The 57671-nt window shown below is 41.0% G+C and carries 55 protein-coding genes and 1 tRNA gene (2 of these 56 cut by a window edge); 24 read left to right on the forward strand and 32 right to left on the reverse strand.

Annotated features, from left to right (window positions below):
- The 4 genes from G626_RS0108685 to G626_RS0108700 all read left to right on the forward strand — a co-directional run.
- Positions 1-1185 carry the 3' portion of a type I restriction-modification system subunit M gene (locus tag G626_RS0108685; RefSeq protein ID WP_022932399.1) on the forward strand. The gene continues 342 nt to the left of window position 1, outside the view, so 1185 of the gene's 1527 nt are visible here — the last part of the coding sequence; its start codon lies beyond the left edge, outside the window; the stop codon is at positions 1183-1185.
- A gap of 243 nt (positions 1186-1428) precedes the next feature.
- Positions 1429-2619 (forward strand): restriction endonuclease subunit S, encoded by a 1191-nt coding sequence (locus G626_RS17910; protein WP_231365110.1) that lies wholly within the window; start codon positions 1429-1431, stop codon positions 2617-2619.
- A 60-nt stretch (positions 2620-2679) separates the two neighbouring features.
- Positions 2680-3204, forward strand: a complete 525-nt coding sequence (locus tag G626_RS0108695; protein ID WP_022932400.1) for an ImmA/IrrE family metallo-endopeptidase — start codon at positions 2680-2682, stop codon at positions 3202-3204.
- Between the two features lie 5 nt (positions 3205-3209).
- Positions 3210-4712, forward strand: a complete 1503-nt coding sequence (locus tag G626_RS0108700) for an NUDIX hydrolase (protein ID WP_022932401.1) — start codon at positions 3210-3212, stop codon at positions 4710-4712.
- A gap of 185 nt (positions 4713-4897) precedes the next feature.
- Here G626_RS0108700 and G626_RS18090 read toward each other — a convergent pair whose 3' ends face one another.
- The gene (locus tag G626_RS18090) at positions 4898-5197 is read right to left on the reverse strand and encodes a HigA family addiction module antitoxin (protein WP_027727066.1); all 300 of its coding nucleotides are present in this window, start codon (positions 5195-5197) and stop codon (positions 4898-4900) included.
- Positions 5198-5466: 269 nt separating this feature from the next.
- Between G626_RS18090 and G626_RS0108715 the strand changes: the two genes are divergently transcribed.
- From G626_RS0108715 to G626_RS0108725, 3 genes are read left to right on the forward strand one after another with little or no spacing between them, the layout of a single operon-like run.
- Positions 5467-6525, forward strand: a complete 1059-nt coding sequence (locus G626_RS0108715; RefSeq protein WP_022932402.1) for a helix-turn-helix domain-containing protein — start codon at positions 5467-5469, stop codon at positions 6523-6525.
- Positions 6522-7037: a PIN domain-containing protein gene (locus G626_RS0108720; RefSeq protein ID WP_022932403.1), complete on the forward strand. Its 516-nt coding sequence runs from the start codon at positions 6522-6524 to the stop codon at positions 7035-7037. The genes G626_RS0108715 and G626_RS0108720 overlap by 4 nt, the downstream gene beginning before the upstream one ends.
- Positions 7038-7083: 46 nt before the next feature.
- Positions 7084-10290 (forward strand): type I restriction endonuclease subunit R, encoded by a 3207-nt coding sequence (locus G626_RS0108725; RefSeq protein WP_022932404.1) that lies wholly within the window; start codon positions 7084-7086, stop codon positions 10288-10290.
- Positions 10291-10299: 9 nt separating this feature from the next.
- Here G626_RS0108725 and G626_RS15975 read toward each other — a convergent pair whose 3' ends face one another.
- From G626_RS15975 to G626_RS0108740, 3 genes are all read right to left on the reverse strand, one after another.
- A complete protein-coding gene (locus G626_RS15975) occupies positions 10300-10818 on the reverse strand; it encodes an O-acetyl-ADP-ribose deacetylase (RefSeq protein WP_022932405.1) in 519 nt (172 codons plus the stop codon).
- A gap of 2 nt (positions 10819-10820) precedes the next feature.
- Positions 10821-10894: transfer RNA gene (locus tag G626_RS0108735), tRNA-Ala, on the reverse strand.
- A gap of 15 nt (positions 10895-10909) precedes the next feature.
- A complete protein-coding gene (locus G626_RS0108740) occupies positions 10910-11230 on the reverse strand; it encodes a nucleotide pyrophosphohydrolase (RefSeq protein ID WP_022932406.1) in 321 nt (106 codons plus the stop codon).
- Between the two features lie 115 nt (positions 11231-11345).
- Here G626_RS0108740 and G626_RS0108745 point away from each other — a divergent pair, with 115 nt between their 5' ends.
- The 3 genes from G626_RS0108745 to G626_RS0108755 all read left to right on the forward strand — a co-directional run bounded on the left by G626_RS0108745 (position 11346) and on the right by G626_RS0108755 (position 13410).
- Positions 11346-12098, forward strand: a complete 753-nt coding sequence (locus tag G626_RS0108745) for a hypothetical protein (RefSeq protein WP_022932407.1) — start codon at positions 11346-11348, stop codon at positions 12096-12098.
- A 65-nt stretch (positions 12099-12163) separates the two neighbouring features.
- The gene (gene rhuM, locus G626_RS0108750) at positions 12164-13000 is read left to right on the forward strand and encodes a RhuM family protein (RefSeq protein ID WP_022932408.1); all 837 of its coding nucleotides are present in this window, start codon (positions 12164-12166) and stop codon (positions 12998-13000) included.
- A gap of 2 nt (positions 13001-13002) precedes the next feature.
- Positions 13003-13410 carry a hypothetical protein gene (locus G626_RS0108755; RefSeq protein ID WP_022932409.1) on the forward strand — a complete coding sequence of 136 codons (408 nt, stop codon included), beginning with the start codon at positions 13003-13005 and terminating at the stop codon, positions 13408-13410.
- Between the two features lies 1 nt (position 13411).
- Here G626_RS0108755 and arfB read toward each other — a convergent pair whose 3' ends face one another.
- The 9 genes from arfB to G626_RS18100 form a co-directional block, all read right to left on the reverse strand.
- A complete protein-coding gene (gene arfB / locus G626_RS0108760; RefSeq protein WP_022932410.1) occupies positions 13412-13840 on the reverse strand; it encodes an alternative ribosome rescue aminoacyl-tRNA hydrolase ArfB in 429 nt (142 codons plus the stop codon).
- Positions 13837-14157, reverse strand: coding sequence for a hypothetical protein (locus G626_RS0108765; RefSeq protein WP_022932411.1), 321 nt, complete (start codon positions 14155-14157; stop codon positions 13837-13839). The genes arfB and G626_RS0108765 overlap by 4 nt, the downstream gene beginning before the upstream one ends.
- 11 nt (positions 14158-14168) lie before the next feature.
- The gene (locus tag G626_RS0108770; protein WP_027727068.1) at positions 14169-14999 is read right to left on the reverse strand and encodes a metallophosphoesterase family protein; all 831 of its coding nucleotides are present in this window, start codon (positions 14997-14999) and stop codon (positions 14169-14171) included.
- Between the two features lie 121 nt (positions 15000-15120).
- On the reverse strand, positions 15121-15450 hold the full coding sequence (locus tag G626_RS0108775; RefSeq protein ID WP_022932413.1) for a helix-turn-helix domain-containing protein: 330 nt from the start codon (positions 15448-15450) through the stop codon (positions 15121-15123).
- Positions 15416-15604 (reverse strand): hypothetical protein, encoded by a 189-nt coding sequence (locus G626_RS0108780; RefSeq protein WP_022932414.1) that lies wholly within the window; start codon positions 15602-15604, stop codon positions 15416-15418. Before G626_RS0108780 ends, G626_RS0108775 begins: the two co-directional genes overlap by 35 nt.
- 596 nt (positions 15605-16200) lie before the next feature.
- Positions 16201-16779, reverse strand: a complete 579-nt coding sequence (locus tag G626_RS0108785) for a hypothetical protein (protein ID WP_022932415.1) — start codon at positions 16777-16779, stop codon at positions 16201-16203.
- A 72-nt stretch (positions 16780-16851) separates the two neighbouring features.
- A complete protein-coding gene (locus tag G626_RS0108790; protein WP_027727069.1) occupies positions 16852-17289 on the reverse strand; it encodes a peptidyl-tRNA hydrolase in 438 nt (145 codons plus the stop codon).
- Between the two features lie 48 nt (positions 17290-17337).
- Entirely contained in the window at positions 17338-17757 is a 420-nt protein-coding gene (locus tag G626_RS17460) for a helix-turn-helix domain-containing protein (protein ID WP_022932417.1), read from the reverse strand.
- 153 nt (positions 17758-17910) lie between these two features.
- Entirely contained in the window at positions 17911-18081 is a 171-nt protein-coding gene (locus tag G626_RS18100; RefSeq protein WP_022932418.1) for a hypothetical protein, read from the reverse strand.
- A gap of 36 nt (positions 18082-18117) precedes the next feature.
- Between G626_RS18100 and G626_RS0108805 the strand changes: the two genes are divergently transcribed.
- On the forward strand, positions 18118-19020 hold the full coding sequence (locus G626_RS0108805; protein WP_022932419.1) for a glycosyl hydrolase family 17 protein: 903 nt from the start codon (positions 18118-18120) through the stop codon (positions 19018-19020).
- On the opposite strand, the gene G626_RS17465 is transcribed toward G626_RS0108805, so the two are convergent.
- Positions 19001-22318: a glycoside hydrolase family 2 TIM barrel-domain containing protein gene (locus G626_RS17465; protein WP_156003271.1), complete on the reverse strand. Its 3318-nt coding sequence runs from the start codon at positions 22316-22318 to the stop codon at positions 19001-19003. The genes G626_RS0108805 and G626_RS17465 overlap by 20 nt on opposite strands.
- A 298-nt stretch (positions 22319-22616) precedes the next feature.
- Here G626_RS17465 and G626_RS0108815 point away from each other — a divergent pair, with 298 nt between their 5' ends.
- From G626_RS0108815 to G626_RS0108840, 6 genes are all read left to right on the forward strand, one after another.
- Entirely contained in the window at positions 22617-24584 is a 1968-nt protein-coding gene (locus G626_RS0108815) for a thiamine pyrophosphate-dependent enzyme (RefSeq protein ID WP_027727070.1), read from the forward strand.
- On the forward strand, positions 24581-25144 hold the full coding sequence (locus G626_RS0108820) for an indolepyruvate oxidoreductase subunit beta (RefSeq protein ID WP_022932422.1): 564 nt from the start codon (positions 24581-24583) through the stop codon (positions 25142-25144). Before G626_RS0108815 ends, G626_RS0108820 begins: the two co-directional genes overlap by 4 nt.
- Before the next feature lie 135 nt (positions 25145-25279).
- A complete protein-coding gene (locus G626_RS0108825; protein WP_022932423.1) occupies positions 25280-25504 on the forward strand; it encodes a hypothetical protein in 225 nt (74 codons plus the stop codon).
- A 52-nt stretch (positions 25505-25556) separates the two neighbouring features.
- Positions 25557-25958 (forward strand): PaaI family thioesterase, encoded by a 402-nt coding sequence (locus tag G626_RS0108830; protein ID WP_022932424.1) that lies wholly within the window; start codon positions 25557-25559, stop codon positions 25956-25958.
- 81 nt (positions 25959-26039) lie between these two features.
- Positions 26040-27281, forward strand: coding sequence for a phenylacetate--CoA ligase family protein (locus G626_RS0108835; RefSeq protein WP_022932425.1), 1242 nt, complete (start codon positions 26040-26042; stop codon positions 27279-27281).
- A 5-nt stretch (positions 27282-27286) separates the two neighbouring features.
- Positions 27287-28048 carry a TatD family hydrolase gene (locus G626_RS0108840; RefSeq protein WP_022932426.1) on the forward strand — a complete coding sequence of 254 codons (762 nt, stop codon included), beginning with the start codon at positions 27287-27289 and terminating at the stop codon, positions 28046-28048.
- A gap of 20 nt (positions 28049-28068) precedes the next feature.
- Here the strand turns inward: G626_RS0108840 and G626_RS18105 are convergent, their stop codons facing one another.
- The gene (locus tag G626_RS18105) at positions 28069-29202 is read right to left on the reverse strand and encodes a tocopherol cyclase family protein (protein ID WP_027727071.1); all 1134 of its coding nucleotides are present in this window, start codon (positions 29200-29202) and stop codon (positions 28069-28071) included.
- A gap of 57 nt (positions 29203-29259) precedes the next feature.
- Here G626_RS18105 and G626_RS0108850 point away from each other — a divergent pair, with 57 nt between their 5' ends.
- The gene (locus tag G626_RS0108850) at positions 29260-30372 is read left to right on the forward strand and encodes a biotin--[acetyl-CoA-carboxylase] ligase (protein WP_022932428.1); all 1113 of its coding nucleotides are present in this window, start codon (positions 29260-29262) and stop codon (positions 30370-30372) included.
- On the opposite strand, the gene G626_RS0108855 is transcribed toward G626_RS0108850, so the two are convergent.
- From G626_RS0108855 to G626_RS0108865, 3 genes are all read right to left on the reverse strand, one after another.
- A complete protein-coding gene (locus tag G626_RS0108855) occupies positions 30341-31063 on the reverse strand; it encodes an energy-coupling factor transporter transmembrane component T family protein (RefSeq protein ID WP_027727072.1) in 723 nt (240 codons plus the stop codon). The two genes, G626_RS0108850 and G626_RS0108855, sit on opposite strands and share 32 nt — an antisense overlap.
- An 80-nt stretch (positions 31064-31143) precedes the next feature.
- Positions 31144-31929 carry an energy-coupling factor ABC transporter ATP-binding protein gene (locus G626_RS0108860; RefSeq protein WP_022932430.1) on the reverse strand — a complete coding sequence of 262 codons (786 nt, stop codon included), beginning with the start codon at positions 31927-31929 and terminating at the stop codon, positions 31144-31146.
- Positions 31907-32512 carry a biotin transporter BioY gene (locus G626_RS0108865; RefSeq protein WP_022932431.1) on the reverse strand — a complete coding sequence of 202 codons (606 nt, stop codon included), beginning with the start codon at positions 32510-32512 and terminating at the stop codon, positions 31907-31909. Before G626_RS0108865 ends, G626_RS0108860 begins: the two co-directional genes overlap by 23 nt.
- 183 nt (positions 32513-32695) lie before the next feature.
- Between G626_RS0108865 and G626_RS0108870 the strand changes: the two genes are divergently transcribed.
- On the forward strand, positions 32696-33688 hold the full coding sequence (locus tag G626_RS0108870) for an aldo/keto reductase (protein WP_027727073.1): 993 nt from the start codon (positions 32696-32698) through the stop codon (positions 33686-33688).
- Between the two features lie 76 nt (positions 33689-33764).
- Here G626_RS0108870 and G626_RS0108875 read toward each other — a convergent pair whose 3' ends face one another.
- From G626_RS0108875 to G626_RS0108905, 7 genes are all read right to left on the reverse strand, one after another.
- Positions 33765-34691, reverse strand: coding sequence for an ABC transporter permease (locus G626_RS0108875; RefSeq protein WP_022932433.1), 927 nt, complete (start codon positions 34689-34691; stop codon positions 33765-33767).
- Positions 34692-34703: 12 nt separating this feature from the next.
- Positions 34704-35828: an ABC transporter permease gene (locus tag G626_RS0108880; protein ID WP_022932434.1), complete on the reverse strand. Its 1125-nt coding sequence runs from the start codon at positions 35826-35828 to the stop codon at positions 34704-34706.
- Positions 35829-37385: an ABC transporter ATP-binding protein gene (locus tag G626_RS0108885; protein ID WP_022932435.1), complete on the reverse strand. Its 1557-nt coding sequence runs from the start codon at positions 37383-37385 to the stop codon at positions 35829-35831.
- A gap of 173 nt (positions 37386-37558) precedes the next feature.
- Positions 37559-38677: a BMP family lipoprotein gene (locus G626_RS0108890; RefSeq protein WP_022932436.1), complete on the reverse strand. Its 1119-nt coding sequence runs from the start codon at positions 38675-38677 to the stop codon at positions 37559-37561.
- 28 nt (positions 38678-38705) lie between these two features.
- Positions 38706-39962, reverse strand: a complete 1257-nt coding sequence (lysA, locus tag G626_RS0108895) for a diaminopimelate decarboxylase (RefSeq protein ID WP_022932437.1) — start codon at positions 39960-39962, stop codon at positions 38706-38708.
- A 141-nt stretch (positions 39963-40103) separates the two neighbouring features.
- On the reverse strand, positions 40104-41084 hold the full coding sequence (locus tag G626_RS0108900) for a diaminopimelate dehydrogenase (protein ID WP_022932438.1): 981 nt from the start codon (positions 41082-41084) through the stop codon (positions 40104-40106).
- Positions 41081-41782 (reverse strand): TrmB family transcriptional regulator, encoded by a 702-nt coding sequence (locus G626_RS0108905; RefSeq protein WP_022932439.1) that lies wholly within the window; start codon positions 41780-41782, stop codon positions 41081-41083. The genes G626_RS0108900 and G626_RS0108905 overlap by 4 nt, the downstream gene beginning before the upstream one ends.
- A 182-nt stretch (positions 41783-41964) precedes the next feature.
- Here G626_RS0108905 and G626_RS17470 point away from each other — a divergent pair, with 182 nt between their 5' ends.
- The 3 genes from G626_RS17470 to G626_RS0108920 are packed head-to-tail and all read left to right on the forward strand — an operon-like array spanning position 41965 to position 45606.
- On the forward strand, positions 41965-43350 hold the full coding sequence (locus G626_RS17470; RefSeq protein WP_022932440.1) for an HD domain-containing phosphohydrolase: 1386 nt from the start codon (positions 41965-41967) through the stop codon (positions 43348-43350).
- Position 43351: 1 nt separating this feature from the next.
- Positions 43352-45157 (forward strand): alpha-galactosidase, encoded by a 1806-nt coding sequence (locus tag G626_RS0108915; RefSeq protein ID WP_022932441.1) that lies wholly within the window; start codon positions 43352-43354, stop codon positions 45155-45157.
- Positions 45158-45159: 2 nt separating this feature from the next.
- Positions 45160-45606: a hypothetical protein gene (locus G626_RS0108920; protein ID WP_022932442.1), complete on the forward strand. Its 447-nt coding sequence runs from the start codon at positions 45160-45162 to the stop codon at positions 45604-45606.
- A gap of 18 nt (positions 45607-45624) precedes the next feature.
- Here G626_RS0108920 and G626_RS0108925 read toward each other — a convergent pair whose 3' ends face one another.
- The 4 genes from G626_RS0108925 to G626_RS0108940 all read right to left on the reverse strand — a co-directional run bounded on the left by G626_RS0108925 (position 45625) and on the right by G626_RS0108940 (position 49996).
- Complete coding sequence (locus G626_RS0108925) at positions 45625-47832, reverse strand: TIGR03545 family protein (protein WP_022932443.1); 2208 nt, start codon at positions 47830-47832, stop codon at positions 45625-45627.
- A gap of 12 nt (positions 47833-47844) precedes the next feature.
- Complete coding sequence (locus G626_RS0108930) at positions 47845-48360, reverse strand: TIGR03546 family protein (RefSeq protein WP_022932444.1); 516 nt, start codon at positions 48358-48360, stop codon at positions 47845-47847.
- A gap of 98 nt (positions 48361-48458) precedes the next feature.
- Complete coding sequence (locus tag G626_RS17475) at positions 48459-49406, reverse strand: formylglycine-generating enzyme family protein (protein ID WP_022932445.1); 948 nt, start codon at positions 49404-49406, stop codon at positions 48459-48461.
- Between the two features lie 95 nt (positions 49407-49501).
- Positions 49502-49996, reverse strand: coding sequence for a dihydrofolate reductase (locus G626_RS0108940; protein WP_022932446.1), 495 nt, complete (start codon positions 49994-49996; stop codon positions 49502-49504).
- A 138-nt stretch (positions 49997-50134) separates the two neighbouring features.
- On the opposite strand from G626_RS0108940, the gene G626_RS0108945 reads away from it, so the two are divergent.
- Positions 50135-52147 (forward strand): right-handed parallel beta-helix repeat-containing protein, encoded by a 2013-nt coding sequence (locus G626_RS0108945; RefSeq protein ID WP_022932447.1) that lies wholly within the window; start codon positions 50135-50137, stop codon positions 52145-52147.
- 89 nt (positions 52148-52236) lie between these two features.
- On the opposite strand, the gene G626_RS0108950 is transcribed toward G626_RS0108945, so the two are convergent.
- Both G626_RS0108950 and G626_RS0108955 read right to left on the reverse strand, forming a co-directional pair.
- Entirely contained in the window at positions 52237-53010 is a 774-nt protein-coding gene (locus tag G626_RS0108950) for an SDR family oxidoreductase (protein WP_022932448.1), read from the reverse strand.
- Positions 53011-53188: 178 nt separating this feature from the next.
- The gene (locus tag G626_RS0108955) at positions 53189-53962 is read right to left on the reverse strand and encodes a TrmH family RNA methyltransferase (RefSeq protein WP_022932449.1); all 774 of its coding nucleotides are present in this window, start codon (positions 53960-53962) and stop codon (positions 53189-53191) included.
- Positions 53963-54058: 96 nt separating this feature from the next.
- Between G626_RS0108955 and G626_RS0108960 the strand changes: the two genes are divergently transcribed.
- Positions 54059-55024 carry a DUF4097 family beta strand repeat-containing protein gene (locus tag G626_RS0108960; RefSeq protein ID WP_022932450.1) on the forward strand — a complete coding sequence of 322 codons (966 nt, stop codon included), beginning with the start codon at positions 54059-54061 and terminating at the stop codon, positions 55022-55024.
- Here G626_RS0108960 and G626_RS0108965 read toward each other — a convergent pair.
- Positions 55021-57671: the 3' portion of a cadherin-like beta sandwich domain-containing protein gene (locus G626_RS0108965; protein ID WP_022932451.1), read on the reverse strand. It continues 2725 nt past the right edge of the window; 2651 of the gene's 5376 nt are visible here — the last part of the coding sequence; the start codon falls outside the window, past its right edge — the gene reads right to left on this strand; its stop codon occupies positions 55021-55023. The genes G626_RS0108960 and G626_RS0108965 overlap by 4 nt on opposite strands.

Below are 57671 nucleotides of genomic sequence, written 5' to 3' on the forward strand. Positions count from 1 at the left end.
GCCGACAACAAAAGCCTCAAAGGAGTCCTTCCAAAAAACTACGCCACCCCCGAGCTGGACAAACGTGTTCTTGGTAACGTAGTAGACGTATTCACCAACATGGACATGAGCGACACCGAAGCAAGCAAAGACCTGCTGGGCCGCACCTACGAATACTGCATCGCACAGTTTGCATCCTACGAAGGAGTAAAAGGCGGCGAGTTCTACACACCGGCCAGCGTAGTAAAAACAATCGTAAATATCTTAAAGCCTTCAGAAGGAAAACGCGTTTACGACCCATGCTGCGGTTCGGGCGGAATGTTCGTACAGTCCGTAAAGTTCATTCAGGAGCACGCAGGAAACAGAAGCAACATCTCAGTCTTCGGACAGGAAGCCAACGCCGACACCTGGAAAATGGCCAAAATGAACATGGCAATCCGCGGAATCGACGCAAACTTTGGCGACCATCCCGAAGATACCTTTTTCAACGACCTTCATTCAACACAAAAGTTCGACTTCATCATGGCAAATCCGCCCTTCAATTTGAGCAACTGGGGCCAGGATAAATTGCAGAATGACCCTCGCTGGGCATACGGACTTCCACCCGCAGGCAACGCAAACTACGCCTGGATAGAACACATGATTTACCATCTGGCTCCAAACGGAAAAATTGGACTTGTACTTGCAAACGGCGCCCTTTCCACCCAGACCTCTGGCGAAGGAGAAATCCGCCGTAAAATAATCGAAGCAGATTTAATAGAAGGAATTGTCGCCATGCCAACCCAGCTTTTCTACAGCGTAACAATTCCGGTAACCCTCTGGTTCATCACCCGCGGCAAAAAGCAGACCGGCAAAACCCTCTTCATAGATGCCCGCAACATGGGCCACATGGTAGACCGCAAGCACCGCGACTTTTCCGAAGAAGACATCGCCCGCCTTGCCGACACCTTCACCGCCTTCCAGAACGGCACCCTCGAAGATGTAAAAGGCTTCTGCGCAGTTGCCACCACAAAACAAATCGCCGCCCAGGACTACATCCTCACCCCCGGCCGCTACGTTGGCATAGAAGAAAAAGCCGAAGACGATGAACCCTTCGCCGATAAAATGACCCGCCTGACAACCGAACTTGGCGGAATGTTCGCAAAGAGCCACAAGCTCGAAGAAGAGATAAAGAAAAATCTTGCAGGGATTGGGTTTAAGATATAAATAATTTGGGCGTGCCGGCAGCAAGCTGCCGTCGGCTGTTCCGCCCTTCGCTAACGCTCACCGTCCTCGGCTGCCCTTCGGGCATCCTGCGGTCGGCAAGGGGCTCCATAGCCTCACGCATTAGGGCGGCGCAGGTGGGCCTAAACATTAATTATGGCGAATTCGCCTTAATTAAACGAATTACATTATTGAGAAAAGAAATACGTCATTCTGAACTTGTTTCGGAATCTATAAAATAAAGGAATGAAAATGGAAGAGTGGAAAGAATGTACTTTAAGTGATTTAGGAACTATAGTTGGTGGTGCTACACCATCTACAAAAGATTCTTCAAATTATGAAAACGGTTCTATCGCTTGGATTACACCAAAAGATTTATCGACTCACACTGAACGATTTATTTCTCATGGTGAAAGAAATATTACAGAAAAAGGCTTGAAAAGTTGTTCCGCTCAATTGATGCCACCAAACAGTATTCTTTTTACATCGCGTGCTCCAATTGGTTATATTGCTATTGCAAAAAATGAGGTTTGTACTAATCAGGGATTTAAAAGTATTGTTCCAAATAAGGATACAGATTTTATGTTTCTATATTATCTCTTAAGATATAACAAAGATAATATAGAAAACCTCGGGAGTGGAACAACTTTTAAGGAAGTTTCAGGTTCTACAATGAGAAACGTTCCTGTGAAAGTTCCCCCTCTCCCCATCCAGCAAAAAATCGCCGCCATCCTCTCATCCCTCGACGACAAAATCGAACTGAACAACAAAATAAACACCAACCTCGAAAAGCAAGCCCAAGCCCTCTTCAAAAAAGCATTTGCAGATAAAATAGATAATGTTTCCGATAAAGATGGAAAAACTTTAGGTTCATTAATAGATATTGTTGATAATCGAGGTAAAACTCCACCATCATCTAATGAAAAAAATGACTTCCCAATTCTTGATGTAGGAGCATTAAATAGCACAGGAAGAATTATTGATTATAAGAATTGTACAAAATATGTAGACGAACAAACTTATTCCACTTTCTTTCGCGATGGACATCCCCAAGAAAATGATATTTTGCTATCCACAGTAGGCAGTCTGGCTCAAATGAAATTCTTCAAAGGCAATAAAGGATGTATCGCTCAAAATGTTGTTGCATTCAGAACACTAAACACATCTCCATTTTATTTGTACGAATACTTAAAGTATATCAAAAATGATTTATTAGCTTATGATATAGGTTCCGTTCAACCAAGTATAAAAGTCACACACATTATTAAACACCTGATTTACATCCCAACAAATGATGAATTATCAAAATTCGATTCATTTGCAAAATCAATCACAGAAGAAATATACAATAACGTCTGTGAAAACGAAAGATTAATTTCTATCCGAGATACTTTATTACCAAAGTTGATGAATGGAGAGATTCTATATTCAAATTAAATAAATATAGCAAATTTATATTTTTCATATTATACTATATAATTATTGGGAGGATGGGGTATGTATAACAAAGATACAATAAACGAAATCGCAGATGTCGTATTAAAGATCCTTGAATATGAGTCTCCTGCATATGATCCTGAAGAAGCTGTTACAAAACTTCATGGACAAATCTTAAATGATATTATTGATGAATGTGAAGATGCTAGAATTGAACGTGCCCCAGAAAATTCAAATTTCAAATTCATTATCCATCTAAATAATAATAAACCATTTTATCGAACAAGATTTTCTCTTGCACATGAATTAGGACATTTATTCTTGCATATGGGATATATGACAGATAGATGGACAACTGCAGAAACTTTTCAAGATTCGATTTATTACAGAAGTTATAATCGAAAAGATATGAATTATTCACAAGAAGAAAGTGAGGCAAATGAATTTGCCGCTGCTTTTTTAATGCCCAAAAAACAATTTAAGGAATCATATATTAATAATAAGTTTAATATTGAATTAACTGCGGCAGAATTTCAAGTTTCCCATGATGCAGCAAAAAACAGAGCCCGAAATCTTGGATTCTAGAAAAAATGTTATTAGATAATCGACAAAAATTAAAATCGCTCACAGGTGAAAAGAAGGAAGGTGTAAAATCAACACATGACTTTGATGGAATGTACATTTTTCTTTCATTTGATATTGTAAATTCAACAGCATATAAGAGTTTAAATCCGTATTGGACTAAAACAATAAGTCTTTTTAGAGATTTTTCTGTTAAATATATGTCAGAATGTTTTAGAGAAAAACCTAAAGATTCAAATACAGAGAAAGATTTTTGTGATTTACAGTATTTTTTCTGGAAGAATCTCGGTGATGAAATTATCTTTATGTTTCCTAATCCTAAAGTATCCGAATTATATAAACTTCCTGATGCAAGTTGTAGCGTGTTAAACCGAATTTCAAAGTCTCTAGAAACTCCAACAAATAATTCTTCTGTAAAAGTATCTGTAAAAGCAACACTTTGGATAGCAGAAATAGACGAAAAGGATGAACTTCGAAAGAAAAGAATAAAAGAAGAATATGAAATTCTTGAAAAAGATGAGAATGCAGAAATTGATAAAGAACCTCCATTTCAAGAAAGAAATATCAACATTGCTATAAATGATATAGAACATAATACCATTGATTTTCTTGGACCGGATATTGATACAGGATTTAGACTTTCTCATCATGCAAGTCATAATAAGCTAACAATAGATGCAAGGTTGACTTGGATTCTTATGAAGCTAATGGATGAAAATCAATATCATAATTATTTCATGGAGAATGCAAAGATAGTTGGATATGAACCACTAAAAGGTGTTTGGAATGAGAAACCATATCCAATTATTTGGTACATACCAAAATGGGATGATACTAATCTGTTTTATTACTATGAAGAAATTGATGAAAAATCTCTAGCGTATAAAATAGTAAAAAACAATTATAAATTTACAAGTATAAGTAAATTAGAATCAATACTGTCAGAATCAAAACAACTAGATTATTCAAATTATTTATTAGCAAAGACTAAAGATAAAGATGGTAAAACTATCAAGAGATTACTTCGTATATTTGATTCCGATAAACAAACTGAATTACATTTGATTTGCTTGTGCATAAATGAATATAATGAAATCCTTATATTAAACCGATCTTCAGATCGTTCTTATTTACCAAATATCTGGGATTTTGGTTGTGCCCATTTAGTTAAAGATACTACTATAAAAGATTCACTAATAAATCAATATTCTAAAAAAATTGGAACTGAGATCAAATTATTAAATAATGGCATGCCTATTAATTCTATTAAAATCGATAGACAAGATGATAAAATAATAAATGCACTAGTGTTTATCGGAAAAGTTGAAAAAGATAAAGTTGATATAGACAAGAAAAAATATGCAAAATATAAATGGCTTTCCTATGATTATTTTTATCCTAATAAACATCTAAAACAGGATAGAAAAGCATCGTGTGTTTCTGGATTTGAAGATAGATTTAATGATGTCGTAAAATTCTTAAATTCAGCAGGCGTTGCGGGCGGCGCCTGAGCCCGCAGAAGGGGTAGCGGAAAACCGAAGGTTTAGAGCGAGGGGAAGGCTCTTCCCTCCTATACTATTTTTTTTCATTATTTTGCACAAATCATGCAAAATCAACGCAAAGATGTCATAAATTCAATGATTTTCTTCTGCATTTTGACGGTTTCTAGAGCCAATCAGTACTTTTAGTATTTTACTTAAACTTGTTGAGATTCTTCTAATGCCCTAAGTTCAGCATTATAAAACTCATTTAATTTCATCCAAAAATCAGTATCTATATTTAATGTATCCTCAAGTTTCCTTGCAAATTCAGCAGAAATGTTTTCTTTGCAATTCAAAACAGCATTAATATAATCTTGCGTAAAACCCGTAGATTGTGCAAGACTTTCTGTTGATATATTTCTATCTTCCATTACTTCTTTTAATGTTTCTCCAGGATGGATAATCATATCATTTGATGGAATTAAGCGTTTGGTATTAAGCCCCCATTGCTCCATACGAAATCTGATTGCCGCTTTAGGACTTGGTTTATCAATGGGAAAGTTTTCATCTTCATACTTTTCTACTAAGGCTACTAAATATTCAAGTTCATCACCTTAAGGAGTATTCGGTTTTGAATCAAAAATTTCTTCAATACGTTTGAGAATCTGTTCATATTCTTCTTCTGTTTTGATGTCTTTGATATCAGTCATAAATTAATCCCCCTTAAATTCTTTTGTTTACAATTTATCATAATTATATTATATTTGTAAACAAGGAGAACTATATGACTCAGAATGAAATTTTTGCACAGCGACTCAAAAATGCTCGGGTGATGAAAGGTTATTCTATGGATGAACTGGTTGCTGCTATGGGGAACAGTCTTTCTAAAATGGCCATATCTAAATATGAAAAATGTCAGCTCTCTCCTAGTAGTAGTGTTCTTATTTCTCTTTCTAAGGCTTTGGGACAGCCGGTGGATTATTTCTTTCGCCCTTTTACCATGCAGATTGAATCTGTTAAGTTTAGAAAACACAAAAGCAAGCTTGCTGTAAAACAGGAAGAAAGCATTAAGCAGAATATTTCTGATATGTTTGAACGCTATATCACTATTGAAGAGATTTGCAACGCTTCCGTCAAATTTGTTTCTCCTTTTAAAAAGCCAGTCTCTTCTGCCGAACAGGTAAAAGAGGCTGCCCTGAAGCTTCGCGATTTCTGGAATATCGGAAGTGATGGAATTATAAATGTAATTGATCTTCTGGAAGAACATGGCATTAAGGTTATGGAAATTGATGCTCCAGAATCTTTTGATGGTTTGAGTTCAATGGTTAATGATGTGTATCCTGTGATTGTTTTGAACAAAGCATTACCATCTGAACGCAAACGCTTTACTGCACTTCATGAACTGGGACATCTAATTCTTAATTTTGATGATTCTGTTTCTGAAAAAGATGAAGAGACTCTCTGCAATCTTTTTGCAAATGAAATGCTTATTCTGGAATCTATGTTCAGGCGAATTGTTGGTGATTCACGTCGTGAAATCACTTATCCGGAACTTCGCGCTGTTCAGATTCATTTTGGTATTTCCTGCGATGCCTTAATGTATAAAGCCAAAACCTGCGGAATCATTTCCGAACCTCGTTACAAATCTTTTTGCATTCAAAAGAACAGAAACTCCGCATTTAAAGAACGAATTGAACAGTCATATTATCCACAGGAAGAATCAAACCGATTTAATCGCCTTGTTTATAATGCACTGAGCAACGAACTGATTACTATTTCCAAAGCTGCAAGTCTGCTTCATACAAGTGTTGAAGAGGTACGTGGAGACTTAATGCCTATATGATAACAGAAAAAATAGTTATCAGTGATACAAATATTCTCCTCGATTTATTATCTCAGAATATGCTTGATGACTTTTTCTCTTTGCCATGCGATATCTGTACTACAGATTTGGTAATTGATGAAATTGTTCAGCCAGCTCAGCAAAAGATAATTGATTCATTTATTAAGTCTCGAAAACTGGAAGTTGTTCAGTTTAGCCCTTCTGAATTTTCTAATATCACAAATCTTTTTGTTATGAATCCTAATAATGCTTCTCTTACAGATTGTTCTGTCTGGTATTATGCCAAGCAGACAAACGGAAGATTATTAACTGGAGATGGGAAACTTAGAAAGGCAGCAGAAAATGACAATATAAAAGTTTCTGGTATTCTTTATATTTTTGATAATCTTATTGAATATGGAATTCTTTCTGAAAAAGACGCTGCAGATTTACTTGAAAAACTTATGAAGATAAATATGCGTCTGCCAAAAGACGAATGCGAAAAACGCATATTAGCCTGGCGAAATTGTTAAATTAGCATTTTGGATATATAATTAAGCCTTAAGGAGTTTTGATTATATGTCCGATTACAACGAAGAAGCCTATGAAAATGCTCTGATTGAGTTGTTCCAGAATATGGGATGGGAGCATGTTTATGGCCCGGACATTGATCGCGACTGGCATTCTCCGCTTTATGACTCTGTACTTGAAGATTCTATCCGGCGTCTTAATCCAAAGGCGGCGCCTGCTGCAATTGATGAAGCTCTCCTAAAACTCCGACACTTTGAAAATGCTGAACTTAAAAAGAAGAATGCTGTTTTTATGGAATACCTGCAGAATGGTATTGAAGTAAGTTATCATGAAAACGGTGAGAATAAATCAGCCATCATTTATATTGCAGATTTTGAAAATGCCGGTAAGCCTGGAGACAAGAATTCTTATATCGTTGCAAATCAATGGACATTTATAGAAAACTCAAACAAACGGCCGGATATTCTGCTTTTCTTGAACGGACTTCCTATCTGTCTTTTTGAATTAAAGTCTCCAAGCCGTGAGCAGACTGACGCTAGCGAAGCATACACACAGATTCGCAATTACATACATGAGATTCCTTCCATGTTTATTTACAACTGTATCTGCGTAATGAGCGACCAGCTTACAAGCAAGGCGGGAACCATTACAAGTGGTGAAGACCGCTTTATGGAATGGAAGACAAAAGACGGCAACATGGAATCCAAGTCCTTTGCGGATTTTACAACTTTCTTTGAAGGCATTTTCCAGAAAGACCGCCTGCTGGATATCATCAAAAATTTTATCTGCTTTAATAATGACGGAATTATTTCCTATAAGATTCTAGCGGGTTATCATCAATATTTTGCAGTTCGCAAGGCTGTTGAACGCACAAAAGTTGCGGTTGCCGGCGATGGAAAAATCGGTGTCTTCTGGCATACTCAGGGCTCCGGAAAATCACTTTCTATGGTTTTCTATGCACACCTTTTGCAGCAGGCAATTGATTCGCCGACAATCGTAGTTATTACAGACCGAAATGATTTGGATAACCAACTTTATGGTCAGTTCTGTAATTGTAAAGATTTCTTACGTCAGGAACCTGTTCAGGCAGAAAGCCGGGAACATTTGAAACAGCTTCTTGAAGGACGAAAGGCAAACGGAATCATTTTTACTACAATGCAGAAGTTCGAGGAAAGTGATGAACCACTCAGCGACAGAAAAAATATCATCGTAATGGCGGATGAAGCACACCGCGGCCAGTACGGACTTACAGAAAAAATCAAAACCAGTCGCGACGAAGAGGGCAACCTTATTGCCCACCGCACAATCGGTACCGCCCGCATAATTCGTGACAGTCTTCCAAACGCAAGTTATATCGGTTTTACAGGAACTCCAATTTCCCGAGAAGACCGCAGCACTATTGAAGTTTTCGGTGACTACATCGATGTTTATGATATGACTCAGGCTGTTGAAGATGGCGCAACCCGCCCTGTTTATTACGAAAGCCGAGTTATCAAACTCAAGCTTGATGATAAAGTTCTTGCTCAGATTGATGCAGAATACAGTGCTCTTGCTCAGAATGCTGATGAAGAAGTAATCGAAAAGAGTAAGCACGAACTTGGCAAGATGGAAGAAATACTTGGCCACGAAAAAACAATCAACTCTCTTGTTGATGATATTCTTAATCACTACGAAAACGAACGCCAGTATTTGTATACCGGAAAGGCAATGATTGTTGCTTATAACCGTTCTATCGCAATGAAGATTTTTAATCGTATTTTGGAATTGAGGCCTTCTTGGGCGGGGACAACTTCACAGGTTACAGTCGGCTCAAAACAGATTACTGTTCCTGGTGATGACGCCCGCATTGCCGTTGTAATGACAGAAAGCAACAAGGACCCGGAAGAATGGCGTGCAATCATCGGCAACAAACACCGCAAGCAGGAACTCGCAACCCGCTTCAAAGATAATGACAGCCCGCTAAAAATTGCAATCGTTGTTGATATGTGGCTTACAGGATTCGACGTTCCATCTCTTGCAACAATGTATGTTTACAAGCCGATGGAAAGCTACAATCTTATGCAGGCAATTGCCCGTGTAAACCGTGTCTTCAAAGATAAGGAAGGCGGACTTGTTGTAGATTACGTTGGAATTGCAAGTGCCCTCAAGCAGGCAATGAACGACTACACTGTCCGTGACCGTCAGAACTATGGCGAAATGGATGTCGCAAAACGAGCCTTCCCTAAGTTCCAGGAAAAACTCGAAATCTGCCGAAATCTTTTCTTTGGTTATGATTATACTCCTTTCTACGAGGGCTCAGACTTACAGCGCGGTATGACAATCAGTGGCGCAGTAAACTTTATTGTAGCCCCAGATAAAGAAGAACAGAAACAGGCATTTATAAAAGAAGCCTTAATGCTTAAACAGGCACTTTCTCTTTGTTCTTCTATGGTAAAAGAACACATGCGTCTTGAGGCAGCTTTCTTTGAATCTGTCCGCGTTCTTGTAATGCGTCTTTTGTATAATCCATCTGGCAAGAAATTCTCCCTCAAAGAAATCAATGACCGCATAAATGAACTTCTTAAACAGTCAGTTAAATCAGATGGCGTTATAAATCTTTTCTCTGATGTCGGCGAAAAAGTAAACCTCTTTGATCCAACCTTCCTTGAAAATATCTCAAAGATGAAAGAGAAAAACCTCGCCGTAGAAATGCTCAAGAAGTTGATTGATGAACAGGTAAAAGTTTACAAACGTACAAACCTCGTAAAATCAGAAGCCTTCAGCGAACTCATTCAGCAGACTTTGAACCGTTACCTGAACGGAATGCTTACAAACGAAGAAGTAATTCAAGAACTGTTGAAGCTTGCGAAAGAAATGCTTCATGCAAGCGAAGAAGGGAACAAGCTCGGATTAACTGATGAAGAACTTGCCTTCTATGATGCACTCACAAAACCTGAAGCTGTAAAAGATTTCTATTCAAACGAAGACCTTGTTGCACTTACAAAAGAACTTACAGAAACCCTCCGTAAAAACAAAACCATCGACTGGCAGAAAAAAGAATCAGCTCGTGCCAAAATGCGAATGATTGTTAAAAAGCTTCTGAAGAAATACAAATATCCACCAGAAGGTCAGGAAGATGCATTAAAAACCGTTATAAGCCAGTGTGAACTCTGGACCGATAATGTTGCTGATTATGAAGATACAGTTTCATATTCTATAAATGATGATTATGGTAATCTAAAAGTTGCAGAAACAACTTCAGACTACGGAAAATAAACTTCAATATTAAACTAATGGAAGAATAAACTCTGGGAACATCTCTCCCGCAAATCCAAACTCCCGTTCCCCAAACAGCACCAGCGTAATCTCATCAAAATCATCCTGATGCATTTTCATAGTCTCGATTGCCACTCTAATAGCATCTCGCTGCGGGTAACCATAAACGCCGGCAGAAATCAGAGGAAAAGCAATAGTTTTAAGCCCTTTTTCTTTTGCAAGCTTCAAAGAATTTTCATAACAGGAAGTCAAAAGTACCTCAGCCTCTGCAGGCGAATGTTCATAATAAATCGGCCCAACAGTGTGGATTACAAATCTTGCCGGTAAATTATATCCTTTTGTAATTTTAGCTTCGCCGGTTTTGCAGCCATGAAGAGTACGACATTCAGCAAGAAGTTCAGGACCTGCAGCATAATGAATAGCACCATCAACACCACCGCCACCAAGAAGGCTGGAATTTGCAGCATTTACAATTGCGTCGCAAGCCAAAGTTGTGATGTCGCCTTTTATGATTTTTATTTTTCCCATATTGGAGCTGATGGGACTTGAACCCACTACCTCTACAATGCCATTGTAGCGCTCTAGCCAGGTGAGCTACAGCCCCGATGATTTTATTATATCACAATTCTGTATATTTTTTATTGCTTCCCTTCGCTTTTTCTACCGGATATTTTGCCTCATTCATCGTCATTTTCATATTGATGATTTCATCTTCATCAAGGTCGAGCTTATCCAGCAGATTACGGCAGTACACCATAACATCAGCGAGTTCTTCCTTTACGTGCTGCAAATCATAATCCTTATCTGACCACTGAAAGCATTCCAAAAGCTCATTTGCCTCAATCGAGATGGATTTTGCAAGATTTGCTGGTGTATGGAACTGATCCCAGTCGCGGTCTGCAGTGAATTTTCTGATTCTGTTTATTGTTTGTTCAGTCATATTGTCTTTATATCGTAAAAGCTCAAACTTTGCACTACATAAAGAAACTTCTATTGCAATAATTTTAAACTACAAGTTTACAGATTTCCATCCAAATTAATGCTACCCTTTATATATGCGTCCTACAAAAAGTAAAGAACAGCTGGCCTATTATAAACATCTGCTTGCTATCGATAAAAAAAGGAACGAATTATCCAATCGTAAAGATGATGAAGATAATTATATTGAAATTCCAAGAATACTTATTGGATATAAAATCAAGCTTGTTCCTATAGATTCATTGAAAAATCGAGATGATGGTCTTGCAGAAGCTGTTGCCGTATCTACCTCATGGTTTCGTTTTTCTGATAAGCCATTCAGGTTATGCAATTTAAAAAGTTATCGATGTGAATTTAGAAATAATCTGTTTTATTGGGATTGCTATGAAAAGGATGAATTTGAAAGCGAATATTTCCAGAACAAAGTCTTTAAGAAAGGATATCTTAAACTTCTGGATATTTGTGAAAAAGATTTTCTAAAACTGAGTGAATCTGCAAAAAAATATTTTGTTCAGGGATTTAAGGAATATGACAAACGCGGAAATCCTGTTTACATCTATCATCCTGACATCCCAAGAACTTATGTACGCGAATATGAAGAAAAACTCTTCTGGAATCGTCTTTATATTCCTGATGGCAAAGCTTTATCTGAGAAGAAAAAACTTGATAATTGGCTCAATTACAAAAGAGAATGTGAACTCTGGCATTATGAAGGCTGGAAAACAAGCCGCTATCGCAAATGGGAACGGAATGTCCAACACAAACAAATTCGGGCTCAGACTAAAATTGAATTGTCAAAAGCTATCAATGAATATTTTGAATCAGAGTAATTTAGCTCATTATTTTAAACTAACAGTTTATATCTATTCAACTTAAAAATAATTAAAATCAACATATGACTTCAAATCGTAATGCTATAGCTGATTATCTTTCTTACACACTTATTTCCACAGGCGAGAATATTAACCTGTGTTTTATAGATGGTGAAATCTGGGCTAATCTAACTCAGATATCAAAGATTTATGATGAAGATGAAAATACAATAAAGACGATTGTTACAAAGATTTTTGAAGATGATGATTTTGATTCTGGAAACTTTTCAAAACAAATAGATGATGTAACTTTTTATGCCTTTGATATTATTATTCAGGTCGGATTCAAAGTAAAAAATCAGAATGCTCTCCGATTCCGGCAATGGGCAACTAAACTTCTTTCGGAATATCTTATCAAAGGATTTGCACTAGATGATGCTCAACTCAAGAATTGCGGTCAAGTTTTCGACGATGATTATTTTATAAAACTCCAAGAAGAATATGAAGAAATTGCCTTATCAAAGCGCTCTTTTATTCAGAAAATTACAGATTTATTTGCAACAGCTTATGATTACGAAAGAGACAGCTTGATAACAAAAGTTTTTTTCCAGAAAGTTTCCAAACTAAACATTTTCATAAGTGATGAAAAATCAAAAAAGATTATTGATTGTTATCTGACTTTAGCAAACAAAAAACTTGCAGGTAAGATTCCTCTAGTAATGAATGACTGGATTTATTATTTCAATCCTCTTTTCGATTTAAGGAATAACAGTGATTTAGAATCGATTATTAAAAACAAAGAATATTTTTCAAAACCAACTTATTATGAAAATCTTGGTTTAATGAAATCATGTGTAAATCCCAATACTCAACAATTTGAAAATGAACTATTTGAAATACTGAAAGATAAAGAGGTTTAATTATGGAAGATGAAGATTATATCGGTTATAGCATGGAAATGCATTGCATGACACCGGATCAAAAGCTGCTTTACTTAAAAGAACTTGTGGACAGTATGCAAAAAGATTATAAAAAACCTGGATTCATTGTTACGTCCGTCGAAGAACTGGAACAAAAACTAGATGAGGGCCTTAAATCTAGTGAGGAAGAACGTAAAGAGAATGCTTTAATTGCAACTTGGACAGACAAAAATCTTGAAAATTATGATGAACAAACACAATTGCATATTATGAAGATTAGATTGAAACTAGAACATCAATTAGGGAATTTCTACAAAATGGGCTTAAAAGAACATGACTTTTTTATAAAACCAATTCAGGAAAAAATAAATAAGCTACCAAAATATGAAGATGATAATTCTTCTTATTAAGTTACCAGATCTTTCCCCGGTTCTTCTTAATTTCACTGCGGATTTTCTTCAACTTTAATTTTCGTTCCTTACTAGCACGAGTCGGCTTTGTTTTTATACGCTTTTTAGGAATTACCAGAGCCTGAACTATCCTGTTTTCAAGACGAGAAAGCGCAATTTCACGATTACGTTCCTGATATCGCTCATCATCCACATCAAGAAAAAGACAGTCTTCTTTATTGATGATAGCTGCAAGTTTTGTGCGAAGACGAGTAACCTCCGCATCAGTAAGACCGCCCAGGGAAGTAACTGGAACAACCAGATGCACTTTGGTATTCACCTTATTCACATTCTGGCCGCCGTTACCACCGCTGCGGGCAAAGGTCATCTGAGAATTATTGATTATGGATTCGTGTAGCTTTGCACGGTTCATTGTTTCTATTGTAGTCATTTTTCTAAAGGTTCTCTACTTTTTTCTTTAGCTAGAGCTAATTCCAGCTTTTTTCTGAAATTCTCCCATTCATCCTTATCACATTTGTCACCCCAAGAATAGAATCCAGTATCGACATCTCTTTGAAATGAATCTAAATCTTCCTTCATAACAAACTTTGTTTTGTGTGATAATCGGTTCAATAAGGGACCCACGAAATGACAGAAAGCTGAAACTATGTATGTCCTTCTTCCTATACAATATCGCATAGCACAATTCAGCATTAGTTCTAAGTCGTCACTTAACTCTATCGTTTGAATCTTATCTTCATTTTCCATATTTTTCTTCCTTATTGTTTAATCAAAAACTCATCCATCCTTTCAGCATTTCCCGTGTCCTCATCAGGATAACCAACCGGATTCAGCTTCAAATGAATTATTCTTCCATCCCCCTGAACCAGATCTTTTGTGCGTACAGAATGGGTATGACCTGCAAGCCAGATGCTTTGGTCTTTCAACTGATCCAGATATTTTTGGCCATTAAAATAAAAGAAGGTTGTATAAACATCATCTTCATAGATTTTTTCAACGCCAAAAAAAAGCGGAATATAGTGAGTCAGTATGATATCCGGCTTTTGGGAAATGACATAATCCAGCTTTTTCATTTGAGAAGCAAGAATATCCTTATGAATATTTCCCATATAGTCCCAGTGACGATAATCAAACCAGCGTTTCCAGTAACAAAGGAATTTTGCCATATTTCCTTCCGGCTCAGGCTCAACTTTATAAGCCCAGCAGAAATCATTGAATGCCATTGTTCCGCCAAACTTCACGCCTTCAAACTCTTCGACTGTCCCATCAAGAATTGAAACATTTCCGAACTTTGAAACTTCTGCTTTCAGAAAATCCAGTTTTGCCTGTGTTTCGGTAAAGGGATTGTTTCGGAAGTATGATTCATTATGAACCGTCAAATCATGATTTCCAAAGACTACAAAAATCTTTTTATAGAGGGGTGAAACTGCCTTGTAAAATTCCACAAAAAGGTGCGGATCATCACAGGTGTCACCTGCCACGCAAAGTACATCCGCTGGTTTGAGTGCATTGTTTATGTAGTTTTCCAGACTTACACGATGATTTATGTAGTGGTCAACATGCAAGTCGCTTGTCATGTAGATTGTCATATTTCTTATTCTTTTTTTCCTGAATTATAAGTTTTATCTGATAGCGATGATTTAATTGTATGATTGGAAGTTCAGTCTGTCTGTAAACCATTAATTTAAAAGATTTACAGACAGAAAAAGACTAGGCACTCAGGCGCAATTTGCAATCGTTACAATTCTTGTTGCAGAGCTTTTCAATCTTGTTTGAAACGCATGAAACTTCGACTTCAATCATGCGCTGAATTACAATCTCTTCGACTGCTGCATCAAACAAGTGAGCAAGCACCAGCAAGTTGTCGATTGTTGGAATTGACTTTCCACTTTCCCAGGCATAAACAGCCTGCGGATATTCAAAACCGAATACGGCCTGAATATCGTGGACAGTGTATCCACTTTTGATTCTGAGTGATTTGATTTGTGCACCGGTTGCTTTCAGATCAACAACCGGCCTTTGAATAGTTACGGTCCTCATATGATTTTTCTCCATTAGCAAAAACTCCATTATCTTTTATTGCCTGCCCAGGCATTTTGTAATTCCAAAGTGCGCGTAGAATTGCCGAATAGCATCTCTTTTTGCCAGTCATTGCACGAGATAATTTTGTAATGTCAAATGTGTCTGTGCTCATTACGCACTCCTTTCATAAAAGATATTTTTACGCCAACGGCGCAGCGGGTTTTTGTCTAAGGCCTGTCAAACCAATGAGACACGGCGCTCGGCTTTTTAGGGCCAGCGACTTTAATTTGTGTTTTGTATTTTCACTTTAACAAATTAATATTCATTTGTCATTAAACTATTAGTTTAAAATTAGCACTTATAATAAAAAAGCACCGGAATCCGTTCCGAAGAACTTCAACAGGTGCCCCAGATTTGCAGTTTCCAACTGATATAGAAATAACTGTTAAACTTTTTAAGTTTTTAATTGTTCCTTAATTTTTAAAAAGCCATCGACATTCAAAAAGATAAAACCAAAAATACGGAAAATCCGGTTTATAAAATATTATAGTTTTATATTTTTAAAGGCCGTAATGGAGGCCATCTTTGCTCGGGGGTTCCCCCCGAAGGCGGCCAGTAATTCTCATAGGTGGAGGTCTTACCCCCCCTGGCGCGGATACCAGCTGGAACTTGATAAGAAAATAATCTGATAATCAAACGATTAATAGACTAAAATCAAACCAAGTATGTTTTCCCCCACTCGAAAAACACCTTTCCTGCATATCTGTCCTATAGAATGCCTTCCGGCAATTCATAGTCAATTTTGTGAGTAGCATTGAAAGCTGTAAGTTCATCACGAACAGCTTCAAGCTCACGGTTAAGCTGCTTTTTCAATCCAATCAGAGAAAGACCGAAAGTCTCGTCTGTGAGCATTGGATAGTTATAAGTAGTAACTTTTACACGCTTGTAATTTCCCTTTTCATCCATGTGTTCATAATCATACTCAAGACTTTCTGATTCTGATTCAACAATTCTCTCCATATTGATCTGATATTCAACAACAGAGAGTTTTGATTTTATTGCAGCTTCTTTGAAAAGCAGATTATGACCTTCTCGGTTTGCTTTTTCGATTGCTGTATTTAATTCAAGAATTGCATCTGTGAGAGTAAACATTCTCTTCACAACATCTTCATAACTCATTCCATCAAGAGCAGCAACTTTTTCAGCACGTTTTGCTGCAATTTCTTCAGCTTCAGGAACTTTACCCTTAAATGAAATCTGATGAGGATAATCATGGATAAGTTCATTCAAGTTGCTGACTTCTTTCTTAAGCTCAGCTCTAACACGCATTGCTTTCTGTAGTGTCATTTTTTTTTTACCTCCATTCGTTTATGGTTATAAGATACTGGAGGCTTTAAGAAAAAGCATTAAACTTGTAATTTAATCCTTATACAGTTGAAACTTCTTACTGATGGAATGCGCAACATCATCCTGCAGAGGCTTAAACCAGATTCCGACGGTGCAGCGGCCTTCGCCATTTTCGTCCACCCATTCAGGAGTTAGTTCTGTAAGGCAGGCATCATTTATCATTCCAAAATCCTGATTTTCAACCAGCCCAAGATTCAGAGCCATTTCACGAGCCTGTAGTAATTTATTTAGATTTTTTGCTTCACAGATTGTTTTTGTAATGCGACCATTCAAATAGTCGTCATATATCTCGCGGTCTAAATCAAAAGAGACGTGAACACTTCCATCCTGTTCCATAAGATTTCTTTTGATAAGCCATATCCAGTATCCCTCTGCACAATGAGCAACCATTGCCCCAAGCTTTCCTGCAGAAAGATGCAAATCCTTTCTGATAATAAATAATCTTCGCATTCCCATAAAGCTGTTTTCCTTTTGAACTGGTGACAAATTGTCACCGTTTCATATTTCAAGTTCTTTCCTGATTTCTTTCATCGCCTGTTCAAAATCCTGGACCCGATCTTCTTCAATATCTGCGAGCCCTTCAAGCAATTGATTTACAAGAGTTCTATAAGTTTTATATTCAGGAGTATTTTCGCGCACCTGCAAATCAGAAAAATCAATCTGCTTTAAAACATACAAATCTTCCACATGACAATTATACAGTTTAGACAAAATATCAAAGTTTTCGATACAAGGAATATTCTTACACTTTTCATTTTCCCAGGCGTAAATTGCCACAGGAGTCTCAAATCCAAATATTTCCTGCAACTGCTTTACGCTATATCCATTTTTATTGCGCAGCTCTTTTAAAAGTCTTGAAGTTGCCGGTATATCAACGACAGTTCGTTTTGCTGGTTTAATTGAATATGAATATTCCATACGCACATTATAAAAGGAATCTTCAGAAAGGAACAGTAAACTGTTAGTTTAAAATTAGAAGCCTACTGTCTGGTTTTAGCCCGATAGTCTCTGCATTTTAAGCAAACAGGTCTCCAGAAGTCCAACGAACTGAATAAACAATGCAGATGGAACTCACTTTTTGGCTGACGGTGTAATTTCAATAGTAACCTTTCCATCTTCATCTGCTTTATCAATCGGAATTGTCTGCATCACAATACCAATATCTCCGCGGGAAAATTTTACTTTACTGATATCAAGTTTTTTGCCTGATGCCAATTTGCTCAAAAAGTTTTGTTCACCCATTGTACAAACTCCCGCGTCCTGTGCTATACTTATCCTATGTTTGAATATGGAAGAGCTATTTGTTATTCTGGTTACAGAAGAAATCAGTCGCCTGTAAATTGCACCTACCCTACTTATGATCAGGTTGTAGAAGATTTACAGATTTTAGTTAATTTGGGATTTAAGTACATCCGCATGTATGACCCTGTGGAATATGCCCGAACCACCTGTCAGGTTATCCGCGATAAGGGTTTTGATTTGAAGCTGATGCTTGGCCCTGGAATTCAGTCTGAGGTTAACAATCCTGGCTGCCCTTGGCTTAAGACAAATGATTCTGATGCTGAACTTGCTGAACGTGCTAAATGGAATGATACTCGAGTCGAAGACCTTATCAAAATTGCAAATGAATATGATGATGTTATCAATGCAGTTTCAATCGGAAACGAAAACACTCCTAGCTGGGGTGCCAATAATGTGCCGGTTGAACGTCTCATCACTTTTGCGGACCGTCTTAAAGCAGGCTGTAAGCAGCCGGTAACCTTCAACGAGGGCGCCTTTGAATGGCCGGCCCTCACTGAACTTGCAAAGCATCTTGATATTATCTGTGTGCATTCTTACCCTCTCTGGTATGGCAATACTGTTGATGAGGCTCTTGCTGTAAATAAAGAATGGTACAAAAAAATCAAAGATATTTATCCGGATAAGCCGGTTATTTTTTCTGAGATTGGATGGGCTACTGATGCTGTTGATTTCTCACAGATGAAGGAAGGACAGCCTAACGAAGAAAATCAGAAAAAATATTATAAGGATTTCTGGGCCTGGGCAGACAGTGAGAAAATTATTTCTTATATGTTTGAAGCCTTTGATGAACCCTGGAAGGGTGGCAACAATCCACGTGAAGCAGAAAAGCACTGGGGCATCTTCGACGTGGACCGCAAACCTAAACTTGTTGAATTGTAATATTCAACTTTCCTTTTACCTCTGGCAACTGAATGCGATATTTTGTTGCCAGAGCCGGGCCGCAGGAATTTGAACCAACGCCGGCCATTTTATAATCCAGACACAAAACAGTATAATCAGATTCCTCAAGCTCAAAGTTGTGACGCTTAGTCCAGAGTTCCTCCTGAGTAAATCTCGAAGCATTAAAACTGATATTTTTCTTTTTTCCAGTTTTTACATTCTGACCCGAACAAACCAACGTTAGTTTGTTATTTGAAAGCTTTACATATCGGCAATCGTAATGAGAAGAATTTTCCTGAGGACGAATATATGGCTCATACATATCGCCGACCTTAGCCTTAAACTTTCCAAGCCAGGTTGCCTGATGTTTATCTATATAACTTTCTGTCGGACCATATCCAAAGTATTCAACCTTATCAAATGACTTATCCAGGAAAAGACGAAGACCGATTCTTGGCAGTATAAAGATTTTTCTTGTCGCAGTAAAATCAAACTCAACAGAGAGGTTTGAAGATGCCGGGACAGCTGTCGACTGGCCGCAGCCAATAGTATAAATTACAGTTCCATACATAAAAGGTTGATGACTGCTCCATACAAAGCCCTGATCAACGATAATCTGAATTGACTTTCCATCTTTGCTTGGCTCAATTCGAGAACCAAAAACTTTAATCTCATAATCATGAAGATGGGCTCCAAACCATTCTCCCTTCATAGGGTCGTTATCGAGAGGGGCTCTCATAAAATTAAAGGACATCGGCTTTTTGAGCAGTTCTTTCTTTTCATTTTTGATTGAATCAAAAACTCCGCTTCTGCGATTGAAAGAATATGTTATACTGCCGGCTGTTACTGTATAACGCAAGCCGTTAGCCTCGACATACAAAGCCTTCCCCAGCTGAACTTTTTTACAATCCGGCTTAACCAGAAAGGCTTCCTGCCAGTTCTGGTTTTCATTATGCTTTTCGGCGTTACGGGCAAACTTTACAAGAGCATCAATTTCCGCTCTGGCATTTTCCTGAATACCCTTTGCATCGCGCTTTCCAGGCTGCCATATTTTTTGACCAGGAAGTTCCGGAAGATAAGAAGCCTTGCGCAAGATTTCCGCTTCGTCATCAGCATCTTCGCTTGCCGAAAGCTGCACCTGATCAAAACAAACTTCAAAGCCTTTGTCGCACCAGAGACTGTCAGCTTTTGAAGTAAAGATAAATCTGATGTAAGAATCTTTTCCTTCGAACTTTGGAATGCCTGTCAGACTGATTTTTTTCTTACCCAGTGGTGGAAGTGCAGGCAGCTCGAGGCCATCTGATTTCACCACATCACCATCAATCATTACTTCATAGCGGCAGTCGAGCACCTGAGCCGCATCCGTAAATGCAAGAAGATTTGTAAACTCAAATGTAGCACTGCCCGGCACAGAATTCTTTCCATCGGCCAGTTTGCGAACCCTAACAGGTCTGTAAACCTGCTTTGCTTCTAGAAGGCCTGTGTGAGGGCGGCGGTCCGGATAAACAAGCCCGTCGCAGCAGAAGTTTCCGTCGTTATGCTTTTCGCCCCAGTCTCCACCATAGCCGTACTTAGGCATGCCGTCACGGGTTTTACCAAGAATAACTGAATGGTCACACCACTCCCAGATAAATCCTTCGCAGAAACGATCTGAACTATGAAAGAGTTTATGATAATCTTCCAGGTCTCCCGGACCATTTCCCATTGCATGACAGTACTCACAGAGTACCAGAGGACGTTTTTCTTTTTTATCCTCGGCCATCTTTTTCCAGTCCTGCACGCTCGGGTACATTCGGGAAACGAGGTCGTACACAGCATCGTTCGTATCACCCTGATTATGAACACTTTCATAATGAAGAAGCCGGCTGTCGTCAAAGCTCTTTATCCACTTTGCGGCCTCAGTAAAGTTTTTGCCATTTCCGCTTTCATTACCCATAGACCAGATAACTATACTTGGACGGTTTATGTTTCTCATGACACAGGATTTTTCGCGGTCAAGAATTCCCTTGTAAAAAAGCTTGTTACTTGCGGCTAAGGCAATTCCTGAATAGTCAGACCAGTCCCAGTGAGGAGTGTTGTTTACAGAAACGCTTCCGTGCATTTCCAGGTCTGCCTCACAGATAAGGTAAAAGCCATAACGGTCGCAGAGCTTATAAAAGACCGGCGCATTCGGATAGTGAGATGTTCGGATTGCGTTGATGTTATGCTGCTTCATAAGGCTCAGGTCTTTTTCTATCTGGGCGATGCTGCTTACATAACCGGTATCAGGATAGCTGTCGTGTCGGTTCACTCCGCGGAACTTAATCGGCTGTCCGTTGATTTTAAGAACGCCCTTCTCGCTGGTGATTTTTCTGAAGCCCACTTCTTCGCCAATCTGCTCGTCGGCTGTTTCGAGAAGAAGTTTATAAAGAATGGGATTTTCTGCAGACCACAATTGAGGAGAGTCCACATTGATTTCCAGTTCAACGCCCTTCTTTGCCTTGCCCTTAAAAATCTCCTTTCCATCAGGCGCCGACAAAGTCACATCCGCATCCGCCCCGCCTACAGTCACTTCCAAAACTGCCGAACGATAGTTAGTTTTCAAGTTAGTCTTAATTCGATAATCACTTATACACTTTTCCGGACGGGACAAAATGTAAACGTCCCGGAAAATTCCTGATAATCTGATTTTATCCTGATCTTCCATATAAGTTCCAAAGCACCACTTAAGAACCGCAACTGTAATCAGGTTTTGTCCCTTCTTCAAAAACGGAGTGATATTAAACTCCGCCGTGTGATGCGACACTTCAGAATATCCGCAGAACTTGCCGTTCACATAAAGATAAAGGCAGCTGTCTACGCCCTCAAAACAAAGAATACGCTCAAGCCCATCAGCCTGGTATTCATATTCGCGGTAATAAATGCCCACCGGATTTTCGTCCGGAACATAAGGCGGATTATAAGGAATAGGATAATCAACATTAGTGTACTGAGGCTTATCGTAGCCATGCAGCTGCCAGTTAGCAGGCACAGGTATTTTCTTTTTATCAGCCAGAGCAGCGCGGGCAAGCTTACCGTCCGCAAAATCATCCTCAAGGTCAATCAGGCTGTCATAATAACGAAAGCCCCACTTACCATTGAGCAGCTCAAAACGGTTAGATTTTCCCCGAGCCCCAAAAGGATTCTGTCCCTTCTCTTTCCCAAAAGGAATAAAATAAGAATGATTTTCCAAAGTATTTACATGGAAGATATCCGGATTTTCATGGTAAACCATCTCGGCCTTAGCCGACCCTTTTTTAGCAATCTGACTGATGTTCATATCAACAGTATACAACTCTGTGTCATAGTTGTTAAGGTCGAAAACTATATAAAAATCATATTGGCTTCCGCTGCGCCATAAGCGAAACCGCTGGCTCTCCCTTTTTTGTGTAAGAATCCTGCGGTTTTTGCAGGCAAAAATCCTCGGATTCTTTTTATGGCTAAGCGCCAAAAAGTTCGAGATGCGGCTCGCTTCTGTCTCCGCTCACGCCAATCTGATTTTTATACATTTCAGTTCACAAATGCAACAAAGAGTTGTTATTATTGATAGAAACAACAAATTACAGTATACTTTTGTTATGAGTAAGCAAATGATAATGGGAAACCAGGCCATCGCCCTCGGTGCCCTTAAAGCAGGTGTAAATCTGGTAGCAGGTTACCCCGGAACCCCTTCCAGCGAAATTATTGAATTTATTTCCAAGTATAAAGACAAAACCGGAACCTACGTAGAATGGTCCGTTAACGAAAAAGCCGCAGCCGAGGTTGCAGCCGGTGCCAGCTATGCAGGCAGCCGCACACTCATAACAATGAAGCAGGTTGGTCTCAATGTTGCAAGCGACCCTGTTATGTGCCTTTCTTACGTTGGCGTTAAAGGCGGCATGGTAATTGTAAGCGCCGATGACCCGGGTCCAATTTCCAGCCAGACAGAACAGGACACCCGTAACTTTGCCCAGTATTCAAAGCTCCCCTGTTTTGATCCTTCTACTCCACTCGAAGCATACGAGATGATTCAGGAGGCCTTTGAGCTTTCCGAAAAATATAACACTCCTGTTCTCCTCCGCCCAACTACCCGAGTAGACCACGCCTACGAAAGCATGGACTTTCCGGAGCTTTGCCCTTGCCGTAAGCCTGGCCAGTTCGAAAAAGATTCTAAGCGCTGGGTAATCTTCCCGCGTTCCTCATACAACAATCACAAGCGCATTTTTGAGCGCAACGAGAAGATTCTTCCGGCAGAGTTTTCAAAGAGTAAATGGAATTATGTAGGGGGAAGTCGACCCCTTAGGGAGCGACCCTGCGAAGCAGGGGAAAAACAGTCCAGTGGACTGTTTTTAGCGAGTCTCGGCGAAAGCTGTGCTTTCGCCGCCGCTTCAGCTACCCCTTCTCCTAGGGGCTCTGCCCCTAAAACCCCGGCCTTCGCCGCCGGCGGAATCTCTTACTGCTACCTGATGGAAGCACTTTCCATCCTGGGCCTCAAAGATATACCGGTTCTCAAGATTGGAACCCCTTATCCATTCCCAAAACCTTTAGCAGAAGAATTCCTCAAGTCGCACGAGCAAATCGTAGTTTTTGAAGAATTAGACCCTGTTATTGAGGAAAATTTGATAAAAATCACCGGAAACGCTCGAGTAAATTGCCAAATTCGCGGAAAACTCGACGGCACCGTTCCAGAGGCCGGCGAGCTCAGCGTGGAGATAATCAAGAAGATAATCACTACGGTGGTTGAGTGCCCGCAAAGCGGGTGTATCGAAACCACCACAGAAACACCAGCCCCCGACCTTCCTGTCCGCCCGCCGGTTCTCTGCGCAGGCTGCCCTCACAGGGCTTCCTTCTATGCCGTAAAGCAGGCAATGAAAGGCAAGAAAACCGTTTACTGCGGAGACATCGGCTGTTACACCCTGGGCAACGCAATGCCACTCGACATGACAGACACCTGTCTTTGTATGGGCGCAGACATCACCATGGCTCAGGGCTTTTACCACAACGAGCCGGACCGCTACTGCTTCAGTTTCATCGGTGACTCCACCTTCTTTGCAAGCGGAATTACCGGCGTTGTAAATGCAGTTTATAATCAGGCTAAACAGACAATCTGTATTCTCGATAACTCAACTACTGCAATGACAGGCCATCAGCCACACCCGGGAACGGGCGTAACAATGATGGGAGAAATAGTTGAGAAAATCAGCATAGAAAAAATCCTGGACGCTGTTGGAGTAAAGCCGGTAATCACCGTAAACCCATTCGACCAGAAGGCTGCAGTGGAAGCCGTTCAGAAAGCAAGTGAAACTCCTGGCGTAAGTGCAATCATCTTTAAGGCACCTTGTATCGCAATTGCACAGAAAGTAGGCTGGGAAAAACCTCACGCACTGACAGTAGACACAGGCAAGTGTATCGGCTGCCGCAAGTGCATCAACGAGCTCGGCTGCCCGGCACTAAGTGTTAGCTTGACTAAGAATGAAAAAGGTAAACAGTTAGTTGAAATAGACAAGAGCCTGTGTACAGGATGTAGTTTGTGTAAACAGGTGTGTCCAACAGGAGCAATTAAATGAGTAAAAATATAATCATCTGTGGCGTGGGCGGTCAGGGAACCGTACTTGCCGCAAAAGTACTTTCACAGGCAGCGATTGCTAACGGCGAGCGCGTGCTTTCAGCCGAGACAATCGGAATGGCCCAGAGAGGCGGCTCGGTTGTAAGTCATGTACGAATCGGGGGTGACGTATACTCTCCTCTCGTGCCACAGGGCCAGGCAGACGTACTCATTGCCTTTGAAGCGGCAGAAGCTGTACGCAACATTGCTTACCTCAAGCAGGGCGGTACTGTAATCGTGAACAAAAAGGTTGTTCAGCCGGTAACTGCCAGCCTGAGCGGAAAAGCCTTTGACGAAAACGAAATGATAGCCTACCTTGAAAAGGTTGCTGCAAAAGTAGTTGCTGTAGACACAGACGAAGCCTGCCACCAGCTGGGAAGCAGCAAGGTTGTAAACATGGTTTTGCTGGGAGCTGCAAGCCACGCCGGCCTTATCGACATTGACCAGCTCAAGGCTGCCATAAAAGCACTGGTTAAACCAGACTTTTACGAGTTGAACCTACGTGCAGTCGACTGGAAATAGCTCAAAATCTAAAAAAAAGTTTATAAAACTTGGTTGATTTAAAACTAATTTTACTTTAGTATTTGTAAGGTTGCATTCACAACCAAATATTTAAGAATCATTAAAAAATAGCCACAACAATAAGGAGAGATTCGGATGGTAACGAAAAAAAAAGAAAAGCTTGTTGTAGATAGCGTTGACAAGGCTATCAAATCCTACATGGACGACAAATGTTCTCCTGCAGAATACAAAAAGCTGATTTTTAAACTTGAAGGCGGACTTGTAAAAGCAGTTCTTCAAAAAAATCTATCTGTAGTTGAATTTGCAAATGCAGACAGAATATTAAATGAATTTGAAAACCGAAAAAAAGGTTTAGTATAAGTTGAAAAGGTTGTCCTTATGGACAGCCTTTTTTATTTCAGGAGATTAAAAAATGTCTGATTTAGAAAAAGCACGCAAATTTTTTGAAGGTGATTTTTACGCAACAAAAGCAACCGGAATTATAATTGAAGAAGTTGGTGATTACTTTGCCCGCTGCTCTTTCGAAATCACCCGCAATCATCAGAATGCCTACGGCGGTGTGATGGGTGGTGCCATTTTTACACTGGCCGACTACACCTTTGCTGTTTCATCAAATTTTAATCAGCCGCAGACTGTTTCCATCACAAGTCAGATAAACTTTATAGGTATGGCAAAAGGCAAAAAGCTGATTGCCGAATCCCGCCTGATTAAAGACGGCCGATCGACCTGCCTTTATGAAATTAACATCACCGATGAGCTTGGAACAAAGGTTGCTATGGCTACCTTCACCGGCATGAAACTTTCATCTAAATAAATTTCAAAGTTTCTATTGACAGAAACAAAATCTCATGCTATTGTGTTACTATAAATAGAATCGTTGATTCAGGAGACAAACATGAAATTAACCGAAAAACAACTCGAACAGATCCGCGCACAGATTAAGCGCGTAAAGGAGTTCGGAAATCCTTTTTATACAAAGCGTTTTGCTAACGTAAATCCGGAAGATATTAAAACCCAGGAAGATTTTGAAAATCTTGTTCCTTTCGTAACTAAGCAGGAGCTCCGCGACGCATATCCTCTCGGACTCGCTACAGTTCCGGAAGAAGAAATTGTCCGCATCCACTCGTCTAGCGGTACAACAGGCGCTCCGGTAGTAATTCCATACACAAAGAAAGACGTTGAAGACTGGGCCATCATGTTTGCCCGCTGCTACGAACTTTCAGGAATCACAAACAAAGACCGCATCCAGATTACACCGGGCTACGGACTCTGGACAGCAGGTATCGGCTTCCAGGCAGGCTGTGAACGCCTAGGTGCTATGGCAGTTCCAATGGGACCCGGTAACACAGAAAAGCAGCTTCAGATGATGCAGGATCTTAAATCAACTGTAATCTGTGCAACTTCTTCTTATGCACTCCTCCTTGCAGAACAGGTAGAAGCCCGCGGACTCAAAGATAAGATTCATCTCAAAAAAGGTGTAATCGGTTCAGAACGCTGGGGCGAAAAAATGCGCAACCGCATCCAGAGCATTCTCGGAATCGAGCTTTACGACATCTACGGTCTTACAGAATGTTACGGACCTGGAATCGGAATCAACGCAGTCGGCGATGATGCAATCAGCATTTTCGACGACTATGTTTACATCGAAATCCTTGACCCTCAGACAGGTAAGCCTGTTCCGGAAGGACAGATTGGTGAAATCACTTTGACCACTCTCGTAAAAGAGGGCGCTCCTCTCTTCCGCTTCCGTACACACGACCTTGCAGCCTTTGTTACAACTCCAAGTCCAGCAGGTCTCAAGTATCCTCGCATCACACAGATTCTTGGCCGCAGCGACGACATGGTAAAAGTTAAGGGCAACATCATCTTCCCAAGCACAATCGAAGACGTAATCAAAGGCGTGCCTGGAACTTCAAGCGAATACCGCGCCCTCATCGAGCATGTAGACGGCAAAGACAAGATGACCCTCTCTGTAGAAGTTGAAGGCGGCACCGACCGCACAGAGGTAGCCCTCGCAATCGCTTACAACTTCAAGCAGAAGTACAACATGACTCCAGAAGTAAAAGTTGTAGGAATCGGCGAGCTTCCACGCAGCGAAAAGAAAACTAAGAGAATCGAAGATAAAAGATTTGAGTAACCTGAATGATTATTGATTTTCATACTCATTTAGATTTCTATAAAAGAGAAGAACTCCAAAAGCAGTTGACCGAGTTCTCCGGAATCATCATAGCAGCCTCGGTAGATGAAAAGAGTTTTCTCGAAAATTGCGCAATTGCGGAGTGGACAAAAAAGTCTGCCCGCAACTGCCACATCATCCCAACCTTCGGTATTCACCCAAATGCAGCTGATGAAAACGCAGCCTTGCTCGACGACCCAACCACAGCAACCCGTCTGGCCGCCTACCTGGACCACTCTCCTCTCATCGGAGAAATCGGAATGGACTTCTGCTGGTCAAAGTGCTCAAAGGAAAATCAGGAAAAAGTTTTCCGCTGGTTTCTTGAATACTGTAACCGGAAAGGTAAAGCCTGCGTAATCCACACAAAAGATGCCGAACAGGAAATCTGCAACATCCTTACAGACTACCCAAAAGCCCGCCCGATTATCCACTGGTACGACGGCCCGGAAAATATCTTCCGCGAGTTTATCCGCCGCGGCTACCCGCAAACTTTTGGTGTTGAAACTATCCGCTCGCCTCACCTTCAGAACCTGCTCCGTCTCACCCCGCCAGAGCTCCTTCTTGCCGAAACAGACAACCCCGACTCTGAGCCCTGGCTGGGCGGCACTCGTAGCGACGTCGCCTTAATTGAAAGAGTTTATGAAGAAATAGCCGGACTTCTCGGTATGAGTCGTCCGGTCTTAGAAAAAATTATTGAAGAAAACTTTAAGCGAATAATTTCAAATTAAAGACTTTCTGGAGTCAAAATCTAACAATACTCGCCCCACTCACAGCCAATGTGACCAGCTTCAATTTCGTCCAGAAGCTCAGGCTTTCCAAAGCAGTGCTTTTTACAAAGCTTAATTGTGCCTGTTCCGGTGCCTCCATTCCATAATCTGTTATGACGTTTAGCTCCATCAGGAGATTCATAATTAACAAGCAGCATTTTTGATTTATCACATTCTACCTGAGTTTCCATAATAGCCTTTGTAGTTTCCTGACGCACATACCAGATTATTTTATCTTCAGTTTCCTTACAGTCAAACTTTGTACGACAAAGAGTCCAGAATTTCGAAAAGTTAAATTCGTAAGACTTTCCTTCATACCAGAAGTCGCTCAAGAGCTTGCGGTTTAGTGCTACTCCAAAAACTTTTGGCCGTCCACCACCAATATCAAATACTGAATCTTCCAGGCGCTTACCTGTTTTCCTGCTTACCAGATCGCAGGAAGAAAGCCATACCCAAGGAGATGTAAAATCAGCTCCCCAGTTTTTATCTGCATAGCCAAACGAACGTTCGTTAGTGATTATATATTTTTCGCCATTTGCAGTTATGCTTCCAGAATACAAGGACTTCATTCCCTCAGCATGCCAGTACATTTCAAAAGCCTTAAGCTTACGAAAAAGAGAACCTGCTCCATAACCTACATTAAAGGCAACTTTTTTATCTACAGTAATGTCCCAGTTCATTGAACCTGAGTTACACATCCATTCAGGGTGAGCAGCTGCATCGCTTTCTGAAACATTAACATTTCCTGTAATTCTGGTCTCACAAGCAGAAGCCTCAGGTGCCTTTACAAAATATCCATTTGAGTCCTGACCAATTTCTACATCCTTCCAGGCATAAAATCTGTGCAGCTGAGTTGGATTCTCTCCCCACCAGCCGCACTTTACCATAAGATAACTTGGCTTCTTTCCCTGCTCACGGTTTGCAGGAAGTTGACCACACACAGGCTGGTCCCCACCAAGCGCAGGATTACAGGTAAAATATTCAATAAAAAATGCACGTTCCTTGCCGGTTTTTTCATTAACTGCAGTAAAATTGTGCCACCACCAGTCGTAGCCTTTACGGGCAAAACGACCATCCAACATCCAGTAATTTCTCTTCAAATCCGATTTGTTCATATTTTTAAAGATAATATCAAATTGCAGAAAAAGCAATTTTGTAGTATCAATATAAGCATGACTACGAAGGAAAAAGTTTTGAAGATGCTCGTTGAAGCCAGAGGCCAGGCGGTGTCTGGTGAGGTGCTGGCGGCAGAGTGTGGTGTGAGCCGCGCTGCTGTTTGGAAGGCCGTAAAGGCTTTGCGCGAGGCCGGCAGCACAATTGAAGGCACAACAAACGGCGGTTATCTTCTGGCCGACAATGATATTTTTACCCCGGAACTTTTTTCAGAAACTTTCTCTACCCGCTTCCCTGAACTTTCTGATTGTCATATTGAATGTTTTAAGCAAATTGATTCAACAAATACTTATGCAAAAAGATTACTGGCTGAATGCGAAAACCTTCGCGACAGCAGCGGCCAGCTAACTGAAGCCGGTAAAAAATACCACAAGGCTGTAATTGTTGCAGAAAAGCAGACTGCCGGCCGTGGCCGCCTTGGTCGCACCTTTGTTTCCCCGGAAAAGACAGGCATTTATATTTCTGTTATTTATGCTCCAGAAGGTGGAATTACAAATCCAGCAAGAGTTACAGCAAGTGCGGCAGTTGCAATCTGCAGGGCAATTAAAAATGTTCTAGGCCGCCTTCCCGAGGCCGCAAACATTGAACCTCAAATCAAATGGATTAATGACATTTTTGTAGGCGGAAAAAAAGTTTGCGGAGTCCTTGCTGAAGGCGTTGCAAATTTTGAAAGCGGAATGATTGAAGCCGCTGTTGTTGGAATGGGAATAAATATCAAAAAGAATAAGACTGCTTTTGAAGGAGAACTTGCTGATGTAGTGGGAACTCTGGAAGACGCCCTTTCTCAGACTTCTCCAGATGCTCCGGCTCCCTCAATTTCTCGAGTCCAGCTGGCCGCAGAAATCGCCGGTCAGGTTCTCAATATTTTCGAAGAAGATTCCTCAAGCCAAGCCGCCCACAAGGCAATCATTAAAGAATACAAGGAAGCTTCTTTCCTGCTTGGCCAGGAGCTCACAGTTTACCCGCTCATCGGCGATCAGAAAGCAAGTTACAAAGCCACTGCCACCGACATAGACGAGAACGCTGGCCTTATTGTAACTCTGAAAGATGGAAGCAAAAAAACTCTGAGTTCCGGCGAAGTCACTCTGAAGTCCTCTGCCGTATTGAAATAGCACGCGCAGAATTATAGGCCTGCTTCATTCCTACTGAGAAAAAAACAGGAAGTAGAACTGCAAACATACGCAGGGACTTGCGGCCACCGCGGGCTTTCCAGGCTCTTTCTGCCTGCTGCCAGTTTTTTGAAACCTGCGGAATAAAGCAGATGAAAAGGGATACAGTCTGAGCTACAGGAGCGTTAGGCCGGCCGTCAACAAGAGGCTTCAAATGCAAAGTCCTGCGCACAGCTAATTCCATAGCTTCAAGCCCTTCGCGAATTTGAAGAGAAGTTGATGTTTTGAAAATCAGGGAAGCAGTCTGAATAATACAGAAAAGTTTAAGCAAGAGAAGCCAGGTTTCTTTTTCTGAAGTTAGAAAAGTGAGAATTGCCTGTGGAAAAACTGCAAACTCAAAAGTTGCCAAGGTGCCGGCTGAAATCGCAGCCGCCAGGCTTCCAATTATTTTTACGAAAATCAAAAAGACTGCGTAGTAAAATACGGCCCTTAAATCTCTAGCCTGTTCTCGCACAGTAAAGTGCAAAAGAAAACTAACTAACGTTTGTAAGGCAATTAGTGCCAGGGCAAAATATGGCGGCAGATAAAAAATACTCAGGCTGATAATAGGAAGCAGGAGAATCTTAACACAAGCCGGGCAGCGGTGTAAAAATGAGGAGCCTTGTTTGTAGGAAAATGCAGTTTCGTTTGTCATATTCAGAAAGCGTCATTCCGAACTTGTTTCGGAATCTTTTTTATAGATTCTGAAACAAGTTCAGGATGACTTGCAAATTATTACTCCCAGATTAAATCCTCAACCTTACCATAAGAAACCAGCGGATTTCTTATATTCCAGGCTTCAAGATTATGTCGCAGGCCCATTCCCGGAGTTCCATCAAAAACCTTTTTTCCCCGGAAGAGAACCACAAAGCGGTCTGCAAGACCAAGACACTTCTCAATCTCGTGGGTAAGGATTATTACGGTTTTACCTTCTGCCTTTAGCTGGCGGATAAGTTTATTCACCTGCTTTACGCCGCCAAAATCAAGGTTTGCATAAGGCTCATCAAGAATGATTGTCGGAAGCTTCATGGCAAGCATGCAGGCAACAGCCAGGCGGCGTTTTTCTCCGCCGGACAAAAAGCGGGCCGGAAAATCAGCCTTTTCTGTAAGACCTGTCTGCTCAAGAGCCTGGCTCACAGCCGCCTGTACATCAGTTTTTTTCCAGCCAAGATTCTTTGGACCAAAGGCTATATCTTCTGCAGGAGTCTCTCCCAGAATCTGAGTTTCAGCTTCCTGAAAAACAAGGCCAACACGGCCATCAACTTGAACGCATAAGTTTACGGAGGTTTCGATACGCCCGCCTTGCGGGCACTCAACCTCCATATTCACCAAAGCCTTATCCCCCTCCATCAGCCCTGCAATAATCTGCATAAGTACACTCTTGCCCGATCCGTTTTCACCGCCGATAACTACGCACTCGCCTTCAGCAATTTCAAGGCTTACATCATCAAGGGCTTTTTTAGGCCCGGCAAGAGTATTAAAGGTTTTTGATAAATGATTAATCTTTATCTGTGTTTTCATATAAATACTGTGCAAGAATCGGACGCAGCTTGAGGGCTACAGGAATTGCTACAACAGTTTTCAAAAGGTCTCCTGGAATATAAGGAATTACACAGGCAGCCATTGTATAAGCAAAGGCTGTTTTTTCTGCAGGAACCTTACCGGCAGCAGTTGCCCAGAAAGAAAATCTGATTACGCCCGGAATGTACAATATCACCATGCCGGCCAGAATTGCAAGACTCACGCGCAGTGCATTTTTCCAGGTGATTTTTTTCTGCTCAACAGAAGGCTTACCTGCAATAAAGCCAGCCACAATAGCACCAAGAAGATAGCCTGGCAAAAATCCGCCGGTTGGCCCCATCCACACAGCAAGGCCGCTTGTTCCACCTGCATACACAGGAAGACCAATCAAACCAGCCAGCAAAAACAAAGCAGTTGGAGCACCCGCAAGCAGACCACCCAAAAGCACACCACACAAAATGCAGAGAACATTCTGCAAAACAATCGGAATTACCCCAAGAGGAATTCTGATAAAACAACCGACACAAATAATCGCCGCAAAAAGAGCGATGAACGAGATTTTTAATACATTCTTATTTTTCATAGGAGAGAATATAGCAGATTAACAAAGTATTGTAAACCTTAAATCACACAACAGGTTTACATTTATTTTCTCTTCACCATTCTTCTAAATATTACAAAGATTTTAACAACAAAAAATCATTCTTCAGTTATAATGATTGCAAAGATTTTTAATTCCCATAAGGGACTCATAAAAGGAGTTTTTATGTACACAGCAAACGAAAAACGCTACGAAAAAATGAAATATAACAGAGTAGGAAACTCAGGCCTCAAGCTTCCAGCTGTTTCTCTTGGTCTCTGGCACAATTTTGGCGACACAGATAAATATTCCACAATGGAAGAAATGTGTTTTACCGCTTTCGACAACGGAATTACACATTTTGATCTTGCAAATAATTATGGGCCAAAAGCAGGTAGTGCAGAAAAAAATTTTGGCCGCATCCTCAAAGAACATTTTAAGCCTTACCGTGACGAAATGATTATTTCTACAAAAGCCGGTTATGATATGTGGGCAGGCCCTTATGGAGACGGTGGCAGCAGAAAATATCTGATTGCTTCTTTGAATCAGAGTCTTGAAAGAATGGGTCTGGATTATGTTGATATTTTCTATCATCACAGAATGGATCCGGAAACTCCGCTCGAAGAAACAATGTGCGCCCTCGACCAGATTGTAAAAAGCGGAAAAGCCCTTTATGCCGGCCTTTCAAATTATGATGGCCCTACTCTCGAAAAGGCTACTGCAATTTTAAATGAACTGCACACCCCATTTATCATCAATCAGAATTCTTATAATATTCTCAACAGAACAATCGAAAACAACGGTCTCAAATCAACTGCTGCAAAGCTTGGAAAAGGAATCATCTGCTTCTCTCCGCTTGCTCAGGGACTTCTGACAGACCGCTATCTTAAAGATATTCCGGAAGACAGTCGTGTTAAAAAAGATGGCCGCTTCCTCAAAGAAAAGAATGTTGAAGATAACCGCGAAGTTTTGATTAAGCTCAATGAAATTGCAGCTGCAAGAAATCAGACACTAGCAGAAATGGCTCTTGCCTGGATTTTAAAAGATTCTGATATTACTTCTGTTTTGATTGGTGCTTCAAGACCGGCTCAGATTCTGGATAATATCAAGGCTCTTGAAAATACAAGCTTCTCTAAAGAAGAGCTTGATGCCATTGATAAGCTGACGCTCAATAAATAGAAAGCTGTAATTTAAAAGATTCCCGGGTCAAGCCCGGGAATGACACGAGTTTCCAGTCGGGGAATGACAAGGGGTTCTAGCGTGTTCCCTTATCGTAAGGAATACCCTCGGCCTTTGGAGCTCGGGATTTCTTTGAGGTAAAGGCAAGTACGATAAGCGAAATGATGTATGGCAGCATCTTGTAAACATCTCCTGGAACAAGATGAATCAGTGCATCAAAAGCAGAGTAAGTATCTGCAACTGCACGGAAGGCACCAAAGAGGAGTGCACTGGCTGCAATACGCAAAGGATTCCACTGACCAAAGATCATAACGGCCAAAGCAAGGAAGCCTGCACCTGCAACACCGTACATAAAGTCCCACTGGCTGTTAGCAGCCGAAATGTAAATGATACCACCAACTCCACCGCAGAAGCCGGAAATCAAAACGCCTGCATAGCGCATCTTGTATACGTTGATTCCCACACTGTCTGCAGCCTGAGGATGCTCACCGCAAGCCATAAGGCGCAAACCAAATCTTGTCTTCTTCAAAATCACATAAGCGGCAGCAACGAGAATCACTGTCAGAATCATGTAAATGTTGAAATCGCCAAGCAGGAAAACCTTACGGTTAGCGATATAATCAAGAATTGCCGAAGGATTTGTACCACCCGACCTCGCATTATTAAAAGCCTTAACAATAACAACAGCTGCAGCGGTTGCCAGCATATTCATAGCCGTACCAACCAGAGTCTGGTCTGCCTTAAAATTAATGGCAGCCACCGCGAGGAAGAGGGAATAGAGCATTCCAAAAAGCACACTGGCCAGAATCGTAAGCAGAATAATTACAAGAGCCGGAGTTCCCACAGGAAGCGAATAAAGCACAAAAGCACCACCAAGGGCACCCATTACCATAATACCTTCCAGACCAAGATTTATAACACCACTGCGCTCACTGAACATACCGCCCATGGCAACAAAAATCAAAACCGAAGCATAAATCAAAGTATATTGAATAAGTAACATATCTGCCTCCCCCTACTTGCTCTCGCCCTTCTTTTTTCTGTCAAAGAGCTTTGAAAGCTGAGTCTTAAACAGGAACATAAAGGCACAGGAATAAATGATGATAGATGAAATCAAATCCGCAATCTGAGGATTAAAATATTTTGTATCAATAAAGCTTCCGCCCTGAGTGATATGCTGAATAAAGTAGCCCGAAAAGATTACGCCAATCGGATTCAACTCACCAAGGAAGGCAACCGCTATTCCGTTAAAGCCCATGGCAGGAACTGTAGAGCTTGTCTTCCATGGCTGAACATCAGTCAGATAAAAGAGAGCCGCAGCAAGCCCCGCAATCGCACCAGACACAGCCATTGTCAAAATCAGATTTTTCTTATCTTTCATACCGGCATATTTTGCAGCATGCTTATTCAAACCTGTTGCACGAAGCTCGTAACCAAGCACTGTTTTTTTCAGAACTATATTCACACAAATTGCAACAAGAATTGTCAGCGGAATAGCAATTGAAACATATTCGTTATCATGGAAAAGCTTACCGAGTCCCAGAGTTGGAAGCAGCGAGCCTGGAGAAGTTTGAGTAATAGAGAAAGTCTCAGATTTTCCAACGTTCATCACACGCTCATTCTGCATAAGAACGTTCACAATATAAAGCGAAATCCAGTTAAGCATGATTCCCGCAATAACTTCGTTCACATTACAGAAGGCTTTAAGAAGTCCCGCAAGACTAGCCCATACAGCAGCACAAATAACTGCCAGCAGCAAGCAAAGCCACCATGGCAAATGCCAGGCAAGCGCGCACCACAATGAAATACCGATTCCAATACAATACTGGCCTGCAACACCAATGTTGAACAAGCCTGATTTATAGGCAAACAAAACTGCAATACCACAAAGAATAAGCGGAACAGCCTTTACCAGAGTCTGGCCCAGGTAGTAAAGCTTTTTACCGTTATTTCTGTAGTACATAAAGTTTTTCAAAATTACGCTGATTGCCTTTGGCGCATGTTCAGCATTGATTATCAAAAGGATGATAAAGCCCACAAGGATTCCAACAAGAGCACAGATAACAGCAGAGGCAATTGAACGGAAGGCATCTGAAGCAAGCATTGCCTTAAACTTATTTTCTTTGATTGTATCACTCATTTATGCTTCCTCCTTTGCTGCGCCCACATTACGTTTGGCACCTGCCATGTAAAGTCCAAGCTCTTCCGGACTAGTCTGCTTTGGATCCAGTTCTCCGACAATCTCGCCTTCGTACATTACAAGGATTCTGTCACTCAGATTCAAAACCTCTTCGAGTTCATAAGAAACCAGAAGGACAGCGGCGCCAGCATCTCGGTCTGCAATAATTGCCTTGTGCAGATATTCAATAGCACCAACGTCCAGACCACGGGTCGGCTGAACTGCAATAAGAAGTGAGTGAGCCTTGTCCAGCTCGCGGCCAACAATTGCCTTCTGCTGATTTCCACCGGACATTGCGCGGGCTATAGTTTTATTTCCCTGTCCGCTACGAACATCATATTTATCAATAAGCTCCTGCGAATAAGCAGAAACTTCTTTATTTTTTATAAACTGATTTTTCTGAAACTGAGGCTCCCAGTAGCGCTGAAGCACCATGTTCTGCTCAAGAGTGTAATCAAGAACAAGGCCGTGCTTGTGGCGGTCTTCCGGAACGTGGCTCATGCCGGCCTTACTTCTTTCACGGATAGATTTTTTTGTGATATCCACTCCGCCCAAGATGATTTTTGAGTTAGCATGTGGAGCCAGTCGCTCCAAGCCTGTAAGCCCCTGAATGAACTCAGACTGTCCGTTTCCGTCGATTCCTGCAATGCAGACAATTTCACCGGCACGAACCTGCAGACTTACGTTATTTACGGCTAACTTTTTATGAAGATGACTTTCTACACAAAGGTTCTGAACATCAAGAATAACTTCGCCTGGATTTGCAGGTGCCTTATCAACTGTAAATTTTACGTCGCGGCCAACCATCATGCGGCTGAGCTCTTCCTTGCTGGTATTTGCAATATCAACAGTGCCGATGTAACGTCCCTTACAGAGAACTGAACATCGGTCAGAAACTTCCATAATCTCATTGAGCTTGTGAGTAATAAAGAGAATTGATTTTCCTTCTGCCGCAAGATTCTTCATAATCTGCATAAGCTCTTTGATTTCCTGTGGAGTAAGAACTGCAGTAGGTTCATCAAAAATCAGAATCTCATTATCGCGGTAGAGCATTTTTAAGATTTCTACGCGCTGCTGCATACCAACAGTGATGTCTTCAATTTTTGCATCCGGGTCAACGGCAAGGCCATATTTCTGACTCAAATTGATGATTTTTTCACGGGCAGATTTGCGGTCTACAAAACCGTTTTTAATGGTTTCGCTGCCCAAAATGATATTATCAAGAACGGTAAAAACTTCTACGAGCTTAAAGTGCTGATGCACCATTCCAATTCCAAGAGCGGTTGCATCGTTAGGATTTCGGATTTCAACCTTTTTTCCGTTCTTATGGATTTCACCCTCTTCCGGCTGATAGAGACCAAAAAGGACACTCATCAGCGTAGATTTTCCGGCTCCGTTTTCGCCAAGCAGGGCATGAATCTCGCCCTTTTTGAGCTGGAGCGTAATGTTGTCATTAGCAACAATTCCAGGGAAACGCTTAGTAATATTAAGCATTTCAATGATGTATTCTTCACTCATAAGAAGAAATTATACTATAAATTGTGGGGGTTTTAAACAAAAAAAACCGATGGTTTCGATACAATGCTTCGCATCACTCAACCACCGGTTTTAAGAGTTCATCGAATACGGTGGTTGAGTAGGCCGAAGGCCATATCGAAACCACCGCAAAGTCGGTTCTCAATGACAGTAAACTATTTAATATTCTGATAGTAATTAACCTTTACAGAAACAGCTGGCTGCTTGTCGATTGAGTTAGAAACAGCAACCTTCTTGTTGAAGATATCGCCAACAAGCTTCTTGTACTCTTTTACTGAGAAGTTCTTCATTGTCCATGTGTCTGTAGGAAGACCTACATAGTTTACGCTTGCATCAGTTCCAGAAACAAGACCGAGAGTTGCAACCTTTCCAGAGTAGTCAGACCATTTGCCAGCCTGAATTGCAGAAAGTGCTGAGTTTACAGTTGCACCAAGACCCTTCATAGCAGAAGTTACACACATACCTGCGCCGTAACCGTTAATCTGAGCTGTCTGGTCTACGTCTACACCAATTACCTTTCCGCCAACTTTTGAAGCAGCTTCACAAGCAGATGTCCAGATTCCACCACCACAAGCAAATACAACTTCTACTTCGCGGTTCTTGTACCATCCGTCCATAGAAGCAGTGATTGTCTGGTCTCCGTAGAACTGTCCACCGTAAACGTACTCAATTGTTACTTTGTCTGCAACCTTGAGTTCTTCAGCAGCCTTGTTAGCACCCTGAACAAATCCGTATCCGTAGCGAACTACAGCTGGAACAGCCATACCACCAAGGAAGCCAAGGTGACGATAACCTTCTTTTACAGCAGCATAACCTGCGAAGAAACCAGGAAGCTCTTCCTGATAAACAGCACAGAATACGTTAGCTGGAACAGCAGCACCACCAAGGTCTCCTTCACTGATATCAAGACCGATGAATTTTGCATCATCATAATCTTTTGCTACCTTAACAATAGCTTCACCAAAAAGGAAGCCAGGAAGAACGATTACATTGTATCCGTCCTGATAAGCAGCATCGATAGAAGCAACACGGTCTGCAGTTGAATCTCCTGCTGGTTTGTAGTACTGGAACTCGAGTCCGTTAGCTTCGGCATAATCCTTACAAGCCTGATAAGTTGTCTGATTGAAAGACTGGTCTGTAATATCACCTGAGTCTGTTACCATAGCGATTTTTACAGAAGATTTCTTTGCAGCCTTCTTGTTCTTTTTAGGAGCTGCAAAAGTTGATGCGCATACAAGTGCAGCCATCATTGCAATTGCAATAAGCTTTTTCATTTATTTATCCTCCAAATAAAATGATATCCTAATCATTATAGAACAGTCTCATCAAATCTTCAATTGTTTCGCGTCGGCGGATAAGTTTTACGCTGCCATCCTTGCAGATGAGAACTTCTGCAGGGCGTGGGCGGCTGTTGTAGGTTGAACACATAGACCAGCCGTAAGCACCGGTGTCGAGTACGCAGGCAAGGTCGCCGCGCTGCATTTCTGGGAGTGGGCGGTCTTTTGCAAGCAGGTCGCCGCTTTCGCAGATGTTACCGGTTACTGTCTGCTCGAGGAACTGGGCACCGTCACGGGCTACAACCTTTCCTTCGCGGATTACTTCGATATCATGCCAGCTGTCGTACATGCTAGGGCGAACTAACACATTCATACCGATATCAGTTCCGGCAAAAGTTTTTCCGTTGTTGTGTTTAACTGCGTGCACGCGCCCCAAGATTACGCTGCCTTCTGCAACACAGAATCGGCCAGGCTCGCTCTTGAAAAGGGGAGCACGTCCGTACTTTGCTACAAAGTCATCAAGGATAGGCTCAAGGCGCTTCTTAAAATCTTCCATTGGGAAAACTGCTTCGTCATCCAGCTTGTGATATGGAATACCGTAGCCGCCGCCAAAGTCAATGAACTCAAGGTCTTTAAATTGAAGGGCAATTCGCAAGATGTTAGTAACTGCATCAAGATAAGGCTGTGGGTCCATAAAAAGCGAACCAATGTGCTGGTTGATTCCGGCAATTGTAAGATTATACTTAGCGGCAATTTCAAAAATCTGAGGAATAAATTCTTCAGAAATTCCAAACTTAGTTTTCTTACCGCCGGTAATTACCTTTTCGTGGTGGCCAGCTCCAACACCAGGATTGATGCGCACTGCAACCTTACCGCCCTTGTTGAGAGAGCCGTAAAGCTCCAGCTGAGCAAGTGAGTCGCAGCTTGTCATAATTCCCTTGTCGATTGCAAACTGCATTTCTTCTGCACTAACGTTATTTGGTACAAAGAAAATACGTTCCTTTGGAAAGCCTGACTTAAGCAGCATCTGGATTTCGCCAGCGCTCATTGCATCGCAGTTGTTGCCTTCTTCAAGGGCCAGCTTAAGGATATGGATGTTTGTGTTTGCCTTTACCGAATAGTTTGCAGTGTAAGGATACTTTGTAATTACCTTTGCAACAGCGTCCATACGGTTACGCAGAATTTTTTCGTTGTAAACGTAGAGAGGTGTGCCATATTCCTGGGCCAGCTTCTCCGGATTGTTGCCTTCAAAAAAGTTTGATTGTTCGATAAATGAATTCATATTTACTCCGTAAATAGGTTTTAGGTTCTAGGTGTTAGGTTTCAGGAAGGAGGGGGAAGTCTCCCCCTCGCTCCAACCCGCTTCGCGGTTTTACGCTACCCCTTCTAGCGGGGGACACCCCCGCAACGCCCCTGTCGAATACTAAAGCAAGTGAGCGCGAATCTCTTCACCACTCAATGGACTCAGGTATGCTGGTGCTACGTCGAATACTGTCTTACAGCCTGTCTGGCCTTCCTTGTTCATTCTGTAAACTGCGCGGGCATAAGCTACGAGTACGCTTGATGTAAAGGCAGGGTTTGAGTCGAGCTTGAGGCTGTACTCAATTACGTTGTTGAACTCGTTGTCCCAGCCGGTCTTTCCGGAGCGGATTACAAAGCCACCGTGTGGAATACCAGAATGGTCGCGCTTCAATTCTTCTTCGCTGATAAAGTGAACTGTTGTGTCGTAATCAGCAAAGTAGTTTGGCATTTCTTTGATTTCTTTTTCGATGCGGGCCTTGTCTGCACCTTCTTCTGCTACAACAAAGCATTCGCGAGTGTGCTTCTGGCGAGTTGTCAATTCAGGGTTCGAACCAGAGCGAACAGCGTCCAAAGCAGCCTGGACTGGAATTGTGTACTGCTTGCCATCCTTTACTCCTTCAATACGGCGGATAGCGTCTGAGTGTCCCTGTGAAACTCCCTTACCCCAGAAAGTGTAATCCTTTCCATTTGGAAGGATGCAGTTTGCATAAAGACGATTCAAGCTGAAAAGTCCCGGATCCCAACCACAGCTGATAAGTGCTGTATGCTTAAAGTCCTTTGCAACCTTATCAACATTTGCAAAGTGCTCAGGGATTTTTGCGTGTGTATCGAAACTGTCAATTACATTGAAATATTTTGCATATTCAGGAGTCTGTTTTGGAAGGTCCGTTGCAGAACCACCACAGATGATAAGAACATCAACTTCATCCTTGTGTTTTTCAACTTCTGAAACATTATAAACAGGAACACCAGCCGTCAAAATTTTTACACTTGATGGGTCGCGGCGTGTGAATACAGCTGTAAGCTCACAGTCCGGATTCTGTTTGATTGCGCCTTCAACGCCCTTTCCAAGATTACCATAACCTAAAATACCGATTTTCATTTTTTATCTCCTTCGCTCAAAAGCGTAATTTTATCCTTTAATGCTTCCTTCATAACCTCAACGAGGTTTTTCTGTCCGGAATACAAACAGGTATCGTGTTCATTGCCAGTCAATTCGCCCGTAAGAACATAAGACGAATCTGTAATAAAACGCAGCTGGCCAGGCTCAGGTTTTGTCTCGTAGATTTTTGCCCCGCTCAGCTTAAAGCCTTTAGTAAGCAGAACAACCTTTTTTCCAGCTTTTACTATTTCTGCAAGCTCACCTTCAAATTCGGCAAGCAGGTCTGCCGATGCCATCATATATAGGCGTAACTCTGTTTCTGCCAGCATCTGACGTATTTTATTTTTGATATTTTTTTCACCAATAATTGTTATGTAACCATCGCAGGCAATTACCTTCCGCGGTGCATGCTTTTCCAGCCAGGCTGCAGTTTTCTGCAATTCTGAGATTCTGTTTTCTGTAAAACGAGAGATTTCAACCGGTCTGTATTTTGTAGATTCACCCTGAACAAGATAAGCCGCGCCCTTTTCTACAAGAGCCGTAAGACCTGCATAAACATTGGATCGCGAAATACCAGTGTCCTTTGCAACTTCATATCCTGTCATCTCGCCGTGGTTCAAGAGAGCTGAATAAATCAAACCTTCCTGCCTGGTGAGTCCAAAATCATTTAAACTGTCAATAAAGTTCATATCAGACATAAAACAATTCCGCGCCTTTGCTAAATATTAGTAGTTCTAAATAATACTACTAGCACAAATATACAGAGATTTAGCTTTAAAGTCAAATTTAAACGAAAAAAAAGAATATATAAGAAAAATTTATTATTTATTATTTATAAACACCTGTGTTATAATTTTTTATAAAAAGGAAAAAAGTATTTATGCGCTTAGTAAACATTTCTATTGATATCTACAATATTCTCATTGGAACAGTTCTCTTCATTTCGCTTGTTCCAAATCATTATATGAAGGAAAGACTTCGCACCTGCTTTAATCTTATGATTATCATAAACATCATAATGTCTGCGGCAGATGCCCTGACTATGCATTATGAAGGTCCTTCTAATCCTCTAAATTTCACAGTTTTTCCTGCAGCCATGTTCATTTACTACTGCATGTCCTGCCTTGTTATAACAGTTGCAGCAATTCAACTGGTATTTTTCGTAGATCAGAAGAAATTCCGTAAACCCTTTTATATTATCCTCTGGATTATTCTGATTTTTTACTTTGCATGTCTTGCAATAACACCTTACACAGATCTTTTATATACAATTGATGCAAACAATAACTATTCCCGGGGAAAATGCTTTTATCTGATTATTATCGTGCAAATCCTTCTTTATGCTGATATTGCAACTTATTTGATAATCAACCGAAAAGTATTAACCCGCAAGCATTCAATGATTATAGGCAGTTTTATTTTCTTCCCGCAGATTGCACAAATAATACAGCTTCTGCACTACGGAATTTCTATTATTAATGCCGGCTACTCAATGGCTTTCATTATGCTCTTTATTCATACAAGCCGAGATCTGGAAGAAAACCTTGAAAACGCAGAAGTAAATCTTGATGAAAAAGAAAACGAACTTAACGATAAGCTTTCAGAAATTGAAAATTCTAAGCTTCAGTTCATTAAGATGCAGAACCACACAATTGAAAGTCTTTCCAACCTTGTTGAAAACCGAGATGAAGATACCGGTGAACACGTTCGCCGTACGAGAGCTTATGTTGAGCTGCTTGCCATTCAGCTGATGAAAAACGGTCATTATCCAAATATTCTGACTCCGCGTTATGTTCGTTTCTTAAAGCGAGCTGCACCTATGCATGATATTGGAAAGATTGTTGTTCCGGACGCTATACTAAAAAAGCCGGGCCGTCTTACTCACAGCGAGTTTGCACTTATGAAGCGCCATGCTTCCGAAGGTGGTAGAATTGTTCATGAAATTCTTGATGGCTATGAAGACCCGGAATACATTCAGATTACTGCAGACATTGCAACTCATCATCATGAAAAGTGGAATGGAACCGGATATCCAGGAAAGCTTGTAGGCGAAGCAATTCCATTGAGCGCAAGAATTATGGCAATAGCTGATGTTTTTGATGCCCTTGTTTCTCCACGAGTTTACAAATCACCTATGTCTTATGATGAAGCTTTCCAGATTATTGAAGAAGGAATAGGTGTGCATTTTGATCCTGTTATTGCAAGAGAATTTTTAAACATCAAAGAAAAGGCTGCCGCAATCAACGAAAGCTATAAAGGCAAATAATATGATACCAGAAGCACCAGCAAAAATTACAGACAATAAATATCGTTTTGATTCCTTTACTAACAACAAAGCTTTTGATGGCAATAAAAAAGGCCGGCTGCCCGCTATGGGCTGGAACAGCTGGAATGCCTTTGGAAGCGGGAACACAGAAGCCCTCACAAAAATTATGGCAGATAAAATCGTTGAGCTTGGACTTGATAAGCTTGGCTACAAATATGTAGTTCTCGATGACGGCTGCTATAAATCCGAACGCGAAGCCGGCAAGCTTGCTAATGAGCCGGTTAAGTTCCCCAGTGGCTTCCGAGCCCTTTCTGATTATGTACATGCACGCGGTCTTAAGTTTGGAATGTATAATGATATCGGTACTAATCTTTGTGCCGGTGCAGCCGTAGGAACCTGTGGTTTTGAAAAGACTGACGCAAAATCTTATATAGACTGGGGCGTAGATTTCCTCAAAATTGATAACTGCTACTATCTTTGGGATAATGCAACTTTTTCAAATCCTGAGAACGCAAAGTACGTTTTTGCCCCAAATTTGCGCCAAATTCAGTTAAAAAAAGGTGATTTTTACATTTTACTCAACGCTGATAAGGGAATTTTGCAAGGACGGGGTGCCAGCCTTAAAGACGGCTATGTAACTGGAATCGGCACCTTTGATGGAACAAATACCGGAACAAACCCTGTTGGTCCAATGAGCAGCGAACTTGTTTTTGATATTGATTTACCGGAAGCAGGCGATTACGAACTGATTGTAAACTACGCCACTGCCCGACAGAACGGCTGCGGCGAATGGCTGCAGGTTGCTACAGGCAGCGGAGAAGGCACTCAGATTTTTTATGATAATCTTCTCCCGCCAACTGATACTCCTGAATCCTTTACAAACTCAGACCCAATCACAATTTCTCTTGAGGCTGGTCTCAACAAGCTCCGCCTTATGAATCACCGCCGCCAGGAAAATACTCTCTGCTCGTATGCCGCAATGCTTGAAGGCTTAAACGAAGCAAAGCCTGACCACGAGGTTCCCCTTTCCCTCTGTGAATGGGGAAAAACTCAGCCACAGAACTGGGGCTATAAGGTTGGCAATTCCTGGCGAATCTTAAATGATATTACCTTCCGCGTTGGCCACGACGGTGACCCGGGCTTTGGAGAATGGACAGATCCAGGAACTCCAAGCGTTACTTCCCAATACAACAAGGCCGTAATCATGGACGAGTTTGCCGGTCTGGACAAGGGCTGGAACGACCCGGATATGCTCATGGTTGGAATGACGGGTATGACTACTCAGATGAGCCAGACTCACTTTACCATGTGGTGTATGATGAACTCTCCTCTCATGCTGGGCCTTGATCTGCGTCGCACAACAAAGGGAGATGAGCTTTACAACATCATTGCAAATAAAGAGCTCATTGCCCTGAATCAGGATTCGCTGGGCCTTCAGGCAAAACGCATTTACACCAGCGCTTCAAAGGCCGACAAAGGCGAGCCTGTAACAAGCCCGGACAAAGCTTACATTACAGACTGCGAACGTGTAGACATTCTTGCAAAGCCTCTTGCAGACGGCTCCCTTGCTTTATCCTTCTTAAACCTCAGCAAAGAAAAGAAAACAGGCGACTTTACCGTAGACCTGCCTTTGATTAAAAAGTTCCTGGGCGACAAGCTGCCGAAATGCTTTTACGAGGCTACAAGCTTCAGTTTTAAAAACCTCTGGACCGGGGAATGCGGCAAGTTCAGCAACGGGATTTTCTCTGTAAAAGGAATTGAAGGCTGCGGAAACGTAACTTTCAAAATCACTCCGGCAGCAAAATAAAAATGAAAGAAGCGTCTGCAGATGAAAATATTATTTCTGTAGGGAACTTTGTGAGCCGGCTTTTTGCCCTGCACCCTACACAGACGGAAGGCAAGACTCCTCCTTCCCTTCCCGAGCTGCTCCGCTACGGCCACTTTCGAGGCTGGCTGGAAGATGCAGACGAACGCCATCCCGATGCACCTCTAAACCACCAGACTGCAGCCCGTATAATTCACATGTTTTTACTGATTGAATGCGGCCTGCAAGATCTTGCCGACATCACGCCTGCAACCACCCTCAAGGATTTATACACCTGCCGCGCCTGTTCAAATCATATAGCCCAGGTTTATTGCCGTGGAATTATGGGAGCTAATGAAGATTTATTTTTTAATCATCTGGAATTAATGACTGAAAGGGAAACAAATGCCGTCATTGCGAACTGCGGAGCAGTAAACCCCACCTCGCAATGACGGATATAGACGAATATATTAGAAGAGCTTCTTTAACTGATTTCCAATTTCCTTCTTGGCATTATCAGTTGCCTGCTGAGCAGCTTTTTTAGTTTCTGCTTCGGCCTTACTCTTCATCTGCTTTTCGGCCTCTGCACGCTTCTGATTAAGTTTGTTTTCAAAATCTTTAGCCATATTTACAGAACCCGTCAGCTTAGTCTTTATATCATCAAGTGAACCAAACTGACCAAGAGCACCACCAGACGCTTCGTTGATTTTCTTTGTAAGCTCATCTTTAAGTTTATTTTTTATTTCAGCAAGCTGAGCTTCCATTTCTTTCTTAAGAGAATTGATTACCTGAACATCTGCATCAGAATCAAGCAGCATCTTAAGTCCGCCAGACATTGTAAAGCCACTCGTTACACTTGCACGAACTGTATTGATACGGCCCATTACATTTGAATAAATCTTAGAAGCATATTCCGGCTCAAAAGGAACTGTTGTAATCTTCAAATCTGTAAGAAGTCCCTTACCTGTAATTTCAAAGCCTTCATCATCAAAAATCTTAATAATTGCATCAACTGCACACTTTGCATCAAAAGCCGGAACTCCAGGATATGCTCCGAATTTTTCAGCAGGAATATTAAGATGAATATTTTTGATTCCATAATCAGCACGAACCAAAGGCTCACTCGTTTTTGTTCTGAAATCAACAACAAGCTTTGCAGTGTGCTTGAGATTATATAAATCCATATTGAAATTAATTTTTGCAGGCTTGTCTATAATATCCTGATTGCTGGCAATATCACTTGCTTCTGCAGAGAAGTTAGGTCCAGAACCGGCCATCTTTTTAATCCAGAGAGCAGGAACCTTGTCCTGACGGTAGAAAATATCACGACCAGGTGCACGGTGTACTGTATATTTTGTTTTTTCCTTCTTCGCTTTTTTTGCCGCAGCGTCTTTCTTTTCGCCGCCCTGCTTTGTCTTTAATTCAAGAAGATAATTAACGCCCTTCTGTGCATAAGGATAATATTTTCCAAGGACGTCACAGGCAACATTTTCAAACATTCCACTAATAAGTTTTGTTCCATCAGAAATATTCAAAGCCTTAATCTTATTGATTTCAGAATTAGCAAGATTCATATCGTGATTTACTGCATTCTGAACTGTTTTGCGTAAACCATCTGCCTCTGCCAGGTCGTTATTAAAACTTTTCAAAACTCCGTTCGCATCATTTTTAACTTTTTCAATATTCTTTTTGGTTGAATCAATAGTTTCAATAAATTCTTTGATTTTAAGAGGGTTATTCTGAACTGCTCCATAATCAAACGCAACTATATCATTTACAGATTTAGAAAGATCATCTACAGTTTTCTGAACCTCTACAGGTTTAGCCTGCCACTTTGCAACTATCTGAGGAACCTGCTCCTGAACCTGTTTTGATATTTCCGGTGTCTGCAGCTGGGCATAGAAATTATTCATCAGGGTTTCAGGATTAAGAGAATTAAACAATCCCGTGATATTCTGTTCCAGCGAATTAGCCGCAACCTCTTTCTTTTCTGCAAGTATTTTTCCAAACTTAGATTCAGACGCTTTTTTTGCAGCTTTATCCTTCTTTTTCTTAAGCTTCTTTAATTTTGCAGGAGGCAGTTCTCCGGAAGTTTTTCTTTCAGTTCCGGAATTAACTTCCAGTACCGAAAGTTCATCTGCAACAAAGCGCTTTTTCAAAAGCTGTCCTAAATCAAAATCAAGGGTAATTGAACCAATATCCACGAGATTTTTCATATAATCGTTTTTATTGGCAATTTCTACTTTTTTGATTTTAAGTGAAGAATCAAAAAATTTAAAATCAACTTTCTCAATATCACATCTTGCTTCAAAAACTCTTTCGCAGACTAAAGTAATTCCCGCTTTAATAAGCACATTTTTGAACATTGTAAAGGTGATTGGAATTGCAGCGATGAAGGCAAGTGTCACAATAAGCGGAACAATATTTACTCGGCCTTTCTGACTCTTAATCTGTTTTGCAAGAACCTTAAGCCTCTTCATTTCTTTTTTTGCAAGTTGTTCACGCTTTTCCTGAGGAATTGCATAAATTGGAATCTGTTTTGAACCTTTCTTTTCAACTTCTGCAAAGAGACTCTTTACATATTTTTTATCATCCGGAACATACAGTTTCTTAAAGATTTTCTTTTCAAGTTTTTTTGCTGTATATTTTTTTCTGAAAAGTGATGGTATTTTTTTCATTTCTCTGCCCCCTTAGTCCTTCTTTGCAGCAAGTGCCGCTATTTTCTTTACAAGCGGAATTTTTGAAATTGCCACAATGAATTTTGTCTTTCTCAGAATAGGGACAATTTTATTTCTCATAAGCCAGACAAGAAGTCTTGCAATTATATAAAGCGGAATATATAAGGCAAGTCCGCACAAAAGTGATCCGGAAGCAATTGTATTATTGAATTTTGTAAAGCCTACAAAAGGAATATCAAGCAGGCGGGCAAAGGTTGGTTCAAGCTGAGGAAGGGTAAGGAACCAGTAGCCGACTTTATCAAAAAGAGGATCAAAAATCGGTGCCAGCAGTGTAAAACCCAAAGTACTGAGTACAAGCGCACCCTTATTAATTCTCATGAATAGAATAAATACAGTTATGATATACCAGAAAATATTGTTCTTCGGCAGAAAACCGAGGAGCATTCCCAGACACACCGCATGAGCAATTTCACCAGGATGTGAATTGCTGTTCAATGCTTTTAAGAACTTTACGATAAATTTCAGCATAAGAAACTCCGTTTTTTAATCTTTCTTATATTTTAACAGAAAGAACGGAGTTTGCAAGAAATAAAAAAGGAGAGGTTCTCCTCTCCTCTTTTTTCTGCTTACTTTGCATCGCGCTGAGATGGTGCATATTTAACTACACGGAAGCCTACATCATCATAAAGCCTTGAAACCGGAGCGTAGTCTCTTGAAACTACAGACACACCTTCTGCGGCTTTTCTATAGCTTCCTCCGCGCATTACACGGCGGGCGTTATTGCTGGACCATGGATTGTAGCACCATTCCCATACATTGCCGTTCAAATCATATACACCAAATCCATTTGCAGACTTTGTCATAACGTCATGTGCTGTGCCATTAGAATTATCTGTATACCATGCAATTGAATCTGGAGATGTGTTTGATACACTATAAAGATTTGTCCAGTTTTCAGATTTCTGATCTCCTCCACGTGCAGCAAATTCCCATTCTGCTTCTGTAGGAAGTCTGTAACCGTTTGCAGAAGGATCAACTACGGCATTTTCTGCCTTTCCTTCTCCATCCTTTGCAGAATCAGCTTCTTTGAGAACTGCACCATTGTATTTGTAAACTGGTGACAGTCCGTCTTTTTCACTTGCTGCATTACACCATACAACAGCATCACGCCAGCTGATCATAGTTACAGGAAGATTTGAACCTGCAGGAGCGGCTCCATCTCTACCTGCATTTCCCTCACGTCCAGGATTTGTAAATTTGTAGCCCTTGTCTTTTGCCCAGTTTACTACTTCATACCAGCGGGCATAAGTTGTTTCAGACTGAGCCATACTAAAGGCCATTAAATCAATTGCATCATCCGAAGAAACTCGGGCAAACACAGACTCTTTTTCCAAAGCTGGAACTGTAACGATTTCAAAGAGATTCCTTGAAAATCCGCCTTCTGATAAATAACTTACACGTTTTTTAGATTCTGTTTTAGCACCTGCTGAAGCAGATTTTGGCTTTGAAGCACAACCTGTAAACAATGACACTGCAAGTAAAGCCGAAATTGAAATAACTAAGATTTTTTTCATCATCATTACTCCTTGGTTTAGAACCTGATAATTTAACACGGATAAATGCTTATCCTGCCACTTTAAAACAAGAAATTTTAAATAAGTTACAGCTTTTATCTGGAATAAATTATAAACGTATATGGATAAACATCATTAAATTTCTGATTTTTTATGATTTTTAAATCTTTTTTTTCAAATTCCGGGAAATATGTATCCCCTTCAAACTCTGAATCTATTTCTGTAAGGTAGAATTTTTCAACAATGCCGCTGGAAATTGCCTCCTGATAAATTGACTGGCCGCCGCAAATAAATATATCTTTTTGTGGAAAATGATTTCCGGCATAATCAAGTGCTGCCTGAAAATCTTTTACAGTTCTAAAACCTTCTCCTTCAAAATTCTGACTTTTAGAAATGACAAGAGTTTCACGGCCAGGAAGTCCGTGCCCAAATTTTTTATAGATTTCTTCGAAAGTTCGCCGGCCCATAATTACAAGGCCACCCTTTGTAATTTCCTTAAAACGCTGTTGATCGCTGGGGAGGCTCCATGGAATGCGACCTTTATTTCCTATAACTCGATTTTTTGCATAAGCAACAATCAGACTAATCATTAATTTGATTATATTGACTGATAAAAAATATACAATATTCAGATATTTCTTTTATACACTTTTCTGATATTTGTTGTACCATATTATTAACTATAATTGCGGGTAACAAGTGCCTTGCAATCCAAAATAGGAGATTTTATGAAATATTATGTAAATGCGGCAGCTGCGGCTGGCGGAGACGGCTCTGAAAAAAAGCCTTTTAATAAAATTCAGATGGCGGCTGATATTGCTGCAGCAGGTGATGAAGTAATTGTAGCACCTGGAATTTACCGCGAAAATGTAAATCCAAAGCATGCAGGAAAAGAAGGTGCCCCTGTTGTTTACCGCTCTGCAAAGCCTCTTGCAGCCCACATTACAGGTGCCGAACCACTTACAGGCTGGAAAAAAGTTGAGGGTACCGTTTACACTGCCCGCGTTCCAAACTCAATTTTTGGCAAATATAATCCATACAAAACCCTGGTTAGCGGCGACTGGTTTATTGCATATTTTATTGCACATACCGGCGACGTTTATTTGAATGGAAAATCTCTTTATGAAGTTCAGAGCCTGGATGAAGTAAAAAAGGCTGAAGCAAGTGATGCGGCCTGGGACACCCAAGCTTCCCGCTACAAATGGTTTGCAGAACAGGACAAGAAAACTGATGAAACTGTCTTTTACGCAAATTTCCTGGGGAAAGACCCTGACAAGGAAAATGTAGAAATTTCTGTTCGCCGTAACTGCTTCTACCCTCAGAAAGAAGGCGTTGGTTACATTACCCTGAGCGGCTTTACTGTTTCTCAGGCTGCAACTCAGTGGGCCCCTCCAACAGCCTACCAGGAAGGAATGATTGGTCCTCACTGGTCAAAGGGCTGGATTATCGAAGACTGCGAAGTTTATGAATCAAAATGCTCTGGAATCTCTCTTGGAAAATACAAGCAGCCTAACAACGACAACAAATGGCTCAAGACAAAATACAAGGACGGAACTCAGACTGAGCGCGACTGTATCTGTCAGGCCCAGGTTGAAGGCTGGTCAAAGGAAAATATCGGTTCACACATTGTGCGCCGCTGTAATATTCACGACTGCGGCCAGACAGGTATTGTAGGTCACCTTGGAGGCGTTTTCTCTCTGATTGAAGATAATCATATTCACCACATCAATAACAAGCAGAATCTTGCAGGTGCAGAAATTGGTGGAATTAAAATGCATGCCGCAATCGACTGCATTTACCGCAGAAATCACATTCACCACTGTACCCGCGGAATCTGGCTGGACTGGCAGGCACAGGGAACCCGCGTTACCCAGAACTTCTTCCACGACAACTGCCCGCCGCGCCGCCCGGGAAAGAACATTGTTGCCGAAGTTGCAGAGGATTTGTTTATTGAAGTTTCACACGGACCAACTCTAGTTGATAACAACATCTTCCTTTCCCCTCGCGCCCTCAAGCTTGCAACTCAGGGGGTGGCCTGTGTTCACAATATTATTGCCGGAAGCTTTACTGCAGTTGGCCGCGGCTGTAACAATGGTGCGCCACATCGTTCTTCTCCACGCTACACTCCTTACCACATGCATCACCGAACAGAGGTTGCAGGTTTTATGACAATTCTTCACGGCGACTGTAAGTTCTACAACAATATCTTCATTCAGCAGGAAATCTGCGCGGAGTTTGCAGCCCGCATGCAGGAAAATGCTTTCAACGATTGGGATGATTCAAACTTTGTTGCAGGTACAGTGCCTTATAACAACTACCCTACTTTTGAAGAATGGGATACCCAGTTTAAGGGCTACTGCGGAATGGGTTCTGCAACTACCGATCGTTATTATAGCGAGCTTCCGGTTTGGGCTGGCGGAAACCTTTACTTCAACGGTGCAAAGCCAATGAGAAAAGAAAAAGATGCCTATGTAGACAGTGCCAGTCCGGTTACAATCGGCTACGAAGAAAAGGGCGGAAAAATCTGGCTTAAAACAAATGTTTTTGATTTAGTAAAAACAAGCTGCAAGCTGATGCGTACCGAAGATATTGCTCCAGCCTTTGAGCCGGAACAGGCTTACGAAAATCCTGACGGAAGTCCGATTATTTTTGATACTGATTTCTTTGGAAAAAAGAGAGGCAAAAAGCCGATGGCCGGACCGTTTGCAAGTGCAGATGAAATAAAAGAATCGTTGTTCTAATTTAATATATGGTTTCGATACGTCCGCTCCGCGGACACTCAACCATCGGTGGTTGAGTAGGCCGGAGGCCGTATCGAAACCACCTTGTTCTACATCGCAGTATAACCGCCGTCAACTGGCAGAATAACGCCAGTTACGTAGCTTGAAGCCGGGCTTGCGAGGAAGAGAGCTGCAGTATCGAGCTCTCCCTCGTTGCCGTAACGGCTGAGAGGAATCATAGTCTGAGCGTTCTGCTGGAAGAAATCTGAATCAAGAGTTTCCTTTGTAAGAGGGCTGTAGAAATAGCCCGGGCAGATTGCATTTACATTGATATTGTATTTTCCCCATTCACTTGCAAGACCACGAGTCATGTTTACTACACCACCCTTAGCTGCGTGATAAGGTGAACATGGCGCAACCTTATTTCCAACCATACCGTACATAGAAGCAATGTTGATAATGCGGCCATATTTAGCAGGAATCATAGCCTTCTTTGCAATAGCGCGGGCCATGCGGAAAGAACCGAACATATCAATATTGATTTCGTTGTAGAACTGGTCGTCTGTAATGTCTTCGGCAGGAGCCACAGCACCGGTTCCGGCATTGTTGATAAGAATGTCGATGCGGCCGAACTTTGCCATAATTTCGTCGATTACAGCATTTACGCGGTCAGTATCTGTAATATCACACTGAATGCCAATAGCCTCAACCTTGTATGTATCTGCAATTTCTTTAGCAACAGCATCAATCAATTCCTTACGACGTGCAATAGCAACAATCTTTGCACCCTGATTAGCAAGAGCCTTAGCCATCTGAACACCAAGACCTGTAGAACAGCCGGTTACAACAGCAACCTGACCTGTTAAATCAAAATAATTTTTCATAAAAATACTCCATTTATTTTTTAATACTTTTACAATTCAGATTATAGCAGATTTATCGTTTAATGGATAGTTAGTTGCAATTAACAAAGGAGGGCGGAGCCCCGCCCTGCGCCTCAACCGCCTGCGGCGTTTTCGGCTACCCACCCAGCGGGAGTTCGCCACCCCCGCAACGCCCCGGCTATTTTGTAAGTTCGTAAAAAATCACCGAAGCCGCCTGGGCAACATTAAGGCTGTCTACAAGACTTTCTGCCGCACCGTCTTTCATGCCACCCCAGGGAATAATCACCAGCTCGTCACAGTTTTTTCGGACAACTTCACTGATTCCATGCTCCTCATTTCCAAGCACAATAAGAGCCGGTTTTTTACGGGCAGCAGCTGTACTCAAAAAGTCTACAGATTTTTTTGCACTTAAATCAGTTCCAACCCTAAGCATTTTTCCTGCAAGGGCTTCCAGCAGTCTTGCACTGGACTGAACGCTATAAATATTCACGTACTCCATTCCGCCCTCTGCCACGCGATAGCTGCTGGTAGTAATAGAGCTCTGTGCTTCATCCAGTGGAATCACAATATTTTTAATTCCGAAAAAAGCTGCACTTCGCACAATTGCACCAAAGTTGTTAGCATTACCTATCCGGTCTAAAAGCACAGCGTTCTCGCCGCGTTCAATCCAGCCGTCAGTAATATCAGAATCCAGAGGCTCAATCTGAGGCGCTTCTATCATAGCAACAACACCCTGATGATGTACTGTGCCGCTTAATTTCTCAAGGTCTGCAGCCGGTTTCTGATTGTAAATGCCATGAACCTTGGCCAGCTTCTTACAGAGTCCACCAAATTTCGGCGCCACCTCTTCCGTAAAATAAAGGCGGGTAATCTTCTCCGGATGATTTTTTTCGAGCTTTTTTACAGTCGCAAAACCACAAACTGCAAGCTCATTATTTTTCTTATTCTTCATAATCTAAATATACACAAATAAATACAAAATTGATATATTAAAAACAAAGGAACAATTTCCACCCCACCAGGTGTTACAATATAAAGAGGTATGATAATGAAAAAAATAATTACCGCAATGCTTATTGCTTCGCTTTCAGCAGGACTCTTTGCCCTTCCAAATCTCTTAAAAAAGGAACAGTTTGGAGCAACTGCAATTGACTCTTTAGCCTTTGATCTGTCTTCAGAAGAACTACAGGTAAAAGAAACCTATGACACTACAAGCATAGAAGTTGAAATTTACTGTAACTACAAAAAACATGCCCCGGAAGTTTCTGTTTCCGGTTCTACTCTTTATATCGATTCAGTAAGAAAAGGTTTAAGCTTTTTCCAGGATCCAACAGGCCTTACCTGCACAGTAATTGTTTATGTTCCACAAAAAAAAGATTTTGACGAAATTTCTATAAAAACCTCAAGCGGAGAGATAGAAATTGAACGTCCTCTTTCTGCAAAAAATGAAATCCAAATATCAGCTTCCAGTGGAGAAATTGAATCAACCGGTGGCCTTTTTGCTGATACAATCAAAATATCTGCAAGCAGTGGAGATATTGAACTTTTTAATGTTGATGCAGATGAACTTAAAGTAAACACATCCAGCGGAGATATCTCAATCAGAAAATTTACAGGAGGAACAGGCAGTCTTAATTCAACCAGCGGTGATATTAAAGCAAGTGATTTTGCAAGTGAATACGCAGAATTCAATTCTACAAGCGGAACCATCTCGGTAAAAAAACTGGATTGCGATTACTTTGACGCAAAAAATACAAGCGGCGGTATTTCTCTGGAACTGGAAAGTGCTCCGGCAGCCACCTCATCTGTAGAATGTACAAGCGGCGACGTAGAACTCTACCTGCCTATGCGCGCAAAATTTTCTGTAGACGTTTCCTGCTCTTCCGGCACCTTCCGCGACAAGTTCAACAACAACCGCATGAACCCCCGCGATAATTACCGCATGGACTACAACGGCGGTGGTTCAACAATAAAAGTTCGAACCACCTCCGGAGATATTACACTGGAATACTAATTCACTTTGTCCATTGAAATACGTATTGTCTTAGTTACTGAGTCAGTGCCGTCTTCCAGCTTCCACCAGAAACTTGCGGCACTGTCCTGACCTGCCTTAAGTCCGCTCTTTTTTGTAGTATTAAATACCTCTTGCAGATATTTTCCACCATTATAAGAGCCGAACCACAAACCATTTACATCTGTAACAGCATTGGCATTTTTCAAAATAACAGAGAAAGAGTATTTGCTGCTCAGCATTGTAAAGCCGTTGTTTGTTTCTTTTACTGTTACACTGTCATTTGCAGCTACATTTGCTTCATGGATTTCTCCAATAAGGGTATCAATTGCAGCACCAAGTTTTACGTTATTCAGATTACCTTTGTCAACTTTTAAGTTAAGTTCCAGATAGTTAGCTTCATTATCTGATACAAACTTTGGAATAACTGTAAGATTAAGGCCTTCCGGCTTTACAGCTTCCTGTGGTTCTTCCTTTCCGTAATAAGTGAAGAGTGTCTCAAGCTTACCTTCTGCATTTAATTTTACCCAGTAATCTCTTCCATCAATATTCAGAACAAACTGGAAACCACTTCCGCCAAAACTGCTTTCATACCAGGTACTTCCATCAGAAGTTCCAATAATATCAATTCCACCAAAGAAGCCCTTTGCACTTGTGTTATCAGAAATGAGGGAGCCGAATCTATAGGCAAGACCAGAGCTAACTCCATCTGGCATTATGAAGGTCTTTTCTGTAATTATTTCTTTTGTCTCAGTTTCTGTAATTACCTTATATTCAGGAATTATAAGAGCCACTGTATAAACAACAGGTGTCACGGCCGGAGACTGAGCTCTGACTGTATAACTGATATTATAAGTTTTGCCCTGTTTATTTATGTAGTCATCATATGGAATTGTGATAATTTTATTATCATTATTAATATATTCAGAAAATTCCTGATCATCACATTTGATACTAACAGCTGTAATTTTAGCCTTAGGATATACCGTAGGCTTGATTACAATATTACCAGTATAATTGAGACTTGCGTATAATTCCGGGGATTCAGTTTCTGGCTCAAAAGAGTTTGCAAGAATTGTTCTGTTATCCTCTTTTCCTTCCTGAATAATACTGAGAGCATTCAACTTAGCTGTTGTATCTGCTTCTATATGAATAATGAGATAATATGTATGTGTTAAAACTTCCGGGTTTTCTGTCGAAACAGAAATCTTATACAGAATTGAACCTGTGTTTTCGTCGGCGTTGTCTTCTGTAAAATTGTCTATATAAGAACGAGTATCTTTGCTTTCTGGTTTAACTTCAGTCAGGGGGTTAGACCAGCCTTCAACGTTATAAGATTTTACGGTTGTTAGCGCATGATGTGCTCTTTCGATTTTGACTTTTGCCTCTGGATTTACAGTTTCTACCTTAAGAGTTTTTTCTCCGGCATCTACCCCAAAAGGCTTTTCAATTTCATAAACGTAAGAGTCTTTTTTCATACCGGCATTCCAGTCTTCTGTAAACTTCTTAAGCGATATATTTCCAAAAGTCAGATCCTTAAGACGGGTATCCGTATTTTCTGCGCGGATAATATAATATGTAATATCAGCTTTTTCTTTTTTATTCTCGACATGAACTACAAGCTCTGTAGTTCCTGCAGGAATATTTCTTATTTCAGCTATCCATTCTGTTGGAAGACCTGAAGTCTGCTTAAAAGGTGTAACATCGCTTTCTGCAGGGTAAGTGTCTGTAACTGCGTTTCCTAAAGAATCTTTAGTATGCTTACAAGACCCGATAGAAATTTCCTGATTCTGCTGCTTTGTATTGATAGTCAATTTCAGATCTTTCTCATTCTCAGTCAGATAAATATATCTATCCCACTTAACGTCACCCTTTCCAAAGCCAATATCGTAACTTACATCTTTGTAGTCTGGCTTTACAAAGGTATAAGTTTTTCCGAGGATTTTTACCTGAGTTCTTCCTCGAGGAAGATCTTTTTTTGTTTCTTTTTCTATACCTTTTTCTATACTACCTATTGTTAGTTCATAATATTCTGAAGAGTTATCCGCAAGAACCTCGCATAAACCATCTATCTTCTGAAGCCCTTTTCCTGTTGAATAGCCTTCAAAAGCAATGTTGGCGCTTTCAACATCTGTCACCGTATTTACAGCCGAGTATGTAACTTCTGCATCCTTATCCAGAGGACGGAAATAGAACTCTATCTTATCTGCATAAGTTGAAACATTAATCAGATTGTTATCTGGTGCTTTATAAGCAACAAGTTCTTGTGAGGTATATCTCAGTTCATTTTCCGGCTTTTCATCTTCATTTATCACACGAATTACGAGAGCTGTAAGATTCTGATTTTTATTTCCCGCCTTTGTCAGCAAAACTGTATGATATGTTGTATCTGCACGCTTATCTTCTTCATAAGATTTTTTATCTGCTGTAAGATGATAATACTCATCGCTTACAGTTTTAATCCATAAAACTTTATTCAACTCTTCAACGTCCCCATCTCCAATGTCCACCGTACAACAATTTACAGAGTTCTTTTTGAAACCTTCGCTCCAGTTTGCCGGCATATCACAAATTGAATCTGAAATTCCATAACTTACTACCGTTCGTTTGTTATTTGGTACGGCAGTAAATACAAGCTCACGAACATCTA

Origin of the sequence: Treponema bryantii NK4A124 (assembly GCF_000421345.1) — a bacterium.
Classification (GTDB): domain Bacteria; phylum Spirochaetota; class Spirochaetia; order Treponematales; family Treponemataceae; genus Treponema_D; species Treponema_D bryantii_B.

Bases quoted from the DNA above. Each gene is read 5' to 3' on its own strand.
- G626_RS17910 (WP_231365110.1), top strand. From the start codon at position 1,429: ATGAAAATGGAAGAGTGGAAAGAATGTACTTTAAGTGATTTAGGAACT.
- G626_RS0108695 (WP_022932400.1), top strand. From the start codon at position 2,680: ATGTATAACAAAGATACAATAAACGAAATCGCAGATGTCGTATTAAAG.
- G626_RS0108700 (WP_022932401.1), top strand. From the start codon at position 3,210: ATGTTATTAGATAATCGACAAAAATTAAAATCGCTCACAGGTGAAAAG.
- G626_RS18090 (WP_027727066.1), bottom strand. From the start codon at position 5,197: ATGGAGCAATGGGGGCTTAATACCAAACGCTTAATTCCATCAAATGAT.
- G626_RS0108715 (WP_022932402.1), top strand. From the start codon at position 5,467: ATGACTCAGAATGAAATTTTTGCACAGCGACTCAAAAATGCTCGGGTG.
- G626_RS0108720 (WP_022932403.1), top strand. From the start codon at position 6,522: ATGATAACAGAAAAAATAGTTATCAGTGATACAAATATTCTCCTCGAT.
- G626_RS0108725 (WP_022932404.1), top strand. From the start codon at position 7,084: ATGTCCGATTACAACGAAGAAGCCTATGAAAATGCTCTGATTGAGTTG.
- G626_RS15975 (WP_022932405.1), bottom strand. From the start codon at position 10,818: ATGGGAAAAATAAAAATCATAAAAGGCGACATCACAACTTTGGCTTGC.
- G626_RS0108740 (WP_022932406.1), bottom strand. From the start codon at position 11,230: ATGACTGAACAAACAATAAACAGAATCAGAAAATTCACTGCAGACCGC.
- G626_RS0108745 (WP_022932407.1), top strand. From the start codon at position 11,346: ATGCGTCCTACAAAAAGTAAAGAACAGCTGGCCTATTATAAACATCTG.
- rhuM (WP_022932408.1), top strand. From the start codon at position 12,164: ATGACTTCAAATCGTAATGCTATAGCTGATTATCTTTCTTACACACTT.
- G626_RS0108755 (WP_022932409.1), top strand. From the start codon at position 13,003: ATGGAAGATGAAGATTATATCGGTTATAGCATGGAAATGCATTGCATG.
- arfB (WP_022932410.1), bottom strand. From the start codon at position 13,840: ATGACTACAATAGAAACAATGAACCGTGCAAAGCTACACGAATCCATA.
- G626_RS0108765 (WP_022932411.1), bottom strand. From the start codon at position 14,157: ATGGAAAATGAAGATAAGATTCAAACGATAGAGTTAAGTGACGACTTA.
- G626_RS0108770 (WP_027727068.1), bottom strand. From the start codon at position 14,999: ATGACAATCTACATGACAAGCGACTTGCATGTTGACCACTACATAAAT.
- G626_RS0108775 (WP_022932413.1), bottom strand. From the start codon at position 15,450: ATGAGGACCGTAACTATTCAAAGGCCGGTTGTTGATCTGAAAGCAACC.
- G626_RS0108780 (WP_022932414.1), bottom strand. From the start codon at position 15,604: ATGAGCACAGACACATTTGACATTACAAAATTATCTCGTGCAATGACT.
- G626_RS0108785 (WP_022932415.1), bottom strand. From the start codon at position 16,779: ATGACACTACAGAAAGCAATGCGTGTTAGAGCTGAGCTTAAGAAAGAA.
- G626_RS0108790 (WP_027727069.1), bottom strand. From the start codon at position 17,289: ATGCGAAGATTATTTATTATCAGAAAGGATTTGCATCTTTCTGCAGGA.
- G626_RS17460 (WP_022932417.1), bottom strand. From the start codon at position 17,757: ATGGAATATTCATATTCAATTAAACCAGCAAAACGAACTGTCGTTGAT.
- G626_RS18100 (WP_022932418.1), bottom strand. From the start codon at position 18,081: ATGGGTGAACAAAACTTTTTGAGCAAATTGGCATCAGGCAAAAAACTT.
- G626_RS0108805 (WP_022932419.1), top strand. From the start codon at position 18,118: ATGTTTGAATATGGAAGAGCTATTTGTTATTCTGGTTACAGAAGAAAT.
- G626_RS17465 (WP_156003271.1), bottom strand. From the start codon at position 22,318: ATGAACATCAGTCAGATTGCTAAAAAAGGGTCGGCTAAGGCCGAGATG.
- G626_RS0108815 (WP_027727070.1), top strand. From the start codon at position 22,617: ATGAGTAAGCAAATGATAATGGGAAACCAGGCCATCGCCCTCGGTGCC.
- G626_RS0108820 (WP_022932422.1), top strand. From the start codon at position 24,581: ATGAGTAAAAATATAATCATCTGTGGCGTGGGCGGTCAGGGAACCGTA.
- G626_RS0108825 (WP_022932423.1), top strand. From the start codon at position 25,280: ATGGTAACGAAAAAAAAAGAAAAGCTTGTTGTAGATAGCGTTGACAAG.
- G626_RS0108830 (WP_022932424.1), top strand. From the start codon at position 25,557: ATGTCTGATTTAGAAAAAGCACGCAAATTTTTTGAAGGTGATTTTTAC.
- G626_RS0108835 (WP_022932425.1), top strand. From the start codon at position 26,040: ATGAAATTAACCGAAAAACAACTCGAACAGATCCGCGCACAGATTAAG.
- G626_RS0108840 (WP_022932426.1), top strand. From the start codon at position 27,287: ATGATTATTGATTTTCATACTCATTTAGATTTCTATAAAAGAGAAGAA.
- G626_RS18105 (WP_027727071.1), bottom strand. From the start codon at position 29,202: ATGAACAAATCGGATTTGAAGAGAAATTACTGGATGTTGGATGGTCGT.
- G626_RS0108850 (WP_022932428.1), top strand. From the start codon at position 29,260: ATGACTACGAAGGAAAAAGTTTTGAAGATGCTCGTTGAAGCCAGAGGC.
- G626_RS0108855 (WP_027727072.1), bottom strand. From the start codon at position 31,063: ATGACAAACGAAACTGCATTTTCCTACAAACAAGGCTCCTCATTTTTA.
- G626_RS0108860 (WP_022932430.1), bottom strand. From the start codon at position 31,929: ATGAAAACACAGATAAAGATTAATCATTTATCAAAAACCTTTAATACT.
- G626_RS0108865 (WP_022932431.1), bottom strand. From the start codon at position 32,512: ATGAAAAATAAGAATGTATTAAAAATCTCGTTCATCGCTCTTTTTGCG.
- G626_RS0108870 (WP_027727073.1), top strand. From the start codon at position 32,696: ATGTACACAGCAAACGAAAAACGCTACGAAAAAATGAAATATAACAGA.
- G626_RS0108875 (WP_022932433.1), bottom strand. From the start codon at position 34,691: ATGTTACTTATTCAATATACTTTGATTTATGCTTCGGTTTTGATTTTT.
- G626_RS0108880 (WP_022932434.1), bottom strand. From the start codon at position 35,828: ATGAGTGATACAATCAAAGAAAATAAGTTTAAGGCAATGCTTGCTTCA.
- G626_RS0108885 (WP_022932435.1), bottom strand. From the start codon at position 37,385: ATGAGTGAAGAATACATCATTGAAATGCTTAATATTACTAAGCGTTTC.
- G626_RS0108890 (WP_022932436.1), bottom strand. From the start codon at position 38,677: ATGAAAAAGCTTATTGCAATTGCAATGATGGCTGCACTTGTATGCGCA.
- lysA (WP_022932437.1), bottom strand. From the start codon at position 39,962: ATGAATTCATTTATCGAACAATCAAACTTTTTTGAAGGCAACAATCCG.
- G626_RS0108900 (WP_022932438.1), bottom strand. From the start codon at position 41,084: ATGAAAATCGGTATTTTAGGTTATGGTAATCTTGGAAAGGGCGTTGAA.
- G626_RS0108905 (WP_022932439.1), bottom strand. From the start codon at position 41,782: ATGTCTGATATGAACTTTATTGACAGTTTAAATGATTTTGGACTCACC.
- G626_RS17470 (WP_022932440.1), top strand. From the start codon at position 41,965: ATGCGCTTAGTAAACATTTCTATTGATATCTACAATATTCTCATTGGA.
- G626_RS0108915 (WP_022932441.1), top strand. From the start codon at position 43,352: ATGATACCAGAAGCACCAGCAAAAATTACAGACAATAAATATCGTTTT.
- G626_RS0108920 (WP_022932442.1), top strand. From the start codon at position 45,160: ATGAAAGAAGCGTCTGCAGATGAAAATATTATTTCTGTAGGGAACTTT.
- G626_RS0108925 (WP_022932443.1), bottom strand. From the start codon at position 47,832: ATGAAAAAAATACCATCACTTTTCAGAAAAAAATATACAGCAAAAAAA.
- G626_RS0108930 (WP_022932444.1), bottom strand. From the start codon at position 48,360: ATGCTGAAATTTATCGTAAAGTTCTTAAAAGCATTGAACAGCAATTCA.
- G626_RS17475 (WP_022932445.1), bottom strand. From the start codon at position 49,406: ATGAAAAAAATCTTAGTTATTTCAATTTCGGCTTTACTTGCAGTGTCA.
- G626_RS0108940 (WP_022932446.1), bottom strand. From the start codon at position 49,996: ATGATTAGTCTGATTGTTGCTTATGCAAAAAATCGAGTTATAGGAAAT.
- G626_RS0108945 (WP_022932447.1), top strand. From the start codon at position 50,135: ATGAAATATTATGTAAATGCGGCAGCTGCGGCTGGCGGAGACGGCTCT.
- G626_RS0108950 (WP_022932448.1), bottom strand. From the start codon at position 53,010: ATGAAAAATTATTTTGATTTAACAGGTCAGGTTGCTGTTGTAACCGGC.
- G626_RS0108955 (WP_022932449.1), bottom strand. From the start codon at position 53,962: ATGAAGAATAAGAAAAATAATGAGCTTGCAGTTTGTGGTTTTGCGACT.
- G626_RS0108960 (WP_022932450.1), top strand. From the start codon at position 54,059: ATGAAAAAAATAATTACCGCAATGCTTATTGCTTCGCTTTCAGCAGGA.